The following is a 56,294-nucleotide window of genomic DNA, read 5'->3' as shown; positions in this document are numbered from 1 at the left end:
CCGAGAATTTCTCGAACATTTCGTGCGCGACCGCGACCTTTTCGATATCTTCGCGCGATGCGTCCTTCGCGACCGTTAGCGCGCCGCGCACCTTGCCGTTGACCTGCAGCACAAGCTCGATTTCCGACTGCTCGAGCGCGGCTTCGTCGACCTTCGGCCAGGGCGCGTCGAGCAGCGGGCCGAATTCCTTCTCGTAGCCGAGCTCCGACCACAACTGGAACGTGACGTGCGGCACGACCGGATACAACACGCGCAGCAGCACGCCGAAGGTTTCGTTCAGCACGCCGGCGCCGGCGTTCTTCGCGCTATCGACCGCGTTGAGCATTTTCATCGCGGCGGACACGACCGTGTTGTACTGCAGGCGGCCGTAGTCGAAATCGGCCTGTTTCAGCACGGTATAGATTTCGCGGCGCAGCGTCTTGTCCGCGTCGCCGAGCTTCGATGCATCGAGTTTCGCGTGCTGGCGCAGCGCGTCCGCGTTGTCGTGCGCGAAATGCCACACGCGACGCAGGAAGCGGCTCGCGCCTTCGACGCCCGCGCCCGACCATTCGAGCGATTGCTCGGGCGGCGCCGCGAACATCACGAAAAGACGCGCGGTATCGGCGCCGTATTGATCGATCAGCGTCTGCGGATCGACACCGTTGTTCTTCGACTTCGACATCTTCTCGACGCCGCCGAGCACGACCGGCTGGCCGTCCGCGTTCAGCGTGGCGCCCGTCGGACGGCCCTTGTCGTCGTGCGCGACGGTGACGTCGAGCGGGTTGTACCAGGTCTTTTTCCCGGACGCGTCTTCGCGATAAAACGTCTCGTTCAGCACCATGCCCTGCGTGAGCAGATTCTTCGCGGGCTCGCCGAACTTGATGAGGCCCATGTCGCGCATGACCTTGGTCCAGAAGCGCGAGTACAACAGGTGCAGAATCGCGTGCTCGATGCCGCCGATGTACTGATCCATCGGCATCCAGTAATCGGTACGCTCGTCGACCATCGTCGTGGCGTCCGGTGCGCTGTAGCGCGAGAAGTACCACGACGAATCGACAAAGGTGTCCATCGTGTCGGTTTCGCGCTTCGCCGCCGCGCCGCACGTCGGGCACGTGCAGTTCAGGAACGCCTCGGACTTCGCGAGCGGATTGCCCGAGCCGTCCGGCACGAGGTCTTCCGGCAGCACGACGGGCAGATCCTTTTCCGGCACCGGCACGTCGCCGCAGGACGGGCAATGGATGATCGGAATCGGCGTGCCCCAGTAGCGCTGGCGCGAGATGCCCCAGTCGCGCAGACGCCAGGTGATCTGCTTGTCGCCGAAGTCTTTCGCCTTGAGATCGGCGGCGATTGCGTCGATGGCCTGCTCGGTCGTCAGGCCGTCGTACTTGCCGCTGTTGACGAGCTTGCCGGCGGTTTTGTCGCCGTACCACTCTTCCCAGGCGTCCGTCGAATAAGTCTTGCCTTCGACGTCGATCACCTGCTTGATCGGCAAGCCGTATTTCTTCGCGAACGCGAAATCGCGCTCGTCGTGCGCCGGCACGCCCATGACCGCACCTTCGCCGTAGGACATCAGCACGTAATTGCCGATCCACACTTCGACCTGCGCGCCCGTCAGCGGATGCGTGACGAAAAAGCCCGTGGGCACGCCCTTCTTTTCCATCGTCGCGACATCGGCTTCGGCCACGCCGCCGCGCTTGCATTCGTCGATGAACGCCTGCAATTCGGCGTTGTCGCGCGCGAGACGCGTAGCCAGCGGATGCTCCGCCGCGATTGCCGCGAAGGTGACGCCCATGATCGTGTCGGCGCGCGTGGTGAATACGCGCAGGAGCTTCGCTTCGCCGTCGATTTCATACGGGAAGCCGAAGTTCACGCCGAAACTCTTGCCGATCCAGTTCTGCTGCATGATCTTGACGCGCTCGGGCCAGCCGAGGCCGTCGAGATCGTCGAGCAGTTGATCCGCGTAATCGGTGATGCGCAGGTAGTACATCGGGATTTCGCGCTTTTCGACGAGCGCGCCCGAGCGCCAGCCGCGCCCGTCGATGACCTGCTCGTTCGCGAGCACGGTCTGGTCGACCGGGTCCCAGTTCACCGTGCCCGTTTTCTTGTACGCGATGCCCTTTTCCAGCATCTTGAGGAACAGCCACTGGTTCCACTTGTAGTAGTCCGGCGAGCAGGTGGCGACTTCGCGCGACCAGTCGATGGCGAGGCCCATCGACTGCATCTGCTTTTTCATGTACGCGATGTTCTCGTACGTCCATTTCGCCGGCGGCACGTTGTTCGCCATCGCCGCGTTCTCGGCGGGCATGCCGAACGCGTCCCAGCCCATCGGCATGAGCGTGTTGTGACCGTTCATGCGCAGGTAACGGTACATCACGTCGTTGATGGTGTAGTTGCGCACGTGCCCCATGTGCAGCTTGCCCGACGGATACGGCAGCATCGAGACGCAATAGAACTTGGGCTTGGCCGACGTCTCGGTCGTCCGGTAGACGTCGTTCGCGCGCCAGTTGCTCTGCGCGGCGGATTCGACGTCGGCGGGTACGTATTTATCGTGCATGGTGTGGTTTGGCTTTCGGCAAATGCTGGGAACGGACTTCGGGACCAGCCGCCCCGATGTGAGCGGCGAGTCCGCGCGCTGCGGCACTGCTGACACGGCGCGGCGTCGGAATTCGGGCCTGCTGGCACGGCCAAGGCCCGCCGAACGGGGAAATGGCGATTATACCGTTCGACGCGCGCCGGCTCGCGCGCTTATTGCGCCTTCGGCTTTGCGGGCTGCGTCACAAAGCCGATGCGCTCCACGCCCGCCTGCTGCGCGGCGCCCATCACCTGCGCGATGACGTCATAGCGCGTCGCGCTCGATGCGCGCAGATGCAGCTCCGGCTTCGGCGCGCTTTTGCCTGCATCGGCGAAACGCGCGCGCATCTGATCGAATGTGACGGGCGTGTCGTTCCAGAAGAGCTTGCCGGCGTCGTCGATGGACAGCGTGATGGTTTGCGGCGTCTCGCGCGCGGGCTGCGACGCCACTTTCGGCAAATCGAGCCGTATCGCGTGCGTGAAGAGCGGCGCGGTGATGATGAAGATGACCAGCAACACGAGCATGACGTCGATGAGCGGCGTCATGTTGATGTCCGCCATCGGCTGGCTGCCGTGTTTCTTGTCGAGTCCGCCGAAGGCCATTGCCGCGCTCCTAGTCGGCCGGACCGCAGACGAATGCGTGCAGATCGTGCGCGAAGCCGTCCAGCTCTTCGGAAATCTGCCGCACGTAGCGCCCGAGAATGTTGTACGCGAGCACGGCCGGAATCGCGACGACGAGTCCGAACGCCGTCATGATGAGCGCCTCGCCGACCGGCCCGGCGACGTTTTCGATCATCGCCTGCCCGCTCGACGCGATGCTCGACAGCGCGTGATAAATGCCCCAGACGGTGCCGAGCAAGCCGACGAACGGCGCCGTGCTGCCCACCGACGCGAGCAAAACCTGCCCGAATTCGAGCCTGCGTTGCGAGCGCAGCAACGCATGACGCAGCGCGCGCAGCACGCGTTCGCTGCGCTCGACTTGCGCGAGCATCGCGCCCGGCATTTCAGCTTCCGATGCGCGCCAGGCGGCTTCGGCCAGCGGCAGAAACACACGCTCGCGGTCCGCGCGCTGCAATGCGCCGATGCCGTCTTTCAGAGTCGGCGCCTGCCAGAACCGCTGCAATGCGCGCGTGCCCTGCCACTTGGCGCGCGCGAGAATCCACGCCTTCACGAGCAGGAAACACCAGCTCGCGAGCGACATCGCGAGCAGCAGGCCCGCGACCGCGTGCGTCACGGCATCGCCGGATTGCAGGTAATGAATGACGCCCGTTGCAGCCATGTGGATCAGCGCAGACCGAGCACGTCCTGCATGTCGAAGAAGCCCTTGTCGTGGCCTTGCAGGAAATGCGCGGCGCGCAGCGCGCCTTGTGCGTAGGACAGACGGCTCGCCGACTTGTGCGTGATCTCGATGCGCTCGCCGATGCCCGCGAAGAGCACCGTGTGATCGCCGACGATATCGCCGCCGCGAATCGCGGAAAAACCGATCGTCGACGGATCGCGCTCGCCCGTCACGCCTTCGCGCGCGTACACGGCGCAGTCTTTCAGATCGCGGCCGAGCGCCTTGGCGATCACCTCGCCCATGCCGAGCGCGGTGCCCGACGGCGCATCCACCTTGTGCCGGTGATGCGCCTCGATGATTTCGATGTCGTAGCCGGTGGCGAAATGCTTCGCGGCGAATTCGAGCAGCTTCAGCGTGACGTTCACGCCGACGCTCATGTTCGGCGCGAACACGATGCCGATCTTCTCGCCCGCCTGCTTCAGCTGCGCTTTCTGCTCGTCCGAGAAGCCGGTCGTGCCGATGATCATCTTCACGTTGTGACGCAGCGCCGCTTCGAGATGCGCGATCGTGCCTTCGGGGCGCGTGAAGTCGATCAGATAATCGGCATCGGCGAACACGCGCTCGATGTCGTCGGTCAGCAGCACGCCCGTGGTCTTGCCGAGGAACGCGCCCGCGTCCTGCCCGAGCTGCGGCACGCCGGGCCGGTCGAGCGCGCCGGCGAGCTGCGCGCCGGAGTCGTTGAGGACGGTTTCGATCAGCATCCGGCCCATGCGGCCCGATGCGCCGGCAATGGCGATCTTCATGGCAGTCTCGTGTTGAACCGCGCGCGGCACGCGCGATGGATGGAGCGGATTGGCCGCGCGGATGAAGCGGCGCCGCGCGCGAACACGTGGCGCGGCCTCATCCGCGAACGGCTGAACTGCTTACTGGCTCTGCTGCGGCAGATAGAACTGCGCCTGACCGCCCGCGTTGGCGGGCGCAGGCGACGTACTCGCCGGGCCGACCGCGCTGCTGTCGGGAATGTTGATCGTCTGCGGGCGGCGTTGCAACTGGATCTGCGAGTTGCTCGCGCCTTGCGCGTTCGAACCGGGCGCGCCGCCACTGCTCTGCGGCACGTTCACGCGCACGGACGACTGATTCCGGCCCGTCGGCATTTCCACTTGCGACGTTGCGCGGTTCGCGGCCTGCGCGGCTGCCTGGTTCGCGTCGCCCGCGAATGCCGCCGACGCATTCGGCTGCGTGGACGGCTCGCCGACCGGCGCGGTCACCGCCGCGGTCGACGCCACCGTTGCCGAGGCCGCCGACGCGCTCGCCGCGGACTTCGCGACCTTGACGCCCTTGTCGCCGTCGATTTCCGCGAGCAGTTCCAGATTCGACGGCAGATTCTCGCCGCCCGACCAGCTCACGACGCGATCGCTCGCGAAGTTCACGACGAAGTCACGCTGCTGAACGACCGACGTGCTGCCGCGCTTGAAATAGAACACGTAGTCCCAGCGATCGGCATGGAACATGTCGGTCAGGAGCGGCGTGCCGAGGAGTTGTTTCACCTGGTCTCGCGACATGCCGACCTGCATCTGCGCTGCCGCTTCCGCCGAAACGAAATTGCCTTGCACGACCGTGATCCGATACGGTGTGATGCTTTGCGCGATCTTCTGCGTGACGCTGTCGTACGTCGAGCAGCCGGCGAGCAATACGGCCAAGGTTGCTGCTATCACGGTTCCCCGCATGCGACGGCTCTCCCTGCAATTCGATAAAGTTTTGAAAACCATTTCACCTTTCACGCGAGGCGCTCGAAGGCCGCGCTCTTTTCGTCCGATTCGCATTGACTCCACTCGGGTGTCGGGAATCGGAAAAACGCATTACTATGAGAACCTTGAATTGTACTCTAGGGATGCCTAGCCATGACCAATCCCGCCGATCTCAAAAATATCGGGCTCAAGGCGACCCTGCCCCGCCTCAAGATTCTCGAAATTTTTCAGCATAGTCCGGTGCGCCATCTGACCGCTGAAGACGTGTATCGAAACCTGCTCAACGAGGAGCTCGATATCGGTCTCGCGACGGTGTATCGCGTGCTCACGCAGTTCGAGCAAGCCGGCCTGCTGTCGCGAAGCAATTTCGAATCGGGCAAGGCGGTGTTCGAGCTCAACGAGGGATCGCACCACGATCACCTCGTGTGCATCGACTGCGGCCGCGTCGAAGAGTTCTTCGATGCCGAGATCGAACGCCGTCAGCAATCGATCGCGAAGGAACGCGGCTTCAAGCTCCACGAGCATGCGCTCGCGCTGTACGGCACGTGCACGAAGGAAAACTGCCCGCACCGCAAGCATTGAGGCGCGCGCGCCCGGAGTCGGCGCAAGAATGACAAACCGCCGTCCATCTCACGATGGACGGCGGTTTCGTTTCGCCTGTGCGTTTCAAATCCCGCGTCTGCGAGCGATTCGCAATTGCATTTAGATTCGCGTCGTGCCGCTTCAGGCCGCGCGCGCGGCCGCTTCGATCAGCGTATAGCGTTCCGGCAGATCGATCTCGTCGCAATTCGGCAGATCGCCGCCGCGATCGACGACGATGAAATCGCCCGGCTTGTCGAGCACGATCAGCGGGTGATGCCACACGCCGCGCGCGTAGTTCACGCCTTGCCAGCCCTGCGCGTAAAACGCCCGCAGACCGGCGGGATCGAATTCGCCCGCGGGCGCGACGACCACGAGATAGCGCACGTCCGCGAGCGGCACGAAGGCCTGACTGCCGAGCGGATGCCGCTCCATCATCGAGATCGCGACCGGCTGCGGGCGCGGCTGGCCGCGAAACACGTTGATGAGCGGCCGCCCGCCGCTCTCGAAACCGACTTCCACGTTCGCGAGGTCGTGAAAGCGCTCGGTCGTGCCCGCGTTGATCGGAAAATGGCGCGCGCCTTCGAGTTCGATGACATCGCCGAACGGGGCGAAGGCTTCGCGCGTGAGCGGCTGGAGCGTCAGCGTTTTCATTGGATTTCACCGAAGATCCGCAACCGCGACACGCCGCCGTCCGGATAGATGTTGAAGCGCACGTGCGTCACCGGCCCGAGCGCCGAGATGTCCTTCTCGAAGCGATGCACGTTGTCCATCGACAGCTTTTGCTCGTCGAGCAGGACCGGCCAGAACATCGCCTGCGTGACGAGCGATTCATCGGTGCCGCCTTCCACGCGCGCCGCCTGCAGCGAGCAGCGGTCCGGATAGTTGCCCTTGAAATGCGCGGTGTCCACTTCGATCGCGCGGATCACGCCGGGATTCGCCAGCGCGACGATCGCCCAGTCGTTGCCCGGCTCGCGTCGACGGCGCGTTTCCCAGCCATCGCCCATGTTCACGCCGCGTCCCGGCATCAGCATTTGCGATGCGGGCCCGAAGTGCTGATTGTTCGCCGCGACGAGATACGCGCCGTTCTCGATGGCCGCGAGATCCAGCAGCGTGCCGCGCTCGACGCGCGAAAAATCCGTCTTCGGCTGACCATACACGCGCAGCCGCGCGATGCCGCCATCGGGATAGATGTTCACGCGCAGATGCGTGTAGGCGCGCGTGTCGGCGATTTCGAGATAGTGATGACGATTGCCCTGCAGCGTCGTCGACGGCACGATCTCGCGCCAGTCGCCGTCTTCCTGCGGGTTCGCGCTTTCGGTGAAGCACGCTTCGATCGACGCCGCCGGCGGAAAATTGCCGGTGAAGTGACTCGTATCGATGTCGATGCCGTGAATCACGCCCGCGCGCGCCAGCTTGACGATGCAGTAGTCGTAGCCCGTCGTGCGCTTGCGGCGCGTTTCCCAGCCGTCCATCCACTTGCCGTGCTCGTCGTACTTGCCGGGGATGAACACCGCCGGTTGCGGCTCCAGCATGCGGTCCTTGGGCGCGAAGAACTCGTCGGTGGCGAAGAGCGCCTTTGCGCCGAGGCGCGGGTCCGCGAGGTTCATGTAGCGGCGGGCGAAAGCGGGTGCGTCGGCGTCGAGAATCGGGTTGGCCATTTCAATGTCCTTCGGTTGCGTTGAGTCAGATTGCGTGCGCGTGATCGGCGCCATGCGAGGGTTCCGGCGCGGCGGGCACGAAGCGAAATTCGGCGTCCTGGTCGAGCACGCGCTTGGCGCGCGCCCGGTCGATGTCCTTCTCCCATACCGCGACGACCACCGTCGCCACGCAGTTTCCGATCAGATTGGTCACGGCGCGCGCGATCCCGACGAACCAGTCGACCGGCAGGATCAGCACGAGGCCGAGCACGGGAATCGCGGGAATGGCGGAGAGCGTCGCGGCGAGAATCACGATCGCGGAGCCGGGAATGCCGTGCGCGCCTTTCGACGTCACCAGCGACACGAGCACGACGACGATCAGGTCATGCAGCGACAGCGGCGTGTTGGTCGCCTGCGCGATGAAGATCACCGCGAGCGTGAGATAGATCGAGAAGCCGTCGAGATTGAACGAGTAGCCGGTCGGAATCACGAGGCCGACGGTCGAATCCTTCACGCCCATCCATTCGAGCTTGCGCATGATCTGCGGCAGCACGGCGTCCGACGAAGCGGTGCCGAGCACGATCGACAGTTCTTCACGCAGATAGCGCACGAGCTTGAAGATCGAGAAGCCCGCGAGACGCATCACGACGCCGAGCACGACGAACACGAACAGGAAGCAGCTCGCGTAGAACACGATCACCAGCAGACCGAGCTGCTTGAGCGACGCGACGCCGTACTGGCCGGTCGTGAACGCGATCGCGCCAAGCACGCCGAGCGGCGCGAGCTTGATGATGAACGCCATGATGCGGAAGAACACGTGCGACAGCTCGTCGATGAAAACCGTCACGCGCTGCGCCTTGTCGCCGAGCATCGAGAGCGCGGAGCCGAACAGGATCGCGAACACGAGCACTTGCAGGATGTCGCCTTTCGCGAAGGCATCGACGGCCGTATCGGGGATGATCTTCAGCAGAAAGCCCGCGGTGTCCTTCAGGCTCTTCGCGTGCTCGGTGTAAGTGGCGAGCGAGGCGGCGTTGAGCGTGTGCAGATCGATATTCATGCCGACGCCCGGACGCGTGATCCACGCGAGAATCGCGCCGATGATGAGCGCGAGCGTGGTCATGATCTCGAAGTAGACAACGGCCTTCAGCCCGACGCGCCCCACTTTCTTCAGATCGCCCGCGCTCGCCATGCCGCTCACGACGACGCAGAACACGATCGGCCCGATGACCATCTTGATGAGCTTGAGAAAGCCGTCGCCCAGCGGCCGCAACGACTGGCCGAAGTGCGGAAACAACGCGCCGACCACCACGCCGATAACTAGCGCGATCATCACCCTGCCGAACAGCGAATTCAGAAATCTCGACACGACCGTCTCCTCGTGTAATGTCCCAGGATCAGAGCAACTGTTCCGACTGGTCGGACCAGTGCTGTGATGGGGAATATTAGAAAGCCGATATAGAGCCGTCAAGGACGCATTCGTAGCGGTTTACCCTGTTCGAAACGGGCACGAAAATGCATGTTATTGCATGGAAAAACGGTCGTTCACACGCGCGTCCGACACGCGCATACAATGGCGGTCAGACCGGCCAATACTGTTTTCTTCCTATGAAAAACGTCCCGCACACCGTGACCGACGCCGCCATCGCGACCATTCGCGAACGCATCGAATCGAGCGCGTATCCGGTCGGGAGCCTGCTGCCGGCGCAGCGGCAACTATCGGAGGAATTGGCGATCAGCCGGGCGTCGCTGCGCGAGGCGCTCTCGACGCTTGAAGCGCTCGGCATGCTGCATATCCGGCCCGGCAAGGGCGTGTATGTGAACAGCGCGCAGGCGAGCAATGCGCATCCGTGGCGTTTTGCGGATCAGGCTTCGCTGCCGGACACGTATCAGATGCGTTTCGCGCTGGAAGGCTTCGTCGCGCGGCTCGCGGCGCATTCGATCGGCGATGCGGACATCGACTGGCTTGACGACAATCTCGACTCGCTGCACGCCGCGCTGACGGAATCGGCGCTGGAGGAAGCCGCGCAACTCGACTTCGCGTTCCATATGCGCATCGTGAATCTCGCGGGCAATGCGGCGATCGAATCGATCCTGCGCGGCAGCGCCGACATCATGAAGGAGAGCCAGCGCCTGCCGTTCTATCGGCGGGAGCTGGTGCTGTCGACGTATCACGAGCACGCGGTCATCATCGAGGCGCTGAAGGCGCGCGACGGCGAAAAGGCCGGCCGCGCGATCGAAGGCCACATCGTGAATGCGGCGCAGCGCGCGGGCGTGCATTTTCCGATCCCGAACAAGTAAGGCGCGGCACTTCTCGAAGCGTTCGCAGTCTCAGCAAGGGCCGTGCGTGCCGGAGATTTCTATCTGCTTGCGCTGCCCTGCAATTGGCGAACATCAAGAGGAGCGGCGTCGATGGACATGCAACAACTCGTATCGGAATTTCTGGCGTCGGAACACGGCGCACAAGCCACGCAAGCACTGACCGATCAGGGCTTCAGCACCGAAGACAGCCAGCAGATGCTCGGCACCGCGGCGCAAACCGCGCACGCGCATGCCGAGGAACAGAACGCCGGCCTGATGGGCAACCATCCGGGCAAGAGCTTTTTCGCCGCGTTCGCGGCCGGGCTCGTGCGCGGCGACGGCTTTCTGAAGTCGATGGAAGAAGGCGGCGAAGGCATCCTCACCGGTCGCATCGCCGAATCGATCGCCGCGCGCATGGGCATCGATCCCGGCACGGCATCGACGGTCGCGGCGGCGGCGACGCCTTATGTCGTCGCGTTTCTGCGCGAGAAGCTTGCGTAAGACGAACTGAAGCGCAAAAAACAAAGCCGCTCCGAGGAGCGGCTTTGTTCATTTCGAGCGGCGCGAAACTTACTTCGCGTTCGCGAGCGCAACCGCCGTATCCAGCATGCGGTTCGAGAAGCCCCACTCGTTGTCGTACCAGCTCGACACCTTCACGAGACGGCCCGACACCTTGGTCAGCGTGGAATCGAACGTCGACGAAGCCGGGTTGTGGTTGTAGTCGATCGAAACCAGCGGCGCATCGTTGTAGCCGAGCACGCCCTTCAGTTCGCCTTCCGACGCTTCCTTCATGATCTTGTTGATCTCTTCCACCGTCGTGTCGCGCGCGGCGATGAACGACAGGTCGACGACCGACACGTTGATCGTCGGGACGCGGATCGCGTAGCCATCCAGCTTGCCGTTCAGTTCCGGCAGCACGAGACCGACCGCCGAAGCCGCGCCGGTTTTCGTCGGGATCTGGCTGTGCGTGGCCGAGCGCGCGCGGCGCAGGTCTTCGTGATACACGTCCGTCAGAACCTGGTCGTTCGTGTAGGCGTGGATCGTGGTCATCAGACCGTTCACCAGACCGATCTTGTCGTTCAGCGGCTTGACGAGCGGCGCGAGGCAGTTCGTCGTGCACGATGCGTTCGAGATGACCGTGTCGGAAGCCTTCAGCACGTTATGGTTCACGCCATACACGATGGTCGCGTCCACGTCCTTGCCGCCCGGCGCCGAGATGATGACCTTCTTCGCACCGCCCTTGATGTGCGCGCTCGCCTTTTCCTTCGTCGTGAAGAAGCCCGTGCACTCCATCACCACGTCGACCTTCAGCTCGCCCCACGGCAGTTCGGCCGGGTTGCGGTTCGCCAGCACGCGGATCTTGTCGCCGTTGACGACGAGGTAGTCGCCGTCCACCGACACTTGGCCCGGGAACTTGCCGTGCGCCGTGTCGTACTGCGTCAGGTGCGCATTGGTCTTGGCATCGCCGAGATCGTTGATGGCGACGATCTCGATGTCGTGCTTCTTGCCGTTTTCATAGAGGGCGCGCAGCGTGTTGCGGCCGATACGGCCATAGCCGTTGATTGCAACGCGAATCGTCATGGTCTATCTCCTGATGGCTAAAAAAACCTGCTTCGCTGACCGCGATTTTACTGCGCGGCGAGGACGGCCTTTGCCGTCGCGACAACATGCTCCACCGTGAAGCCGAAATGCTTGAACAGCGCGCCCGCCGGGGCCGACTCGCCGAACGTGTCGATGCCGACCACGCCGCCTTCGAGGCCCACGTACTTGCGCCAGAAGTCCGTCACGCCCGCCTCGATCGCTACGCGCGCGACGCCCTTCGGCAGCACGCGCTCACGGTATTCGGCGTCCTGCTTGTCGAACACGTTCGTGCAGGGCATCGACACGACGCGCGCGCCGATGCCTTCCTTCGCCAGCGCTTCGACCGCTTGCATCGCAAGCTGCACTTCCGAGCCGGTCGCGATGAGGATGATCTTGCGCGCGGGGATGTCGTCGTTCCAGTCGCGCAGCACATAGCCGCCCTTCGCGATGTTGGCGATCTGGATGTCGTTGCGCGTCGAGAATTGCAGATTCTGGCGGCTGAAAATCAGCGTCGACGGGCCGTTGTGCGCGATCGAATGCGTCCACGCGACAGCCGTTTCGACGGTATCCGCCGGACGCCACGTCTGAAGGTTCGGGATCAGGCGCAGGCTCGACACGTGTTCGATCGACTGGTGCGTCGGGCCGTCTTCACCGAGACCGATGGAATCGTGCGTGAACACGAAGATCGAGCGCGACTTCATCAGCGCGGCGACGCGCAGCGCGTTGCGGCTGTAGTCCGAGAACGTCAGGAACGTGCCGCCGAACGGACGATAGCCGCCGTGCAGCGCGATGCCGTTGATCGCCGCCGACATGCCGAACTCGCGCACGCCGTAGTTGATGTGATTGCCCCACTGGATGCCCGACGGATTCGCGTTTTCGGCGTCACCCGCCGCGCGCACCGCCTTCGATGCCTTCCAGTTCGTGAGGTTCGAGCCGGTCAGGTCGGCGGAGCCGCCGAGCAGTTCCGGCAACGCGGCAGCCAGCCCTTCGATCGTGTTCTGCGATGCCTTGCGCGTCGCGATGGTTTCGGCCTTCTGGTTCGCGTCCTCGATGATCTTCGCGGCAGCTTCGGCCCAGTTCGCCGGCAGTTCGCCCGTCATGCGGCGCGCGAACTCGGCGCCTTCGCTCGCGTACTTCGCCTTGTAGGCATCGAATGCCTTGTTCCATTCGGCTTCGGCGTGCGTGCCTTGTTCCTTCGCGTCCCACGCTGCGTACACGTCCTGCGGAATCTCGAACGGACCGAAGTTCCAGCCGATGGCCGCGCGCGTCGCCGCGATTTCCTTGTCGCCGAGCGGCGCGCCGTGCGCGTCGTGGCCGCCCGCCTTCGTCGGCGCGCCCTTGCCGATGACCGTGCGGCAGCAGATCAATGTGGGCTTGTCCGACTTCTTCGCCTGCGCGATGGCGGCGTCGACCGCGTCGACGTTATGGCCGTCGACCGCGCGGATCACGTTCCAGCCGTACGCTTCGAAGCGCTTCGGCGTGTCGTCGTGGAACCAGTGCTCGACATGGCCGTCGATGGAAATGCCGTTATCGTCGTACAGCGCGATCAGCTTGTTCAGCTTGAGCGTGCCCGCGAGCGAGCAGGCTTCGTGCGAAATGCCTTCCATCAGGCAGCCGTCGCCGAGGAACACGTACGTGTAGTGATCGACGATCTTCGCGTCGGCCTTGTTGAATTCGGCCGCGAGCAGCGCTTCGGCGAGCGCCATGCCGACCGCATTGCCGACGCCCTGGCCGAGCGGGCCGGTGGTCGTCTCGACGCCCGCCGTGATGCCGTATTCCGGATGGCCCGGCGTCTTCGAATGCAGTTGGCGGAAATTCTTCAGCTCGCTCATCGGCAGGTCGTAGCCGGTGAGGTGCAGGAGCGAATACAGCAGCATCGAGCCGTGACCGTTCGACAACACGAAACGGTCGCGGTCGAACCAGTGCGGATTCGCCGGGTTGTGCTTCAGATGGCGCGACCACAGCGCGACGCCGATTTCCGCCATGCCCATGGGCATGCCGGGGTGGCCGGAGTTGGCTTGTTGAACGGCGTCCATGGCAAGCGCGCGGATTGCGTTGGCCATGAGGGCGGTCTGGCTGGAGGTCGGGGTCGTCATGTCGAGTCTGGGGCAGGTCCTGAAATGATCCGCGGTGCTTCTCTTGCAGCACTTCTCATTCGAACCGGACCCGCGGGACACAACGTTTTCAGGACCGGAACGACTAGAAACGACGAGAAACGACGAGGATCGGAAGGCCGTCATTCTAACAGACCGGTCCGATTGACACGCGCCTGCGAGACAGCGAACAGGCGGCCAATCCGGCGCGGCCGGGCGTTCGGGGCGCGGGCATGTTCCGTGCATTTCCCGCCTCGGCGATGCACGCGAACCGGGCCGCGCCGCGTGCGTCGCAGTCGGTACAACACTGTCACGACAAGATGACAACGCGTGACATTACATGGTTACGCGCGCCGCCAACGGACGTTTATCTGGCGAAATCCGTCCGTCGCGGCCTTTGGTGCAAATTCCTTGCCGGTCCATTGTTCGTACGGCTTCGTGGCAAAATGTTTCCCAATCTGCAGTCGCAAGGTTTCAAGGAGTGCTTTCGATGACCGACCCACGCCCCGCCGATGTGCCCTGGCTGACTCCGTATCTCACCGTGCGCGACGCGCGCGTGAGCATCGCGTTCTATGAAAAGGCGCTCGGTTTCGCGGTGCGCGACAGCGTGAACGACGACGGCACGATCATCCATGTCGAGATGACGTATCGCGGGCAGTTGATCGTGATGTTCGCGCCCGAAGGCGCCTACGGCTCGCAGGCGCGCACGCCGAAGAGCGCGGGGCTGATGGCGCCGCAGTCGTTCTATCTTTATGTCGATGACGTCGACGTCACGTTCCAGCAGGCGCTCGCCGTCGGCGCGAAGGCGCTCATCGAGCCGCAGGACCAGTTCTGGGGCGACCGCTTCGCGCAGATCGAAGACCCGGACGGCTACCGCTGGGCGATCGCGCGGCATCTGCGCTGAAGCGCCGGCAATCTCACTATCCGCGGGCAGTCAGACCCGCGATCGAATTTACATGCCACGTTTTCACGTCGACGGTCCGCTCTTCGCGGGCCAAACCTTCACCCTTCCCGATGACGTCGTGCGGCACGTGCACGTCCTGCGCCTGCAAACCGGCGACGCGATCACGCTCTTCGACGGCCGCGGCGGCGAATATCGCGGCGAGCTCGTCGATATCGCGAAACGCGCGGCGATCGCGCGCATCGACGAACACAGCGATCGCGAAGCCGAGCCGCCGTATCGCGTGACGCTCGCGCAAGGCGTGGCGGGCGGCGACAAGATGGACTGGCTCATCGAGAAGGCGGTGGAACTGGGCGTATCGGACATTGCGCCGATCACCGCCGAACGCGGTGTCGTGCGTCTCGCGGGCGAACGCGCGCAGCGGCGTCAGGCGCACTGGCAGGCGCTCACGCGCGCGGCCTGCGAGCAATGCGGACGCAACCGCGTGCCCGAGGTCGCCCCGCCGCGCAGTGTCGACGCCTGGCTCGCCGCGCTGCCCGCCCCCGCCGATGGCGAGCTGCGCCTGCTGCTCTCGCCGCGCGCGGAAGTGAGTTTCGCGTCGCTGCCCGCCGTTGCGCCGTCGAGCCCCGTCACATTGATGATCGGACCGGAAGCGGGCTTTTCGCCTGCGGAAGAAAGCACGATCATCGAAGCCGGATTTTCCGCGCTGGGACTCGGCCCGCGCATGCTGCGTACGGAGACGGCGGGCATCGCGGTGCTCGCGGCGCTGGCCGCGCGCTGGGGCGGCTGGTAAAAAAACAGCCCGATGGACACGCCATCGGGCTGCTGCATCATGCTGATTGTGGCGACCGGACTGGCCGCGCCAGCTCACACGAACGAATAGAACACGCGGAACGCCACTTTGCGTTCTGCCCAGAATTCCGCCGCGTCGCGGAACACGTCGAGCAGCACTTCGCGGCCTTCCTTGTCGAATTTCTGCGCGATCGGCAATTGTTCGAGCACGATCACGAAGCCCGGCTGCGAGCCAGCCTTGTGAACGAGATCGGTGAGCGAATCGTAGAGTGCGTCGTAGTTTTTGCCGAAGTGCTTGGGAAAGAGAAACGACAGCGCGATGGTCTCCAGCACTTCCTGCTTGCTCTGCGCCTGCCCGAGATACGCGTAGAGAAAATGCTGGCCGAGGCGGTTGGCCTCGTCCGCGAGATCCTGTACGCGGAACGCGCGGATCGACTGCACGATGTTCGGCCGCACCGTGGCGAACAGCGCTTCCGGATCCTCTTGCGGATGGAACTCCTCGGGCCTGGTCTCGTCGTCGGGTCTGTTGTCGTGTTCTGTCATGCGTAGCCGCAATACTCGCTGAAACAGGTTGCCATCGCCGGTGGCGAAAAGATCACCCGCGACGCTGTGGTCGTGCGCGTAGATGTTGTCGCTCATGCCGTTAATCCCGTAGTTAATCCGCAATGCGTTTGAAACTCGCGTAGTGGTCGTCTGTGTAGTAGCAATCGCCGAGCTGCTTCTTCGGGCCGCCACACACAATCCGGCGCGCGCCGCGATCCCTCGCGCGAGGCGTGGGAACGGTGTATTCGTGGTAGTAGCCGCGTGGATGCCGCGGCAGCACACGTTCGCGATTGCCGAACACGACGCCGTCCTTCTCGAAAGGGAAAGGGCCGCCCGCCTCGATCAGCCGCAAGGTCGCGACCGCCTGCCTGGGCAACTGCGCAATGTGGACGGTGGCCAGACCGTCGCGCTCCTGCCCGCCGGCGGCGTCAGGCTGCCGTGCCTGCGGTTCCGCTGGCGGCGAGACCGGCGCCGGACTCGCCGAAGCAACCGTTTCCGGAACGCCGCTTTGAGTTTCATCCTTGCCGCACGCGCCCAACAGGACGCTCAAGGCGACGAAAAAGCAGAATGCGCGCGCGCGTATCACCAAACGGTTGTCCTCGCGTTACACCGAAATTCGACGACCATGAAAGATGTAAGGGTATCGCTAATGCCAAGGCGAAGCAACGTTCGGCGGAAAATCGGAAATTTTTTCTCAGTTTGATCGAGTGATGCAATTCCTGATGCGGTTTTCATCAGAAGAATTAGCCCGAATATGAGAGATTTTTATCTTTGCCGAGATAATAATTCGATGGTGGGATCTCGAAGCCTCTGGACGGGCAGCCTCACTCGTCGCCAGCTTCACGGCATCGCGCTCGCCGCGATCCCGCGTTTTGCGGTTGAAGCACACACCCTTTTGTTGCTTTCTCGCGAGCGTGCCGTGGACACACGGCACGCTTCTTTTTTTTCGCCCCCACAAAAGAAAAGCGGCGAGCAAGCCCGCCGCTTTCACCTCACATCGAAACCGGGATCAGCGCGCCGCCGTTGCGTCCGCCACCAGCAGCGCCGTCATGTTGACGATCCGGCGCACCGTTGCCGATGAAGTGAGCACATGAACCGGCTTGGCCGCGCCGAGCAAAATCGGCCCGATCGCGATGCCGCTGCCCGCCGCCGTCTTCAGCAGGTTGTACGAGATATTGGCCGCGTCGATGTTCGGCAGGATCAGCAGGTTCGCGTCGCCTTCGAGCGTCGATTCCGGCAGCACTTCCTTGCGCAGACGCGCATCGAGCGCGACGTCGCCGTGCATTTCGCCGTCCACGTCCAGATCCGGCGCGCGCTCCTTGAGGATCGCGAGCACGTCGCGCATCTTCTGCGCGGTCGGCGCGTTGCTCGTGCCGAAGTTCGAATGCGACAGCAGCGCGATCTTCGGCGCGATGCCGAAGCGCTTCACTTCTTCCGCCGCGAGCATCGTGATTTCGGCGAGCTGCTCGGGCGTCGGATCGACGTTCACGTGCGTATCGACCAGGAAAATCTGGCGGCCGGGCAACACGAGCGCGTTCATCGCCGCGTAGACCTTCGCACCTTCCTTTTTGCCGATCACCTGATCGATGAAGTGCAGGTGACGATGCGTCGTGCTCACCGTGCCGCAGATCATGCCGTCGGCTTCGCCCTTTTGCACGAGCATCGCGCCGATCAGCGTCGTGCGGCGGCGCATTTCGAGCTTCGCCATCTGCTGGCTGATGCCCTTTCGCGCCATCATCTTCGCGTACGACTGCCAGAAATCGCGATAACGCTCGTCGTGATCCGTATCGACGACGGTGAAATCGACGCCCGGCGCGAGACGCAGGCCGAACTTCTGGATGCGCTGCTGGATGACCGCCGGACGGCCGATGAGAATCGGCCTCGCGATCTTTTCATCGACGGCGATCTGCACCGCGCGCAGCACGCGCTCTTCCTCGCCCTCCGCGAACACGATGCGCTTCTTCTCCGGCTCGACGCTGCGCGCGAGCTGGAAGATCGGCTTCATTGTCGTGCCGCTGTGATAGACGAACTGCTGCAAATGCTGCTCGTAGGCTTCCATGTCCTCGATCGGACGCGTCGCCACGCCGCAATCCATCGCGGCCTTCGCGACAGCCGGCGCGATCTTCACGATCAGACGCGGATCGAAAGGCTTCGGAATCAGATATTCCGGGCCGAACGACAGATCCTGAATGCCATACGCCGTCGCGACGATATCGCTCTGCTCCTGACGCGCGAGTTCCGCGATCGCGTTCACGGCTGCGATTTCCATTTCCTTCGTGATGACGGTCGCGCCGACGTCGAGCGCGCCACGGAAGATGAACGGGAAGCAGAGAACGTTGTTGACCTGATTCGGATAGTCCGTGCGGCCAGTGGCGAGCACGGCGTCCGGACGCACTTCGAGCGCGAGTTCCGGCAGGATTTCCGGCGTCGGATTCGCGAGCGCGAGAATCAGCGGCTTCGCGGCCATCTGCTTGACCATGTCCTGCTTGAGCACGCCGCCCGCGGACAGGCCGAGGAACACATCCGCGCCTTCCATCACTTCGGCGAGCGTGCGCGCGCTGGTTTCACGAGCGAACAGTTCCTTGTCCGGGTCCATCAGTTCCGTGCGGCCCTTGTAGACCACGCCGGCCAGGTCCGTCACGAAAATGTTCTCGCGCTTCATGCCGAGATCGACGAGCAGGTTCAGACACGCCAGCGCCGCCGCGCCCGCGCCGGACGCCACGAGCTTCACTTCGCCGATGCTCTTGCCGACGACCTTCAAACCATTGGTGACCGCCGCCGCGACGACGATGGCCGTGCCGTGCTGGTCGTCGTGGAAGACGGGAATCTTCATGCGCTTGCGGCATTCGCGCTCGACGATGAAGCAGTCCGGCGCCTTGATGTCTTCCAGATTGATGCCGCCGAACGTGGGTTCGAGCGCGGCGATCACGTCGACGAGCTTGTGCGGATCACTTTCGTTCAGCTCGATATCGAACACGTCGATGCCGGCGAACTTCTTGAAGAGCACGGCCTTGCCTTCCATGACCGGCTTGGACGCGAGCGGCCCGATGTTGCCGAGGCCGAGCACGGCCGTGCCATTCGACACGACGCCCACGAGATTGCTGCGCGCGGTGAAGCGCGCGGCGTTCAGCGGATCTTCGACGATCGCTTCACACGCGAACGCGACGCCCGGCGAGTACGCCAGCGCGAGGTCGCGCTGGTTGATCATCTGCTTGGTGGGAGCAATCGCGATCTTTCCGGGAACGGGAAATTCGTGATAGTCGAGCGCAGCTTCGCGCAACTTGGTATTGGCGTCGGTCGTCATAAGGCGGGCTAGCAGTGCGGGAATTAGAATGGAAGTTCGAACGCATTGTAGCGCCATTCAGTCGCGGTTTCGGACGGCGCTCCATGCATTTCGGCTACAAGTGCCATGACCGGAAAACGTCTGATCGCTCCGTGCGACAAGCCTTCGCGAGCATCGGCCGAGTATTTCCGGGATAGAGCGCGGCTTTTTTGGGCGCTCCGTTTTCATCGTGCATCGCAACAATCAACCTCAATCGCCGACGATGCTCTCCGAGTTTTCTCTGATCGACCGTTTCTTTGCACGCCGCGCGACGGCGCCTTCGCCACGTCATGACGACGAGGCTGCTCGGCCGCTCGGCATCGGCGACGACTGCGCGCTCATCGCGCCGCCCATCGGCCATCAGCTCGCCATATCGACGGACATGCTGGTCGAAGGCCGTCATTTCTTTCCCGATGTCGATCCGTACGCGCTCGGCCACAAGGCGCTCGCGGTGAATCTTTCCGACATCGCCGCGATGGGCGCCGCGCCGCACGCGTTCACGCTCGCGCTCGCGTTGCCGCGCGCCGACGAAGCGTGGCTCCAGGCGTTCAGCGACGGTCTCTTCGCGCTTGCGGAGCGTCACGACTGCGCGCTCATCGGCGGCGATACGACGAGCGGTCCGCTCAACATCTGCATCACCGTGTTCGGCGACGTGCCGCAGGGTGCGGCATTGCGTCGCGATGCCGCGCGGCCCGGCGACGACATCTGGGTGTCGGGCACGTTGGGCGATGCCCGCGCGGGCCTCGGCGCGATTCGCGGCGAATGGCGCGCGCCGGAAGGTTGCGACTGGCGTCGCGCGCTGGAGCGCCCGGAGCCGCGCGTCGCGTTGGGCATCGCATTGCGCGGCGTGGCGCACGCGGCGCTCGATATTTCCGATGGCCTCGCGGGCGATCTCATGCACATCCTGAAGCGCTCGGGCGTGCGCGCCGCCGTCGATGCCGACGCCGTGCCGTGTTCGGACGCCGTGCGCGCGCTTCCCGAAGCCGCGCGCCGCCAGTGCACGCTCGCGGGCGGCGACGACTACGAGCTCTGCTTCACCGCGCCCGTCGAGGCGCGCGCCGCGCTCGCGACTATCGCGACGAACGTGAAAGTCCCGCTGACGCGCATCGGTACAATCGAGCCATCCGGTGCGCCGGGCATCGCCTGGCGCGATGCCTCGGGCGCCCCGCTCTCTCTGACGTTGCAAGGCTTCGATCATTTCCATGCAGACTGACCCCACGCTCGCGGGCGACTCGACCGCTCCGCGCAGCAAGCCGCGCAAGGCAAGCGCGCGCTTCATGCTCGACCATCCGCTTCATATTCTTTCGCTCGGCTTCGGCAGCGGGCTGTCGCCCCTCGCGCCGGGCACGGTTGGCACGCTGTTCGCGTGGGTGTCGTTCGTCGTGTTCAATCCGCATCTGACGGTCGCGGAATGGGGCGCGCTGATCGTCGCCGGTTTCATCGCCGGATGCTGGTTCACCGGCTTCACCGCGAAGAAGCTGGGCACCGACGATCCGTCGCCGGTCGTGTGGGACGAGATCATCGCGTTCTGGCTCGTGCTGCTGCTCGTCACGCCCGCGACCTTCACCGGGCAATTGTGGGCGTTTATCGTGTTCCGCTTCTTCGACATGGTGAAGCCGCCGCCCATCCGTTATTTCGATCGCCGTTTGAAAGGCGGTTTCGGCATCATGTTCGATGATCTCGTCGCGGCGTTCTTCTCGCTGCTCGTGATCGCGCTCTGGCGCATGACCGTCTGAGTCCGTCCAACTTTTCGAGAACATCGCCATGCCAACCGACACTGTCGTTCACCAACTTGCGATTCGCGTCGGCAACAAGCTGCGCGACGAAGGGCTGATGCTCACGACCGCCGAATCGTGCACGGGCGGCATGGTCGCGACCGCCATCACGGATATTTCGGGCAGCAGCGTGTGGTTCGAGCGCGGCTTCGTCACGTATTCGAATCTGGCGAAGATCGAGATGATCGGCGTGCCCGCGACGCTGATCGAGCAGCACGGCGCGGTCAGCGAACCGGTCGCGAAGGCGATGGCCGAAGGCGCGCTGCGCAACAGCCGCGCGCAGGTGTCGGTGTCGATCACGGGTGTCGCGGGGCCGGCGGGCGGCAGCGAGGCGAAGCCGGTGGGCACCGTGTGCTTCGGCTGGAGCAATCGTCTGCATACGCAGATCGAGACGCAGCATTTCAAGGGCGACCGCGAGCAGGTGAGAACGCAGGCCGCCGCGCACGCATTGCGCAAGCTGCTGGAGTTTCTGGATCAGCGCGAGCGGTGAGGCACGGCTGAATCGCATGAACAAACGCATCGAAAGTCCGGCGGATGCCGTCAGCTTCAGCAAGGACGAGGTGATCCGCTGGATGGGCGCCCGGACGATCGGCAAGGCGCTCGACTACGTTCACGTCGTGCGCGATATCGGCTGGACAGGAAAGATCCTGCGCGCGCGGGTGCCCGGTACGCAGCCGCTGCCGTACACGGTCGAGATTTCCTTCAGGGAAGATCGGCCGCGCGGCTATTGCTCGTGCCCCGTGGGGTACGAATGCAAGCACGTCGCGGCGACGCTGCTCGCCTATCTGGAGCGCGAAGAAGCCGCCGCCCGGACCGGCGTGAGCCTGGAAGTCGAACAGTGGCTCGCGAGCTTTCGAGCCAAAGTTCAGGCGACGCGGCAAGCGCAAGCGAAAGCGGCCCGGCCCGCGACGGGCGCAAGCTACCGGATTCTCTACGTGCTCGTGCCGTCCGTGCGCGAGACACTGTCTTTCGACATCACGATGTTGAAGGCGCGGCTCGGCGTCAACGGCGACATCCGCGCGACCGAAACGTGGTATCCGAACTTCGCCGCGTGGAACAATCCGCCGAAATTCGTCACCCGGGAAGACGACGCCATCGTTCGTGGGCTCAGAAACGAGCGCGGTCTCTCGGGCGACGGCCGCGCAGTGACCGGCAAGCGAGGCGCGATCGTCTGGCAGATGATGCTCGCGACGGGCCGCCTCTACTTCGAGCCGGACCTCCGCAATGCGCGACTCGCCGAGCCGCTGCGCGAGGGCGCCGCCCGTCGCGGGAACATCGAATGGATTCCGCATGGCGACGACATGATCTTCGCGTCGCTCGAAACCGAGCCGCAATCCAACGTCGTGCTGCCGACGGAGCCGGCGCTCTACGTCGACATCGTCACGAACGAAACGGGCGTCGTCGACGCGCCGATTCCCGACGAGCTTCTCGCCGACTATCTGTCGATGCCGGTGCTCACGCTGGACGAAGCAGACGCGGTCCGCGCGGCGCTCGCGGAATTCGCACCCGAACTGCCGATGCCGCCCGCCGAAGGCGACTCGGGAATGCGCATGATCGACGCGGCGCCCGTTCCCGTGCTCACGCTCGACACGCTGCCGCTCGACGCGCCGCGCAAGCTGAGCATGCCCGCGCTGGAGCTCGACATCGCGCGGCTCGATTTCGATTACGGCGGCGTCCCGATCGCGGCAAACAGTCCCGACGTGCTCGTGCGGCTCGCGGACGGCGCACTCGTCCGCATTGCGCGCCGGAGCGAGATGGAAAACGCGTGTTCGGCGCGGCTCGCCCAATGCGGATTGAAGTCGATTTCCGGCGCGCAGCTCGATCGCGACGACTCGCCGTACGCGGGCGGCTTCATCATGCCCGCGCGCGACGCGTGGTCGGCATTCGTCGCCGATCAGGTGCCGGCGCTGCGTGAAGCCGGCTGGCGCGTGGAGATCGTGCCCAATTCACGTTTCGACGTCGTCGAAGTCGAGGCGATCGACGCGACCGCGCGCGCGTCGGAGAACGGCTGGTTCGATCTCGAACTGGGCATCACGGTCGAAAGCGAGCGCGTGCGGCTCGAACTCTTGCTCGCCGAACTTTTCGCCCGCGATCGCCGCTGGCTGAACGGCGCGCTCGATGCCATCGACGATACGCATGCCGTCGAATTCCGCACGCAGGAAGGCAGGCGCTTCATGCTGCGCGCCGCGCGGATCAAACCGCTCGTGCGCGCGCTGATCGACCTGTTCGACCGCGTCGCCCCGAACGCCGACACGCCGCTGCGGCTCTCTGCACTCGAAGCCGGCCGTCTTGCCTCAGCCGATGAAACGCTGCGCTGGCAGTTCGACGGCGATGCGTCGGTCATCGAACTCGCGAAACGGCTGCGCAATGCCGCCGGACCGCGCAGGATCGACGCGCCGCGCGGCCTGCAAGCGCGCTTGCGCGACTATCAGCGCGAGGGCGTCGAATGGATGCAGTTCCTGCGCGAACACGATCTCGCCGGCGTACTCGCCGACGACATGGGACTCGGCAAGACCATTCAGACGCTCGCGCATATCCTCGTCGAGAAGGAAGCGGGCCGGCTCGCGCAGCCGGCGCTGATCGTCGTGCCGACCACGCTCGTCAACAACTGGACCGAGGAAACGCAACGTTTCGCGCCCGCGCTCAACGTGCTGGATCTGCACGGCCCGCTGCGCCACGAACGCTTCGCGGAGATTGCGCAGCACGATCTCGTCATCACGACCTATCCGCTCGTCTGGCGCGATCAGGAAGCTTTGTCGCAGCACGACTTTCACTTGCTGATACTCGACGAAGCGCAATATGTGAAGAACGCGGCGAGCAAGGCGGCGGGCGTCATTCGCACGTTGAGGGCGCGGCATCGGCTGTGTCTCACCGGCACGCCGCTCGAGAATCATCTGGGCGAACTCTGGTCGCAGTTCGATTTCCTGTTGCCCGGCTTTCTCGGCTCGCAAAAGGACTTCACCGCTCGCTGGCGCAAGCCGATCGAAAAGCAGAACGACACGACGCGCCGCGATCTGCTCGCGCGCCGGATTCGCCCGTTCATGCTGCGCCGGCGCAAGGACGAAGTCGCGACCGAATTGCCGCCGAAGACGATGATCGTGCGCAGCGTCGAGCTCGAAGACGCGCAGCGCGATCTCTACGAGACCGTGCGCGCCGCGATGCAGAAGAAGGTGCGCGACGCGATCGCGAAGCAAGGTTTCGCGCGCAGCCACATCCTGATGCTCGACGCGCTATTGAAGCTGCGGCAGGTCTGCTGCGATCCGTCGCTCGTCAAGCTGCCGCGCGCGGGGAAAGCGCCGGGATCGGCGAAGCTCGCGCTGTTGCTGGACATGCTGCCGGAACTCATCGAGGAAGGACGGCGCGTGCTCGTGTTCTCGCAGTTCACGGGCATGCTCGCGATCATCGCCGCCGCGCTCGACGAAGCCGGTCTCGCATACGTCACGCTGACGGGCGAGACCGCCGACCGCAAGACGCCGGTGCGGCGCTTTCAGGCGGGCGAGGCGCCGATCTTCCTGATCAGCCTGAAGGCGGGCGGCGTCGGACTGAATCTGACGGCGGCCGATACCGTCATTCACTACGATCCGTGGTGGAATCCGGCGGCCGAGAATCAGGCGACGGATCGGGCGCACCGCATCGGGCAGGACAAGCCTGTGTTCGTGTACAAGCTCGTCGCGGCCGGCAGCATCGAAGAAAGGATTCTGGAGATGCAGGAGCGCAAGGCGGCGCTCGCGGCGGGCATTCTGTCGGAAGATTCCCGCGCGGTGGAGAAGTTTTCCGCCGAGGACATCGACGCGTTGTTCGCGCCGCTGCCCGGCGGCTGACCTGAGCGTTACCGGTACTGATTGATCGTATCGCGCGTCTTCTTCGCCGCTTCCGCCGCCGCTTGCGCGTAATCATCGCCCCTGCCGGCGTAGATGATCGCACGCGACGAATTGATCAGCATGCCCGTGCCGTTCGCGGTGCGGCCCGCGCGCACGGTCGCTTCGACATCGCCGCCCTGCGCGCCGATGCCCGGAATCAAGAGCGGCATATCGCCGACGATCCCTCGCACCGTTTCGATTTCCTTCGGAAACGTCGCGCCGACGACCAATCCGAGCTGGCCGCTCGCGTTCCATTTGCCGGCCGCGAGCTGCGCGACGACCTGATACAGCGGCTTGCCGTCGGTGGTGAGGAATTGCAGATCGGAGCCGCCCGCGTTCGACGTGCGGCACAGCACGATCACGCCGCGGCCTTCATGCGCGAGATACGGCTCGATCGAATCGAAACCCATGTACGGATTGACCGTGACGGCATCCGCGTTGTAGCGCTCGAACGCTTCCTTCGCGTACTGCTCCGCCGTGCTGCCGATATCCCCGCGCTTCGCATCGAGAATCACCGGAATGCCGGCGTGTTGCTCGTGGATATGCGCGATCAGCGCTTCGAGCTGATCCTCCGCGCGATGCGCCGCGAAGTACGCGATCTGCGGCTTGAACGACGACGCATACGGCGCGGTCGCATCGACGATGGTCTTGCAGAACTCGAAGATCGCATCGGCGCGGCCCTTGAGCTCGCCGGGAAATTTGGCGGGCTCGGGGTCGAGGCCGACGCACAAAAGCGATTGAGTCCGCGACCACGCGGCGTTGAGCGATTCGATAAAGGACATGGCGGGAAAGTCTTGGAAACGTCGATGCCACGCATTTTAACGTGCGTGGCGCCGCTTCCCCGCACGGATCAACGCGACGCGTCCCGAGCGCGCGCCTTCGCCCCTGCCCGCGTGCGCGGCCGGCCACGCCGCGTCGCCTCGCCGGTGCGCTCGACCGTAAAGCGGAATTCGCGCGACAGCCGCTCGCCCGGTTCGAGCACGGTCATGCCGTTCGCTTCGCCGCCGCCGGGCAGATTCACCGCGTTGATCGGATGATCGACCGGCTCGAAGCAGAAAAAGCTCTCGCCAGGCGGCGCGTACAGCACGTAGTAGTCGGTATCGGCGGCGATCGTCAGCGAAAGCCGGCGCTTCGGCCACAGCACGCTCGTGCGGCCGCTCCATCCGGTGAACGCGTTGTTGACCATTTCCGATGGCATCGGATACGCGACGCCGAATTGCCACGCAGGCGGCGCCGGCACGTGCCGCACGGGAAGCCAGTCGTCGCCGCACAGCCACACGCCGCCCGCCGCCGCCGACAACTCCGTGTCCGGCTCGCGCATCAAAAATGGATGCAGGCCGAGGCCGAACGGCAGCGCTTCGTCGCCGGTATTTTCGACATCGAGCGTGACGACGAGCGTCGCCTCTTCGAGCGCGTAAGTCTGCGCGGCGCGAAAGGCATACGGCTTGCCGTCGCTGCGATCGAGCGTCAGACGCACGCGCGTGGACGCTTCTTCCGCGACTTCCCACGCGCCGAGCCAGCCGTCGCCATGCAGCGGCAGCGGCTCGCCCGCGCGATTGCACGGCACGTCGATGGAACGTCCGGAAAACTGAAAGTGCCCATTGCCGATGCGATTCGAATACGGCAGGAGCGGATAGCACGCGAGCTGGTTCGGATCGGTGTCCGGACCCGGCGCGACGCACGGCCGGAAGATCGGCACGAGCGTGCCTTCGTGCCGCCAGTCGAAGCGCGTGATGCCGCCGCCGAGCGACGGCGCGAGTTCGAGCCTCAAATGCGGATTGGCGAGCGTGATGCAGCCTTCGACGTTCTGCCCGCCCATCGCGACGACGGCGGTGCTCGGTCCGGGACGGATCGGTGGTTCGGTGGCGGCGGCCAGCCGCGAACGGCGGGCGTTCGCCTGGGCGTTGGACGTCGATGCAGGATTCGGTCTTTGCTCTGTGCGTGCGACAGCCATGACTCGTGCTCCATCGAGAGGCGAAAAACCCGGCATCGCCGGGGCATGTCGGGCGACGCGTCGATTGCGCGCCGCCTCACTCCTTTTTCGTTACGCCTTGCCCGCAAATACGGCTTCCGCGACGCCGCGCGCGCCGGGCGTCGCGACGAACACGCCGCCTGCGTGCGCATCGCTTTGCAGCGCGTCATCGGTAAGACCGATGCGCGCGCTCGTCACATACAGCGTCGCGAAGTCGGCGCCGCCGAACGCGGCGCAACTCGGCTGCGCGCTCGGCACGTCGATGCGCGCCGTCTCGCGGCCATCGGGCGCGTAACGCACGACGCGCGCGCCGCCCCACTGCGCGTTCCACAGTCCGCCATCGGCATCGACGATCGAGCCGTCGGGCACGCCGCTCGCATCGCTCAGTTCGACGAACACGCGGTCGTTGTCGAAGCTCGGATAGTCGCACACGCGGATCTCGCGCGTGGGCGAATCGCAGTAGTACATGGTCGCGCCGTCCGGCGAAAAGCCGATGCTGTTCGAGATCGCGCACTGTCCGAGCGGCAGTTTTTCGAGCGACAGATCGCCGTTCAGCCGATAAAACGCGCCGATCGGCTGCGCATCGTCGACATCGTGTTTCGTGCCGAAGACGAAGCGCCCTTCGCGGTCGCAGCGGCCGTCGTTCAGGCGCGTCGGCAGATCGGCTTCGACTTCCATGATGGTTTCGATCTTGCCCGTCGCGATTTCGTAGAACGCGAGCCGCGACGCGAGACCGAGCAGCAGAAAACGCGCGTCGGCGCATGGCGAAAAGCAGGCGAGCCGTTCGGGCATCGCGAACGATTCGCTTGCGCCGTCGCGCGGATCGTAGCGCCACAGTTTTTGGCCTTCGATATCGGTCCACCAGAAGCGGCCGCTCGCGGCGCACCACGTCGCGCCTTCGCCGAGCGAGCACTGGCTGTCGATCAAGAGTTGCGCGCGAATCGGATTCATCAGGCCCATCCTCCGTCGACGATCATGTCCTGCGCCGTGATCATGCTGCTGTCATCCGATGCGAGAAAGAGCGCCGCGCGCGCGAGATGCGCGGGGAGCAATTCCCCATCTATGCACTGGCCTTGCTTGATGGCTTCCTTGCCGGCCTCGTCGAGCCAGAGACGCTTTTGCTTCTCGGTCATGACCCAGCCGGGCACGAGCGTATTCACGCGAATGCCGAACTTGCCAAGATCGCGCGCGAGGCCGCGCGTCATGCCCTGCACCGCCGATTTCGACGTCGTATAGACGGGAAAGTTGCCTTGCTTGAGCATCCAGCTGATGGAGCCGAGATTGATGATGGAGCCGCCGCCGAGGCGTTTCATGTCATCGATGACGGCCTGTGCCGCGAAGAACTGGTGACGGATGTTGACGGCGATGCCTGCATCGTAGGATTCGGGCGTGACGTCTTCGATTGCGTGGCGTTTGTCGTTCGCGGCGTTGTTCACCAGCACGCCGATGGGGCCGAACGCGGCTCTTACATCGGCTATGCCTTTTCGCAATGCGTCGATGTCGGTGAGGTCGACGTTGAGGAACATCGGGCGAGTCTGGCCTTGCTGCAGCGCAGCGCCGAGGCGATCGGCGAGGGCTTCACCGGCATCCGTGTCGATGTCGAAGAAGGCAACTTTCGCGTTCTGGTCGAAGAAATGTTCGACGAAGCCTTCGCCGATGCCGGTGGCGCCGCCGGTGATCAGGACGGTTTTGCCTTCCAGGCTTGGGTATCTTGCTAAGGTCTTTTTCTCTGTCGTTGGCATTGTGTCTTTTGTCTCGCGTCGTTCGTGAATCCTGATTTCGCGTCGGTCTATTTGCGCTGCCCCTATGCGGGGCGGCAGTCACTTTCTTTGCTGCTGCAAAGAAAGTAACCAAAGAAAGCAGCTTTTCAGGCCCGCGGTCACACGTAGTTTGAGTAGTTCTCTCGTCCTCGGCGGCCCTCGCCTAAAGAGTGCCCTCGAAGGACTAACCGGGCTTGGCTCGCGCACGGTCTGACAAGCCAGTCGTTTCAAGGCGCTGGACCAGCACGAAAGAGTTCCGGCACAGCGCTGCGCGCTGCCGCAGGGTCTGTTAAGGAAACCAACTTGCGGCAGACGCAGTGAGATGGAAGTGTTAGCAAAGAGGTACGTGCGTCCCCGATTGACCGGTCGGCCGCGAAGCGGGCTGGAGCTATTTGGTGCTGAACCAGTGTGTTGTGCGGCGCGATGTGGCAGACCGTGCACGAGCCAAGCCCAATGGGGTGTTTGAGGGCACTCTTTAGGCGAGTGCCGCCTGGGACGAGAGCACTACCCAACGTGCGTGTGACCGCGGGCGTATCGAGCTGCTTTCTTTGGTTACTTTCTTTGCAGCAGCAAAGAAAGTGACTGCCGCCCCGCACAGGGGCAGTGCTAATAGACCGCAAAGAACTCAGGATTCCACGAAAAAAGAAAAGTCGAATCAATCCCGCGCCCCACGATTCTTCAACTGATCGAGCAAAACAGCAGCAAGCAAAATCGCCCCTCTCACGAGGTACTGATAAAACGCATCGATATTCAAAAGATTCATGACGTTCTCGACGGTGCCCATGATCAGCACCCCGATCACGACGCCGGAAATCGTCGCGCGCCCGCCGAGCAACGACACGCCGCCCAGCACACACGCAGAAATCACGTTCAACTCGAAGCCCTGAGCCGCATTCGGCTGCCCCGACGTAATCCGCGAAGCCAGAATGACGCCTGCCAGCGCGGTAACCGCACCCTGAATCAAAAAGATCCACACACGCGTGCGCTCGACATTAATACCCGCGAGCCGCGAAGCCTCGGGATTTCCGCCGATCGCCAATGTATTACGTCCATACACCGTCTGATTGAGCAATACGCCAAACACGATGAAACACGCAAGCGTCACCCAGATCGGCAGGGAAATCCCGACCATCGACAGACTGCCGAGCGCAATAAACGTATCCGACGACACGCCCACCGCCTGCCCATGCGACACGATGAACCCGAGCCCGCGCACGATCTCCATCGTCGCCAGCGTCGTGATCAGCGCATTGATGCGCAGATAGGCGATCACCGCGCCGTTCACGAATCCGATCACCGCCCCCGCAGCCACAGCCGCGACGATCGCGATGGCCGTGTTGTCCGTTGCATTAAGAACCATCGCGCATAAAACGCCGGCGAACGCGATCGTCGAACCGACCGACAAGTCGAAGTCACGCGACGCGAGGCAGAACATCATCGTGCACGCGACCATGCCGATCTGCGAGATCGACAGCGCGAGACCGAGCATGTTCTCGATCGAAAAGAAGTGATCGACGGTCAGCGACATCGTCAGGAACATAACGATGAAAATCACGATCAGGCTGTACTCCGTGATCTGCTGCCACCACTTCTGCTTGTCGTTCTTTTGCGGGATCAGCGCGTTCGCGACGGTTTCCGTCGCCTGCCCCACGATGTTTTCTCTTGCTTCCATGATTCGCTCCTCTTGTCTCTATGCCGCCTGCGCGACGGTTTCCGCCTGCGGCAGCGCAAGGCTCAACACCGATTGTTCGCTCGCCTTCTCACGCGCCAGTTCGCCCGCAATGCGCCCCTGCCGCATCACGACGATCCGGTCGGACACGCCCAGCACTTCCGGCAACTCCGACGAAATCATCACGATCGCGCAGCCGCGCTCGGCAAGCTGATAAATCACGTTATAGATCTCGTGCTTCGCGCCGACGTCGATGCCGCGCGTCGGTTCATCCAGGATCACGACCTTCAGATCCGGCTCCGCGAGCCAGCGCGACAGAATCGCCTTCTGCTGATTGCCGCCCGACAGAAAACGGATGCGCTGCTTGCGGCTCGGCGTCTTGATCTTCAGCAACTGGATGAAGCGCTCGGCCGTCTGCGCCTCCTTCTTGCGATCCAGAAACAGCCCGCCGCGCAAATAGTGACGCCGGCACGAGATGTTGATGTTCTCGGCGACGGTCGCCATCGCGACGATGCCCTCTTCCTTGCGGTCCTCCGGACACAGCACGATGCCGTGGCGAATCGCTTCACCGGTGCTGCGGACCTTGATCTCCTTGCCGTCGAGCCACAACGCGCCGTCCTTCTTCTTGTCCGCGCCGTAGACGAGATGCATCAGCTCGCTGCGTCCCGCGCCGACGAGCCCGAAGAATCCGACGATCTCGCCGCGCTTCACCTCGAAGCTCACGGGCGCGCTCAAGGCGTCGCCCTGCACGTTCTTCACGGAGAAACGCACGTCGCCCAACGGGCGCGCGCGATAGTTGTAGATGTCGCTGATCTCGCGGCCGACCATTTCCTGCACGAGCGTCTCGCGCGGCACGTCCGCGAGCGACAGATGCGACGCGATCTTGCGGCCGTCGCGGAAAATCGTGCATGCGTCGCACAACTCGTAAATCTCGTCCATGCGATGCGAGATGTAGATCAGCGCGCGCTTGTCCGCCTTCAGATCGCGCACGAGCTTGAAGAGCACTTCCGTCTCGCGATGTGAAAGCGATGAAGTCGGCTCGTCCAGCGCGATCACGCGCGCGTTGCGCAGCAGCGCCTTGCAGATTTCGACCATCTGCCGCTGCGCGATCGAGAGCTTGCGCAGCTTCGCATTCGGATCGAGATCGACGCCCATCGCCGCGAGCCGCTCGCGCACGTGCGCCTTGGCCGCGCGCTTGTCGACCCAGCCGAGCCGGTTCGGCAGCGCGCCGAGCAGCAGATTCTCGGACACCGTCAGATCCGGCACGTACTGCAATTCCTGATGAATCACCGCGATGCCCGCGCCGATCGAAGCGGCCGCGCTCGCGAAATGCACTTCGTTTCCGTCGATGAGCACGCGCCCCGAATCGGGCTGATACTCGCCGCCGAGAATCTTGAGCAAGGTCGATTTACCCGCGCCGTTCTCGCCCATCAGGCCGTGAACTTCGCCGGCGTTGACGTCGAACGACACGCCGTCGAGCGCGCGCACGCCTGGAAACACCTTGCCGATATTGTCAAAACGCAGCGTCGCTGACACATCGCCTCCTATTCTTCAGCGGACCGCACGCGCGGCCCGCTTTCCACACGAAAGACTCAGTTCGATGCCAGTCCCATCTGCTGACGCACCGACGCCACGTTTTCACGCGTCGCCAGCATGCCGGTCGTGAGCGTGAGCGGCGGCGGCGCCTTGCCGTCCTTGATCCACGCGTACATCAGTTCGGACGTCTCTTCGCCGTGGCGCTTCGGGCTGATGATGACGGTGCCGTAGAAGCCCGTCGGGTTCGGTTTCTTGAACTCGTTCAGCGCCGAATCCGATCCGCCGATGCCGATGCCGATCATGTTGTCCGCCTTGAAGCCACGGCCTTCCGCTGCGCGCACCGCGCCGAGCACGCCTTCGTCGTTGAGCGCGTAGGCGACCCAGTGCTTGTATTGCGGATTCTTCGTGAGCGCGATGTTCGCTGCGTTGAACGCGTTCTCAGTGTCGGTCTTGGCTTGCGGCGCCGCGACGATGTTCGCCTTCGGGAAACCGGCGGCGACGAGCGCATCGGTCGCGCCGCTCGTGCGGTCATGCGCGGTCGGCAACTGCTCGTAAGTGACGTCGATCGCGCCGACATCCTTCATGTCCCAGCCGCGCTTCTTGATTTCGGCGGCGATGCCGTCGCCCACCTGCTTGCCGATGTTGTACGCCGAAATGCCCATGTGCGGCACGGATTCGATCGGTTTGCCGGAACCGTCGACGAGGCGGTCATCGACCGTCATCATGTTGAGCTTGTCCGCCTTCGCCTTCGCGACGATGCCCGGCCCGAGCTTCACGTCCGGCGTGCAGATGATGAAGCCCTGCGCCTTTTGCGCGGCGAGGTTGTCGATCGCGCTCATGACCTTTTCACCCGACGGCGCGCCGATCTTCACGAGCGTGAAGCCCTTCTCCTTGGCCGCGATTTCGGCGAACTTCCACTCGTCCTGGAACCACGGCTCTTCGGGCTGCTTCACGAGAAAGCCGATCTTGACTTCGTCGGCGGCCTGCGCGACCGGCGCCGCGATCATGGACGCGCTCGTGGCCGTGGCGGCGGCAATCAGCGTGAGGAACAGTCTGCGTTTCATTTTTTGTCTCCTGACTTTTTCCGATGTCGAACAATGCCCGCGTGCGGGCGCTACGAAGTGTGTGTGGCCGTGTCTTCTTTTGGGGTGATGCCGCACCGCGGCCAGTGCGTCATTCTTGTCGTCTCAGTCGTGGTACAGCGCGGATCGCCCGCCATCCACCGTGATGCAGCTCGCGTTGATGAACGGCGCTTCGTCCGATGCGAGGAACACCGCCGTCATCGCGACTTCGCGCGGCTCGCCGATGCGCTTCATCGGCTGAAGATCGAGCGTCGCCTGACGCGCGGCCTTCGGATCGGCTTGCGAATTCCACCAGTCGAGCGTCAGTTGCGTTTCGATGTAACCCGGCGCGATTGCATTCACGCGCACGTTCTTCGGCGCGTATTCGATGCCGAGCGCGCGCGTGAGGCCGATCACGCCGTGCTTCGCCACCGGATACGGAAAGCAGCCCGGAATGATCTTGAACGCGTGCGTCGACGCGATATTCACGATGCTGCCGCGCCCGCGCTCGACCATGCCGGGCAGCACCGCGCGGCAGCCGTTCCACACGCCGTCGAGATCGACGGCGAAGCAGCGGCGCCAGTCGTCGTCGGTCATCGTGAGCGGATCGCAGAACACGTTGATGCCCGCGTTGTTCACGAGCACGTCGAGCGCGCCGAGTTCGGTTTCGGTCCGCGCAACGGCGTCCTTCACCGATGCGCTTTGCGTCACATCGGTTCGCACCGCGATCACGTCCGCGCCGGTTTCCTGTCCGATGCGCTCAGCCGTCGCCGATGCCGTGCCGAGGTCCAGCTCCGCCAGCGCGACGCGAGCGCCTTCGCGCGCGAACGCCAGCGCGATCGCCGCACCGATGCCGCGTCCCGCGCCCGTGACCATCGCGACCTTGCCGGCGAGGCGGTTCATTTCGCTTCGCCTCGCGCGAGCGCCAGTCCGTCGATGAACGCCTTCGCGTGCCGCGCGGTCACGTCCGCGTTCTGGCCCGGCTTGTACAGCGCCGATCCGAGACCGAAGCCGTTCGCGCCCGCGCTCAGAAACGGCCCCATGTTGTCCGGCGCGATGCCGCCGACCGGCACGAGCGGCACTTCTTTCGCGATCACCGCGCGCCAGGCCTTCGTAATCGTCGGGCCGAGCTGCTCGGCGGGAAACATCTTCAGCACGTCCGCGCCGTTCTTCAGCGCGAGAAACGCTTCGTTCGGCGTCGCGACGCCCGGCGCGCAGGCGAGACCTTGCGCTTTCGCGGCGCGCACGACATCGGCGTCGCTGTGCGGCATCACGATGAGTTCGCCGCCCGCGGCCTTCACGCTGTCGACGTAACTCGGATGCAGCACCGTTCCCGCGCCGACGATCACATCGGCGGGCAGCGCCTGACGGATCGCCGCGATGCTGTCGAACGGCTGCGGCGAATTCAGCGGCACTTCGACGATGCGAAAGCCCGCTTCGTACAGCGCGCGGCCATGATCGGCGGCTTCGGCGGGCGTGACGCCGCGCAGAATCGCGATCAGCGGGCACGCGGCGAACGCCTTCGCGAGACCGGCGTGCATGCCGTAGGGCGCGGGCAGATTGATGGGAGGCTGCATCGTTGTCACTCCTTCTCAGGCGGCGCGCACGGCTGCGACCAGCCCGGCCAGCGCGGCGATTCGATAAAGACCGTGCTCCGTCGCCTGCGCGACCGTGGCGGCATCGTTGCAGCCGAAGCGTGCGAGCGCGGCGCGATAGCGGTTGCACAGCGCATCGTTGCCGATCAGGCGCAGCGTCTTGCCCGTGAGCGCGGAACGTTCGCGCGCGAGCACTTCGTTCAGCCCGCGCAATTCATGGCCGATCAACAGTCCCGACAAATAATCCGCTTGCTGCTCCGCGCCCAACTGGCCCGTGAGGCCGAGCGTGCGCGTACTGAAGATCGTCGCGAGCACGCCGGGATGACCGGCATCGCGCGCCGTATCGACGCCGCGCAGGAACGCCTGTTCGTCGTGCGTCGCGGCCGGATGCATCGTGCGGCCGAGGATCGTGTGATCGCGCAGCGCGCCGAAGGTCTCGCCCGTCATGAAGGTGTAGAAACGCTCGACGCGCTCATCGGCGACGAACGCCCATTTCGCATGCGTGCCCGGCAGTCCGATCAGCGCGCCGCCCGATGCCCCGAGCGACGGCTCGCTCGCCAGCGCGCCGAAGATCTGCGTTTCCTCGCCGCGCATCACGTTGGGCAGCACGCCTTGCTGCAGCACGCCCGGCACGACGTGCACCGTGACGCCGCGCGCCGCCTTCACCAGAACGATGCCCGCGACGAGCGCATCGGCGCCTGCGGGCGTTTCCACGTAAGGCGCTTCGACCCAGCCCTGCGCGCTGCCGACCATGCCCGCCGCGATGACGGGCAGCGCCGCGTGTGCATCGAGCCACGCGCCGCAGGTTTCCTCGAACGTCTGATCGAAGCCGCCCGCGGGCAGATTCATGATGCCCGCCGACGATGCACGCGAGTCGAGCACGAGGCCATCGGCGCCGAGCAGATAGGCGCGCAGGGACGTCGTGCCCCAGTCGAGCGCGATGAGCGCGGGCGTGGAGTCAGGTGCGTTCATCGCTTGATCCTGCGTGCGGCTTGCGGCGCACGCCAGCCGAGTTCCTCGGAGATCGCGCGCGCCTCGCGCTGCACGACCGGTATCAGTTCTTCCATGCGTTCATGCGGCATATAGGGAATCGTGCTCGCCACCGACAACGCCGCGACGATCGCGCCCGACGCATCGCGCACCGGCGCGGCGACGCAGCGGATCGACGCCTCGTTCTCTTCCAGATCGAAGGTGAAGCCGCCTTGCGAATAGCGCGTCATGCGCTGCTGGAAGGTGTCGAAGTCGGGGCGGTTGTCGGGCTTGAAGCTCGTTTTCGAGAGCACGCGATGCGACGCGTCGAGCAGCCTCTTCCACGCGTTCGCTTCGAGGTCGAGCATCATCGCCTTGCCGATGCCCGTCGACGCGAGCGGCATCCGGTGCCCGACGCGCGAGCGCATCTCGAGGCCGCGCGTGCCGGGAATCTTGTCGATGTAGAGGACGTCGTCGCCGTCGCGCACGCCGAGGTGAATCGTGTCGTGCGTGTGCTCGGCGAGCGCCTGCAGGTGCGGACGGGCGACCGTCGTGAGCGGCATCTGTTCGAGCGCGATCGTGCCCAGTTCGATGAGCTTCGGCCCGAGCAGATAGCCGCCCTGCACCTGGCGCAGATAGCGCGCCTGCACGAGCGAACTGACGAGCCGATGCGTCGTGCTGCGCGTCGTGCCGAGCGCCGCGCCGAACGCGCGCAGATCGCGGGCGCCGTTCGCGGCGGCTTCGAGAATCGCGAGGCCGCGCAGCAGCGTCTGCGTGCCGGCCTGCTGCGGCGTGATATCGACGAGTGCGCTCGGCAGCGCGATGGCGTCGGGATCGGGCATGTGCTTCGTCCCGCTCGCGCCGTTGGGCTTGGCGCGCGAGCCGCTCGCGTCGACGATGTCGGTTTCAGGATGCTGGAATTTGGTCATGGCGCGAGGCTCGTCGATCACGATGCGCGATGGAGGGCGCACATCAGCGCGCTCCCGATGGAACGAGCGTACGAATCGTGCGAAAAATCCCGCGAGCGCGGGCGTGCGATCGAGTTCATGACGTGTCTCCGTTGTTCTGGTCATGCGCGCCGGAGTTCGCTCCGGTCGTCGCACGCCTATGCCGTTCAGGCTTTGGCCGGATTGTAGTTCCGCCATCTCAAATTATTCAATATGTGATCGTCATGCTCAGATAATGGGAGGAAAGCTCGCAACCGTCAGCTTTGATAAAACAAAAAAGCCCTGAATAATCAGGGCTTTGCGTTGTTTAGCGGGTCGAAACTAAATTTCATTGCGGCAGCTCGGCCGCTCCCATTCGCCGCGCGATGACACCCGCCCGCTGCGACAGATACGGCGCGCTGCGATGGTCATCGAAATACTTGGGACGCGGCAACATGACCGCGAGGCGCGCGCTCTGCCAGGCCGTCAGTTTCGCCGCCGAGGTCTTGTAGTAATACTGCGCCGCCGCTTCCGCGCCGTACACGCCGTTGCCCCATTCGACCGAATTCAGATAGATCTCAAAGATGCGTTCCTTGGTCCACCAGAACTCGAGCATCCATGTGATGACGAGCTCCTGCGCCTTGCGCACGTAGCTCTTTTCGCGCGACAGAAACAGATTGCGCGCGAGTTGCTGCGAAATGGTCGAACCGCCCGCGACGATCTTCCCGCGCGCCTTGTTCTTCTCCCACGCCTGGAGAATGGCGTCGGTTTCGTAGCCGTTGTTGTTGACGAAATTCGCGTCTTCCGAAGCGATGATCGCGCGCTTCAGATTGCGCGAAATCTGGTCGTACGGCACCCAGGTGCGCCGCAACGCAACGCCCGGATGCGTTTTGGCGAGCGTCCACGCGTCGGCGCGCATGAAGGCGGTCGGACCGGGATTTACGACGGTCCAGATGCCGATCTGCGCGAAGAACCAGATTTGCGTCGCGATGAACGCGATGCCCATCACCGACACGCCGTATGCGATCCAGCGCGCCGGGCCGAGCCGCACCGCCTTGTGCGCGCGCGGCGCGCGGTTCCCGTGGCTGCCGGCAGGCGCGGTGGTCATCACACTTTGGCTGCGAGCGTCGCGCGCAATTCGCGCAGCACCGCGCCGCCATCCGGGCGCACGTTGCGCCAGATGAAGAACGATTCGGCGGCCTGCTCGACCAGCATGCCGAGACCGTCCGATGCGCGCGCGCCGAGCTTGACCGCATGCTGCATGAAGACGGTCGGCTGCGCGCCGTACATCATGTCGTAGGCGAGCGTGCCCGCGCCGAACGCGCTGTCGTCGCAATCGGGCAAGGCGGCGTCGAGGCTGCCTGCGGTTGCGTTGACGATCACGTCGTACTGTCCGGCTTCCGCGCTGTCCGCGCCGCCGCCCGAGAAACGCACGCCGCTGTCCGCCGCGTTCTGCGCGAACTGATCAACGAGCTGATGCGCCTTCGCCGCCGTCCGGTTGACGATGGTGAGCGCCGCCGGCGCGCGATCGAAGATCGGCAGCACGACACCGCGCGCCGCGCCGCCCGCGCCGAGCAGCAGAATGCGCGCGCCCTTCAGACTCACGCCGAGATTCACTTCGATGTCGCGCACGAGCCCAACGCCGTCGGTGTTGTCGCCGCGCACGCCGTCCGGTCCGAAAGCGAGCGTGTTGACCGCGCCCGCCGCCGCCGCGCGCGGCGACAGCGAATCCGCGAGCGCGTGCGCTTCGAGCTTGAACGGCACGGTGACGTTCATCCCGCGCCCGCCCGACGCGATGAAGTTTTTCACTTCACGCGTGAAGCCGTCGAGCGGCCCGAGAATGCGCCCGTATTCGATCGGCTCGCCGGTCTGCGCGGCGAACTTCGCGTGGATCCACGGCGACTTGCTGTGCTCGATCGGATTGCCGATCACCGCGTACTGATCTTTCTGGCTCATGATCCCGTCGACTCGGTGGATTGCTGCGCATCGCCCGTTGGCTCCGGCTGGGGCGCATCGGCTTCGGCTTGCGCTTCGGCTTCGCTTTCGGCGGAAAGATCGGTCGTCTCGATGATTTCTTCTTCCGCCTCTTCTTCCTCGACGGGCGCGCTCGCGGACGGCGCATCGATCACGTGCAGCAGACGGCACGATGCTTCGACCGTCAGCTCGTCGATGGACACGACGTCCAGCATCACGCGGGTGCCGCGCGCATGCACGCCGAGGCCCGGCACATGCAGGATCAGCGGGATTTCTTCGAGACGAACCAGATCGTCCTTGATGACCGACGCCGGCACGTGCTTCCTGTTTTCCTGCTTGAGCCAGCGCAGGCACCAGAAGTACTCCATGCGGCGCTGGTGATCGGCATACGCGGTGTACGTGTCGTCGAAGCCCTGCACGACGGCGAAGAGATCGGCGTCCTTCGGCTTGAACGGCGCGGCGAGCTTGGCCGTCACGCCATGCTGCACGCACGCGAGCAGTTGCCATTGATTGACGAGGTCGACATAACGGCGCAGCGGCGACGTGCTCCATGCGTACTGCGCGACGCCCAGCCCTTCGTGCGGCGCGGGCGTGGTCTGCATGCGCGTGCGCTTCGGTCCCGGTCCGCCGAAACCGCGCTGCGAGCGATAAATCCCCGGCACGCCGTGATCGTTGAGGAACGCGCCCCACGACGAATTCGCGAGAATCGCCAGCTCCGCGACGATCAGATCGAGCGGCGAACCGCGACGGCGCGGCGTGATCGTGATGTGCTCGCCATCGACATAAAAGTTGAAGTCGTTGTTGCGCTGCACTTCGCGCTTGAGGCCGTACGTCGCGCGCGCCTGCTGACGCTTTTCGAAGAGCGCCTGCGCGAGCGGCCACAGCACGGCGATGTCTTCCTTGTGCGGATACTCGCCCGTGCCGGCGGCGAGCGTTTCCTCGGTGACGTGCTCGTCGAGATGGTTGTGGCGCAGGTTGCTCTTCACGAACACGCGCTCGGCGCGCGTTTCGGTGGCGACGATATCCTGCGTCTCGCGATTCACGATGATATACAGCGACAGCGCCGGCCGCAGCCCGCCTTCGCCGAGCGTGAATACATCGACGACGTTGTCCGGCAGCATCGTGATCTTGTCGCCGGGCATGTAGACCGTGGACAGACGCCCGCGCGCGATCGCGTCGATCGTGTCGCCACGCGTGATGCCGAGCGCCGGCGCCGCGATGTGGATGCCCACGCGCACGCGGCCATCGGAAAGATGCTCGACGGAAAAGGCGTCGTCGATTTCGGTCGTGGTGACGTCGTCGATGGAAAAGGCTTCGACGTCGGCTTCCGGCAAATCCTCGGGCAGCGGTCCCGGCTGCACCGACGGAAAGCCGATGCCGTGCGGGAAGAACTCTGACAGAAACTTCGCTTCATGCAACTGTCGCGGCGACTCGATGCCGCCGCATTCGAGCATCAACCGCGCCTGCGAGATGCCGCGCGCGGCCGCCGCCGCTTCGAGCGCTTTGTATTCGATCGTGTTCTTGTCCGGCTTCGTGAGCAGGCCGATTGCACCGCCCTTGAGCGCGTCGGGCAGCTTGCCTGCCTTCAGCTCCTCTTCCCAGCCTTGCTGCACGAGCGCCTGCTGACGCTTGCGTTCGAGCGACGCGAGCGCCATCTGCAACTGCTCCTGCGGCGCGCGCTGATACTGGCCGCGGCCCTTGCGCCGGAAGTAGACCGGCGAGCCGTGCATGCGCAGCACGAGCGCCGCGCGTTCGGCGGGGCCGAATTTGTCGCCGAAGTAGTCCGCGCCGAGCGCGGCGAACGGGAATTCCTCGTCGGGCGCGCATTCCCACAGGAAGTCGAGATCGATCTCCTGCGCGATGGCGTCGGCTTCCTGCATCAGATCGCCGGCCGCGGGCTTCTCGAACTCGATCAGCACGTCTTTCGCGCGCACTTTCGCGCGCCGGCCGCCCGGCAACTCGACCTGGAACGCGTCGCCCTGTTTCGACAACACCGATCCGGCCTTGAAACTACCCGATTCCTCGAAGAAAACGTTCACTCAATACTCTCGTAAAACGGTGGACCGGCCCGCGCTGCCCGCGCGCCGGCGAATGAATGGGCTCAGGCGGCTGCGGGCGTGCGCACGGGTGGCGGCGCCTGATCGCAGAACGCGATGACATCGGCGAGATAGGCCGGGAAGTCGCTGATCGCGTGATCGCCGCCCTGGATCAGCGTGGTGCGCACGCCGGGATAGTGGTTGAGCATCGTGCGGTAATCGAGCACTTCATCGCCCGTCGCCGCGATCAGATAGTAGCGCTCGGGCCGCGTGATCGATTTGACCGCGAGCGCGCGCAGTTCGTCCAGATGGCGCGGCAACACGGTGATCGTGCCGCCGCCGTGCCACAGCGGCTGCTCGCCGAGAAAATGACTCAGATCGCGCTGCGGCACGACCGCCGGATTGAGCAGCACGGCGCGCCAGCCGTGTTTCTCCGCGAGATACGTCGCATAGTAGCCGCCGAGCGAACTGCCGACGACGGTCACATCGCGCGCGCGCTCGCCCGCCGCGAGCGATTCCGCCAGCGCGACGGCATCGCACGGCGACACCGGCAGCGACGGGCACTGCCATTCGCCGAGCCGCCCGAGTTCCGCGAGCCGCGCGTGCATCACGCGCGCCTTGAACGACTGGGGCGACGAGCGAAAGCCGTGCAGATAGAGAATCACGAATGTCCTCCTGCGCCACGCGCCGACAGCGCGTCGAGCAGTTTCTGATGGACGCCGCCGAAGCCGCCGTTGCTCATCACGAGCACGTGGTCGCCGGGGCGCGCGGCGGCCGCGACCGCCTTCACCAGAGGTTCGATTTCGTTGAATGCCCGCGCCTTGTCGCCGAGCGGCGAGAGCGCTTCGGCGAGATCCCAGCCGAGCTTGTCGCGGCCTTCGCGCGCGCCGTAGCCGAACACCAGATCCGCGCCCGCAAGACTCGCGGGCAATTGCGCTTTCATCGTGCCGAGTTTCATCGTGTTCGAGCGCGGCTCCAGCACGGCGAGAATCCGCGCATTGCCGATCCGCGTGCGCAATCCGGCGACGGTCGTGTCGATGGCCGTCGGGTGATGCGCGAAGTCGTCGTAGACGGTGACGCCATCGACGCTGCCCTTGACTTCCATGCGCCGCTTCACGTTCCGAAAGCTCGCCAGCGATTTGACCGACTGCGAAGCCGGCACGCCGACCGAGCGCGCCGCCGCGATCGCCGCGAGCGCGTTCATGCGATTGTGCTCGCCCTGCACCTGCCAGTCGACGACGCCCTGACGCTCGCCTTCCCAATAGACGGCGAACCGCTCGTCGACGGTCGCGCCCTGCTCGGCGGGCAGCGCCTGCCAGCCGCCGTCGACGCCGAAGCGCTCCACGCCCGACCAGCAGCCGCGCGTGAGCACGCGCTCCAGCGCCGCTTCGCGCCCGTTCGTGACGATGCGGCCGATGCCCGGCACCGTGCGCACGAGATGATGAAATTGCGTTTCGATCGCGGCGAGATCGGGGAAGATATCCGCGTGATCGAATTCGAGATTGTTGAGCACCGCCGTGCGCGGGCGATAGTGGACGAACTTCGAACGCTTGTCGAAGAACGCGGTGTCGTACTCGTCGGCTTCGATGACGAAGAAGCTCGAATCCGTCAGCCGCGCCGAGATGCCGAAGTTGAGCGGCACACCGCCGATCAGAAAGCCCGGGTTCATGCCCGCGTCTTCGAGCAGCCAGGCGAGCATCGAGCTCGTCGTGGTCTTGCCGTGCGTGCCGGCGACCGCGAGCACCCATTTGCCGTTCAGCACATGCTCGCCAAGCCACTGCGGGCCGGACGTGTATGGCAGGCCGCGATCGAGGATGGCTTCCATCAGCGGATTGCCGCGCGTCACCACGTTGCCGATGACGAAAAGATCGGGTTCGAGCGCAAGCTGTTCGACGCCGTAGCCTTCGATCAGCTCGATGCCTTGGGCTTCGAGCTGCGTGCTCATCGGCGGATAGACGCCGGCGTCGCAGCCGGTGACCTTGTGGCCCGCCTCGCGCGCCAGAACGGCGAGTCCGCCCATGAACGTGCCGCAGATGCCGAGGATGTGGATGTGCATAAACCGTGTCGCGCCGCGCGGGCGATAGAGACGCAAAAACAGGAACGGCGCCGTACGTGTCGGCCTTGGGGCGAACCCGTGCAGAAAGGCGCCTGAAGGCGCATATTGTAACTGAGCAAGTCAAGCGCCCTTTCGCCGCCGCGAGCCTGGCCGCGCGGGTCCGCAAAAGGACCGTCCAAGCTTATCTAGTATCATTCCGGCATGGTTCGCAAATCACATTTCGATCCGCAGCGCGTGCGCGAGGAAATCGCGATCGCCGCCGCGAAGATGATCGCCGAGGACGGCCTCGACTACGCCACCGCGAAGCGCAAGGCGGCACGGCAGGTCGTCGGCGAAGCGAAGATCGGCGGCGAGTTCTTGCCGGATAACGACCAGATCGAAGAGGAAATCCGCGAATATCAGGCGATTTTCCAGAGCGACAGCCAGCCGGCCGTGCTGCGGCGCATGCGCGAAGTCGCGCTCGACTGGATGGAGCGCCTGAAGTCCTTCGATCCATATCTGACAGGCGCGGTGCTCAACGGCACCGCGGGCGAGCACTCCGATATCCATCTGCAATGCTTCTGCGACAATCCGAAGGAAGTCGCGATTTATCTGCTGAACGGGAACGTGCAGTACGACGTGTCGGAGACGCGGCATTTCGCCGGGCGCGGCTACGTCGAGACGCTGAGTTTTCTGCATCGCGTGCGCAACGAAGAGCCGATCGGCGTGCATATCGCGCTCTACGGACCCGACGATCTGCGCGGCGCCGTGCGCGCGGACGGCCGCGGACGCCTCGCGCGCGCCAATGCGGCGGCCGTGCGCGCGCTGCTCGGCCATCCCGATGTCCCGCCGCTGGAAATCGGCGGCTGATCTTTCTTCTGGAAGCTCATGAAAAGCACACGCATCCTGGCGGCCCTCGTGGTCGCGGTCGCCGCGACCGTCGGCGGGTTCTACGCGGGCCATCTGTTCACCGGCGGCGAAACCGTAGCGGCGACGCAGACGAGCGGCAACGCCGTCGATCAGTTGTGGAAGGCAACGCCGCCGGGCGCCTCGGGCACCTCGCAGCCGCTCTCGGCGTACAAGGGCAAGCCGGTCGTCGTCAACTTCTGGGCGTCGTGGTGCGGCCCCTGCGTGAAGGAAATGCCGGCGCTGTCGGCGCTGCAGCGCGACTATGCGAAAAAAGGCGTCACGTTCATCGGGCTGGGCGTCGATAGCGAGAAAAACGTCAACGATTTCCTAAAGAAGGTGCCGGTCGCGTATCCCGTCTATGTCACCGGCTTCGGCGGCGCGGATCTTGCGCGTAGCTTCGGCAATAATGCGGGCGGCCTTCCTTTCACCGTTGTAATCGACGCAAAAGGCCAGATTCGCTCAACAAAACTCGGCGAAGTCGATCCGGCCGAGCTGAAGCATACGCTCGACAGCCTGTAAAAATTCGCGGCGCGTAGGCAGGAGCTTGCGTCGAGTAAGCTGCGAGTTACGGGGAAATACGCCGATCTTGCAGGAAATTCCACATGCCGGGTCGCGGTGAGCGGTAATTTGTCCCACTGTTTCGAGAGGGCTTGCACGGTAAAACTAGACAAAATTCTCTAAACGGCGCTAAAGTGCGCCGAATTCCGCACAACCCGAAGCGACTATGACAACTCTGCCGGTGCCACGTGGCCCCCTCGCCGTCGAGTCCGACATCCACGACACGGATGCCGGCCGCAGCGGAGCACCCGCAGCCGTCATACGCATGCCGTTCGGGCGCGCGCTTCAAAGCGACCACGCCGATGCGTTCGACAAGAACGCCCGCGGCGTGCCGACCGATTCTTCTGCCGCCGTTGTCTCCGTCAGCGCTCTTACGAGCGCCGGCGGGCACGGCGTGCGTGCGCGAGCCGGCCGGCTGGCCGCGCCGGCTCGCGTCTGAGCAGTCAGAACATCCACAAATCAAGTCAAGTGCCGGGAAGTCCCGGTCTCCAAGTATTGAAAGGGGATTTTTCGATGGACCTTCGTAAACTGAAAACGCTGATCGACCTCGTCTCGGAATCCGGCATCTCGGAGCTGGAAGTGACGGAAGGCGAAGGCAAGGTTCGCATCGTCAAGAACGCCGCGCCGGTGTACATGCAGGCGCCGCAACAGTACGCGCCGCAAGTCCAGGCGCCCGCCGCGCCGCATTTCGGCGGTGCGGGCGAAGCCGGCGCGCCGGCCGCCGCGACGCCTGCCGCAGTCGCGCCGCAAGGTCACGTCGTGACTTCGCCGATGGTCGGCTCGTTCTATCGCGCGCCGTCGCCGGGCGCGGACCCGTTCGTCCAGGTCGGCGACACGGTGAAGGAAGGCCAGACCCTTTGCATCATCGAAGCGATGAAGCTTTTGAACGAGATCGAATCGGACAAGGCCGGCGTCGTGAAGGAAATCCTCGTCGACAACGGCCAGGCGGTGGAGTATGGCCAGCCGCTCTTCGTGATCGGCGACTAAAGGCGCATCGGGCCGTGCCGCGGATGCGCATCGCGCCCGCCGCCCGGCTTCACGCGCCGGCGCGCTTCGTGCGGCATCGATCCGTCGAGAAGCGCGCCGCCGATTGGATCCCCGAGGGCCGCTCGCGCGAGCCCGTTGATGAGCCGACCCACTATGTTTGAAAAAATTCTCATTGCGAACCGCGGCGAAATCGCGCTTCGCATCCAGCGCGCCTGCCGCGAACTGGGCGTCAAGACAGTCGTCGTCTACTCGGAAGCCGACAAGGAAGCGAAGTACGTCAAGCTGGCCGACGAAGCCGTCTGCATCGGACCGGCGCCTTCGAATCTCTCCTACCTGAACATGCCGGCGCTCATCAGCGCGGCCGAAGTCACCGACGCCGAAGCTATCCATCCCGGCTACGGTTTCCTCTCCGAGAACGCCGACTTCGCCGAGCGCGTCGAGCAATCGGGCTTCACGTTCATCGGACCGCGCCCCGAGACCATCCGCCTGATGGGCGACAAGGTCACCGCCAAGCAGACGATGATCAAGACCGGCGTGCCGTGCGTGCCGGGTTCGGAAGGCGCGTTGCCCGACGATCCGCGCGAGATCGTGAAGATTGCGCGCGCCGTCGGCTATCCCGTCATCATCAAGGCGGCGGGCGGCGGCGGCGGTCGCGGCATGCGCGTGGTGCACACGGAAGCGGCGCTCGTCAACGCGGTCAACATGACGCGTGAAGAAGCGGGCCGCGCCTTCGGCAACCCGCAGGTGTACATGGAGAAGTTCCTCGAGAATCCGCGCCACATCGAGATTCAGGTGCTGTCGGATTCGTTCCGCAACGCGATCTGGCTCGGCGAGCGTGACTGCTCGATGCAGCGCCGCCACCAGAAAGTGGTCGAGGAAGCGCCGGCGCCGGGCATCGCGCGACGGCTGATCGAGCGCATCGGCGATCGCTGCGCCGACGCGTGCAAGAAGATGGGCTATCTCGGCGCGGGCACGTTCGAGTTCCTGTACGAGAACAACGAGTTCTACTTCATCGAGATGAACACGCGCGTGCAGGTCGAGCATCCGGTGACGGAGCTGATCACGGGCGTCGATATCGTGCAGGAGCAGATCCGCATCGCCGCGGGCGAAAAGCTCTCGATCCGCCAGAAGGACATCCAGTTCCGCGGTCACGCGATCGAGTGCCGCATCAACGCGGAAGATCCGTTCAAGTTCACGCCGTCGCCGGGACGCATCACGTCGTGGCATACGGCGGGCGGCCCGGGCATCCGCGTCGATTCGCACGCGTACGCCAACTACTTCGTTCCGCCGAATTACGACTCGATGATCGGCAAGCTGATCGCTTACGGCGCGACGCGCGAGCAGGCGATCAACCGCATGCGCATCGCGCTGTCGGAGATGGTCGTGGAGGGCATCTCGACGAACATCCCGCTGCATCGCGAGTTGATGATCGACGCGAAGTTCGTCGAAGGCGGCACGAGCATCCACTATCTCGAGAACAAGCTCGCCGCGCGCCAGGCCGCGGTGGCGGAAGAGTCCTGAAGCACGCCTTAGTCAGAGAGATAGCATGAGTTACCGGGAATTGATCGCCGAGCTGGATCGCGAGCACGCGGAAGCGCTGTCGGATGCGCTGCTCGACGTCGGGGCGCTGTCGGTGTCCGTCGAAGATGCCGACGCCGACACGCCCGACGAACAGCCGCTCTTCGGCGAGCCGGGTCTCGTGCCCGAAAAGAGCGCGTGGAATCGCTCGCGCGTCGTCGCGCTGCTCGCCGAGGACGCCGATCCCGACGTGCTGCTCGCCGCCGCCGCGAACGAAATCGGCCTCGCGGCGACGCCGCCGTTCAGCGTGCGCGAAGTCGAGGAGCAGGACTGGGTGCGTCTCACGCAGGCGCAGTTCGATCCGATCGCCATCGGCGAGCGCATCTGGGTCGTGCCTTCGTGGCACGACGCGCCCGATCCGGACGCGCTCGTGCTCGAACTCGATCCGGGCCTCGCGTTCGGCACCGGCAGCCATCCGACCACGCGGCTTTGCTTGGAATGGCTGGAGCAGTCGGTGAAGCCGGGGCAATCGCTGCTCGATTACGGTTGCGGCTCCGGCATCCTCGCGATTCTTGCGAAGAAGTGCGGCGCGGACCCCGTGGTCGGCATCGACATCGACCCGCAAGCGGTCGAGTCGGCGCGTCAGAACAGCGAGCGCAATCGCGCGGACGTGACCTACGGCCTGCCCGATGCCTGCCCCGCCGGCGAGTTCGATATCGTCGTCGCGAACATCCTCTCGAATCCGCTCAAGCTGATGGCCTCGATGCTCTCCGCGAAGGTGAAGCCGGGCGGCCGGATCGCGCTGTCAGGCGTGCTCGCGCGCCAGGCCGACGAGGTCGCGGCGGTCTATGCCAAGTGGATCGACATCAGCGTCTGGCGCGAGCACGAAGGCTGGGTATGCCTCGCGGGAACGCGGCGCGAAAGCCTTTAGAATAGCGCCATCTTCCACGAATAGGCCGTCAGGCCAACGGCACTTCTTATATGGCGCTGGCAACCCGCTGCCCCCACTGCGAAACCGTGTTCAAGCTGGACCTGCATCTGCTCGCGCCGCATGACGGCCGTGTGCGGTGCGGGCATTGCCAGGAAGTTTTCGACGCCGCGCATCATCGCTTCGAGCTTCCCGATGAGCCGGCCGCCGCGGGCGTGGCTCAGCATGCCGCGATCATCGACGATGATGTCGCCGTCGGTCCCGCGACGAGTTCGGGCGCAGGCGCCGGCCCCGCCGCCGATGCCATCACGCACGTCACCGCGCCGCCCGATGCGCCGCTCAAGCCGCGTCCGTTCGCGCCGCGCAACCTCGAGCTCGGCACGCCCGGCCCCGCCCGACACGCCGAAGCCGACAGCGAACGCACCGTGTATGCGAACGCGCCCGCCTTCACGAGCGCGTCGAGCCAGACACCGACCACACCGCCGCGCCCCGAGCCGGGCCAGTCCGACGCCGCGAATGAGCCTTCGGCGCTGCCATCCGAAGCGGGACGCCTGAAGCAGTACATTCGGGTCGGCACGCCTCATCCCGACGCCGCCAATTCCGCGCAAGCCGATACCGATACGCCGCTCGGCGAGCCGCCCGTCCCGCCGTTCGCCGATCCCGTCGACGATCGCGCCGAGCCGTTCATCGGACCGGCGCCTCAGCCGGACGCGCCGCCCGCGCACGTTGCGCCGGAGCCCGCCGCACCCGCATGGCGCGACGACGCCGAACCCGGCTTCGTCGGCAAGAAAGCGCCGCCGCCTGCCCGCCGGTCGAGCGCGAACGAAGCGTTTCCGGTCGTGCGCGAATCGCGGGAGATGCGCGAGCCGCGCGCGCCTGCACGGGGCCGCGCCGGTACCGGAAAGGCACGGCGCGTCATCGGCGTGATCGTCGCCCTGCTGCTGGCGTTGTTGCTGCTCGTGCAGCTCGCGTGGTGGCAGCGCGAAACCGTGATGGTCTACGTGCCCGGCTCGCACGCGCTTTACTCCGACGTGTGCGATCAGATCGGCTGCACCATTTCGCCGCCGCGCGACATCGACGGATTGCAGATCGAGAGTTCGGGCTTGCGTCAGGTCGACGGCCCGCACAAGCTCGAACTGAAGTTGTCGCTGCGCAACCGGCTGGATGTCGCGCTGGCGTATCCGGCGCTCGAACTCACGCTGCTCGACGACAAGAACAACGTCGCGATCCGGCGCGTGCTCTGGCCGCAGGATTACGCGCGACCGGGTACGATATTCGCCATCGGCCTCGCGCCGCAAAGCGCGCAACCGGTCGTCGTCCGGCTGGACACCGGCGACGCCGTGGCCGCGAATTACCGCGTTCAGGTCTTTTATCCGTGATGGCGGGCAGGCGCGCAAACGCCGCCTGCCCCCTTCCACACGACGCGCGTCACGGCCCTCGCGGCTCACGCACGCGCAATTTCCCGTCAGCATCTGACAATTCTCTGGAGCGCAACATGAGTCAAGTTACCCTCGGCGGCAACCCTATCGACGTCAGCGGCACGTTCCCGGGCTCGGGCCAGCAGGCGCCCGAATTCACGCTCGTCGGCGCGGATCTCGGCGACGTCAAGCTCGCGAGCTTCGCGGGCAAGCGCAAGGTGCTGAACATCGTGCCGAGTCTCGACACGCCGACCTGCGCCACCTCGACGCGCAAGTTCAACGAAGCGGCCGCCGGCCTCGACAACACGGTCGTGGTCGTCGTTTCGGGCGATTTGCCGTTCGCGGCCAAGCGCTTCTGCACGACCGAAGGCATCGCCAATGTCGTGACGGCATCGACGTTCCGCGGCCACGAGTTCGCGCAGGCCTACGGCGTCGACGTGACGAGCGGCCCGCTCAAAGGCCTGACGGCGCGTGCGGTCGTCGTGCTGGACGAAAACAACAAGGTGCTGCACTCGGAGCTCGTGCCTGAAATCAAGAACGAACCGAACTACGACGCAGCGCTCGCCGCGTTGAAGTAACCACCTCGGCGGACCGCTTTCACCGAGAGCGGTCCGCGCATACGAGGCGCGGTGATGCGCTCGCCGTGCGCCGTATGCGCATTTTTCTCCTCGGCCCCTATCTATAAAGGACGTTCGCCTTGGCTACGCTCATCTGCGGCTCGCTCGCCTACGACAACATCATGACCTTCCAGGGCCGCTTCGGCGACCACATCCTGCCGGACCAGGTGCACATGCTGAACATCAGCTTCCTGGTGCCGACGATGCGGCGCAACTTCGGCGGCTGCGCGGGCAACATCGCCTATGCGCTCAAGCTGCTCGGCGGCGATCCGAAGATCATGGCGACGCTCGGCGCGGCGGATTCGCAGCTTTACATCGACCGGCTCGACGCGCTCGGCTTGTCGAAGGAATACGTGCGCGTGCTGGCCGACCAGCACTCGGCGCAATGCTTTATCACCACCGATCTCGCGAACAACCAGATCACCGCATTCCACCCCGGCGCGATGATGGAGTCGCACCTGAACCGCGCCGACGAAGCGCAGGGCATCTCGCTCGGCATCGTCGCGCCCGACGGCGCGCAAGGCATGCGCGAGCACGCCGAGGGACTGGCGCGCGCGGGCGTGCCGTTCGTGTTCGATCCGGGCCAGGGATTGCCGATTCTCGAAAGTGTGGAACTTTGTCGCATGATTGAACTCGCCACCTACGTGGCGGTCAACGATTACGAAGCCAAGTTGTTGAGCAATAAGACCGGCTGGTCGATGGAAGACATCAAGCGCCGCGTCGATGCGCTCGTGGTGACGCGTGGCGAGCACGGCGCGCAGATCTATCATGAAGACGGCGTATCTGAAATTCCCGTCGTGGCGGCGCGCCAGGTGGTCGATCCGACCGGCTGCGGCGACGCATTCCGCGGCGGCCTCCTGTACGGCATCGAGAACAAGCTTGGCTGGGAGAAAACGGGGCGTCTCGCAAGTCTGATGGGTTCGCTGAAAATCGAACATCAGGGACCGCAAACCTACGCGCCGACGCGCGTCGAAATCGAAGAGCGTTTCAAGCAGGCTTTCGGAAGCAGCCTGTTCTGATTGATGGAGTGAAGGGATGAAAACGGTAAGTCGTATCGCGCTGGCCATGGCGCTCGTCGGCTCGGTGGCGCTGACGGGCTGCGCCTACAACAGCAGTTCTTCGGACGTCTACACGGCGTCGCAGGCGCAGCGTGAGGAAACGGTGCGCATGGCGACCGTCGAAAGCGTGCGCGGCGTGAAGATCAGTTCGAACAACGGCCAGCCTACGGGCCTCGGCACAATCGGCGGCGGCGCGCTCGGCGGCGTCGCGGCGGCAAGCGCGATCGGCGGCGGCAACGGCTCGATCATCGCGGGCATCATCGGCGGGCTGGCGGGCGCCGTCGCCGGTAACGCGGTCGAGAACAGCGTTGCGATGAAGAACGGCCTGGAGATCACCGTGCGCCTCGATAACGGCGACATGCGAGCGATCACGCAGACCGCTAACGGCGAAGTGTTCCAGGCGGGCGAGCGAGTGCGGCTGTTGTCGAGCGGCGGCGTCACGCGCGTCACTCACTGACCGGCGCATTCAGCGGACGAATAGCGCCGCATCGTCGCGAGAAAGCGCATGTGTCGAAAGATGCATGCGCTTTTTCTTTGCGCATCGCGAGCGGGCGGCGAGTCCGCGATGCAATTCGTTCGCCGAAACGAAAAACCCGCCGCCGGGTTGCCCTGGCGACGGGTTCAGGCCGGGTAGGCTTACCCGGACTAAGGGCACAGCGCACTGTGCCTGGGTGCTGCCTACTGCGAGCGCTTACGGACGGCTGCCCGTCGGGAACGGCCATGCCGCTGCCGGGTTCAACGCCGTCTTGACCGCAGCGGCCGGAGCCGGAGCAGGCGCCGATACGGTCGTTGCCGTCGTTGCAGGAGCGGCAGCCGTAGTCTTCTTCGCAGCAGCGGCCTTCTTGGCCGGAGCCTTTTTCGCGGGGGCTTTTTTCGCAGCAGGAGCAGGCGCAGGCGCAGCGGCTGCGGTCTTCGCAGCAGCCTTTTTCGCGGGAGCCTTTTTCGCAGCGGCCTTCTTCGCTGCGGCCTTCTTCGCGGGCGCCTTCTTCGCCGCGGCCTTCTTCGCAGGCGCCTTCTTGGCTGCGACCTTCTTCGCTGCAACCTTCTTCGCCGCTACTTTCTTGGTCGCGACTTTCTTCGCTGCGGCCTTCTTCGCAGGCGCCTTCTTGGCTGCGACCTTCTTCGCTGCAACCTTCTTCGCCGCTACTTTCTTTGCAGCGACTTTCTTGGTTGCCACTTTCTTTGCCGCAACCTTCTTCGCTGCGACCTTCTTCGCCGCTACTTTCTTCGCCGCGACCTTCTTCACAGCGACCTTCTTGGCGGCGACCTTCTTGGCCGGTGCAGCCTTCTTGGCGGTGACTTTCTTTGCTGCAGCCTTCTTCGCCGCGGGTTTTTTCTTGGCAACTGCCATGATTTTTCTCCTTCAGGTTTTCAGATGAGAGTCAGTTCAAACAACACCCTTCGTCAAAACCCGCTTCCCACGTGTCGCCTTCTCTATAACGCACGCTACGAAGCGGATTATTCATCGGCGTACGCTGATCCCACCTGCTTACGCTAATGAATACGGCAAGGCGCGCCGTGCCCCGAGGCACCGCGCGCCAAATTGAGTCAGCACCGCCCTTGAGCGGCGCCGGCCATCGCTTGATCGAGCCAGCGAGCTTGCCGCTGGCATTTTCCGGGGGGAAGTTTGCCCATCCCCATGCGGGGATTGCAAAACGCCTGTCTTCTGTTCGGGCCGAAATTCGGCGCGTCAAGCCAATAGGCGCACTTTGCATCAGGCGACCGTTCTCCTAAACCTTGTCGGCCGGGCGCGCGTGAGCGACACGCTGCTGCCCGTCCGTCCCATCGATTTCGTCTGCAACACGTCCTGGATTTTTATTATTCCCAGGTCAGCGCGCCGCCGGTTTGATACTCAATCACGCGTGTCTCGAAGAAGTTGCGTTCCTTCTTCAAGTCGATCATTTCGCTCATCCACGGGAACGGGTTTTCCTCGTTCGGGAAGAGCGGGTCCAGTCCGATCTGCTGGCAACGCCGATTGCAGATGAACCGCAAGTAGCTCTTGAACATCGACGCGTTCAGGCCGAGAACCCCGCGCGGCATGGTGTCTTCAGCGTAACGATATTCAAGATCGACAGCCTGTTTGAAGAGCTCGCGGATCTCTGCCTTGAATTCGGCTGTCCACAGTTGCGGCTCTTCCAGCTTGATCTGGTTGATGAGGTCGATGCCGAAATTGCAGTGCATCGATTCATCGCGGAGGATGTACTGGTACTGCTCCGCCGCGCCCGTCATCTTGTTCTGGCGGCCCAGCGCCAGGATCTGCGTGAAGCCGACATAGAAGAACAGCCCTTCCATGATGCAGGCGAACACGATCAGCGACTTCAGCAATTTCTGGTCCGCTTCCAGCGTGCCGGTGGTGAACGCGGGGTCCGTCAGCGTATTGATGAACGGGATCAGGAACTCGTCCTTGTCACGGATCGACTTGACCTCGTGATACGCATTGAAGATCTCGCTCTCGTCGAGGCCCAGCGATTCGACGATGTACTGGTACGCGTGCGTGTGGATCGCCTCTTCGAACGCCTGGCGCAGCAGGAACTGGCGGCACTCCGGAGCGGTGATGTGACGGTACGTGCCGAGCACGATGTTGTTCGCGGCGAGCGAGTCCGCCGTGACGAAGAAGCCGAGATTGCGTTTGACGATGCGCCGCTCGTCGTCCGAGAGACCGTTCGGGTCTTTCCACAGGGCGATGTCGCGCGACATGTTCACTTCCTGCGGCATCCAGTGGTTCGCGCAGCCGGCGAGGTACTTTTCCCACGCCCACTTGTACTTGAACGGAACGAGCTGGTTGACGTCGGTCTGGCCGTTGATGATGCGCTTGTCGGCGACATTGACGCGCGCTTCGCTTTGCGCGGCGATCGCGCCGGCGGAGGGCGTTGCGGCTGCGGGCGGAACGAAGCCATCGGAGAAGATGTTGTTCGCCTGCGCAGTCTGATGGGCAGCTTGATGAGCAGCAGCTTGCGCTGCTTGCGTACCGAAAGTCGTGCCTTGAGCGTTGCGCAACGTGTTCTGTTGCGAAGCGCTCGAGGGAGCTACGGCAGTGGTCTCGTCATCCCAGTTGAGCATAAATTCTCACCATCAATTTAGATCGGTTTGTACCATCTTTTCATGAGCGATAAAAGAGTTTGCTCATGAAAATTCTCGTTTTCATGCGATTTAGATTCGACGTTGCTACCTGCATACAACACTTGGCTCGAAGCCGTGTGTGTGAAGCTCGATGCGACATCTGTTGAATCGTGTGTGAAGCGGTCCTGATCGAGTGACTTCCATGACCTCGCAGCGTGCTTGCGCGTGACTTCATCGCTGCTCTGGAAGCCTTGCCGCACAAGGCTTTGCGGACGACGCTGCGTGCGTGACGCGAAGCATGACGCGCTTCGTTGCGAACATCGGCCCGATGCTGCGACGTGAAGCGCGAAGGCATCGAAGCGCGACGCGCTGCGATCATCGATCAGTGTGTCTCGTCGATGTGCGATGCGATGCAAGACATGTGTCGAGAATCGATCCACTTGCTGCGGTCACTCGTTCATCTTCGATGACCTTCGACGTATGTGATCGAACACACTTCGCATCAGCTCGATACGCACTGACGCTGACACTTCAGCGAGACTTCGAAGCCTTCAGCGCGCGTCGAATTCGTTGCCGAAGTTTAGCATTTGACGTCTCGTATTTCCACAATATCTTGTGCTTGCAAATCTCGTCGATACAACCTATAGCGTGTTTACGCGACGATCCGTCTCACGCGAAAACGCGCTGCGCAAGGGCTCATCGGCCGCGCAACGGATCGAGCAGCGAGCGCAGATTGTTGTGATCGATCTCGTGCATCAACGCGAGCAGGCGGCCGAGCTTGCCCTCTGGAAAACCCTCACGCGCGAACCACGCGAGATAGTGACCAGGCAGATCCGCGATGAGCCTGTCCTTGTACTTGCCATAGGGCATCGTCTGCGTGACGAGACGTTGCAGATCCTGCGGGTCCATCTGTTCCTTGCTCCTCGTTCAATGTTCATCGCACCACGCAGCGCGCTTCGATCCTTCAGCGATTGCTGCATATCGGTGCCATAATCGCCGCTCTTGCCGCCAAGAGTCGATAGCGAATCAACATGCCGCTGGCCGTCAAAGCTTTCATTGCCCCTCTCATCGTCGCGTGCGCGATGTTCATGGAAAGCGTCGACGCCAATGTCATTGTCACCGCGATTCCCGAAATGGCCCGCGCCTTCGGACGCGATCCCGTCACGCTGAAGGTCGCGGTCACGAGCTACGTGCTCGGGCTCGGCGTCTTCATTCCTATCTGCGGATGGGTCGCCGACCGCTTCGGCGCACGCGCCGTGTTTCGCACGGCCATCGGCGTGTTCGTCGTGGGCTCGCTGCTCTGCGCGGCGTCCACATCGCTCGGTCCGTTCACGGTCGCGCGCTTCATCCAGGGCGTCGGCGGCGCGATGATGGTGCCGGTCGGACGAATCATCATCTTTCGATCGGTGCGCCGCTCGGATTTCATTCGCGCGATGAACTATCTTTCGGTGCCCGCAATGCTCGGACCCGCGGTCGGGCCGTTGCTCGGCGGCTTCATCACGACCTATCTGCACTGGCGTCTGATCTTCTTCATCAACATTCCGATCGGCATCGCGGGCATCTATCTGACCAACCGCTACATCGCCAATTCGCGCGAGGAACATCCGGGCCGTCTCGACTGGTTCGGCTTCTTTCTTTCCGCGAGCGCGGGCGTGCTGCTCTTGCTCGGGCTATCGCTCGTCGGCGGCGAACTGATTCCGCAAGGCACCGCGTATGCGATGTGCGCCGCCGGCGCGCTGCTCGTCGTGCTGTACTGCGTCCACGCTCGCCGCGCGGAGAAGCCGCTGCTCGACCTGCGCTTCTTTCGCGTGCCGACGTTTCAGGCGAGCGTGCTCGGCGGCTCGATGTTCCGCATCGGGCTCGGCGCCGTGCCCTTCCTTCTGCCGCTCGCGCTGCAGGAGGGGCTCGGCATGACGGCGTTCAAGTCCGGCGCGATCACGTGCGCATCCGCGTTCGGCGGCATGTTCATGCGCTCGCTTGCATCGCGCGTGCTGCATCGTTTCGGCTTCCGTCAGACGCTCTTTTACAACGCGGCGCTGTCGGGTATCGCGATCGCCGCGTGCGGCACGTTCTTTCCCGGCACGCCGACGTGGGTGATCTGGGCGGTCGTGCTGCTCGGCGGATTCTTCCCTGCGTTGCAGTTCACGAGCCTCAACTCGCTTGCGTATGCGGAGATCGAAACGCGCGATGTGGGCCGTGCGACCAGTCTTGCGAGCTTCGTGCAGCAGGTGTCGCTGGGGCTTGGCGTCACCGTCGCGGGGATTACGCTCGAGCTCTCGCAATATCTGAACGGTCATGCGAGCGTGCAATGGTCCGATTTCTGGCCCGCGTTCTTCGTCGTGGGGCTGTTTTCGTTCTTCTCCATGCCGATTACTGCGCGGCTTGCTCATGATGCTGGGACTGAGATTTCGCGCGGGACGCGGGGGTGAGACCGCGCTTTCTTGACTCGTTCGCCGGATCCCGTTTTCGTGTTGGTCTATTAGCACTGCCCCTGTGCGGGGCGGCAGTCACTTTCTTTGCTGCTGCAAAGAAAGTAACCAAAGAAAGCAGCTCGATACGCCCGCGGTCACACGCAATTTGGGTAGTTCTCTCGTCCCAGGCGGCACTCGCCTAAAGAGTGCCCTCAAACACCCCTTCGGGCTTGGCTCGCGCACGGTCTGACACATCGCACCGCACAACACACTGGTTCAGCACCAAATAGCTCCGGCCCGCTTCGCGGCCGACCGCTCCATCGGGACTGCGTGGGC

The 56,294-nt window shown here is 64.3% G+C and carries 53 protein-coding genes (1 of these 53 running past the window's edge); 20 read left to right on the top strand and 33 right to left on the bottom strand.

What is annotated here, in order from left to right:
* From leuS to AWB76_RS30510, 5 genes are all read right to left on the bottom strand, one after another.
* A protein-coding gene (gene leuS, locus AWB76_RS30530) for a leucine--tRNA ligase (protein ID WP_061163833.1) crosses the window boundary here: on the bottom strand, positions 1–2,533 show its 5' portion. It extends 62 nt beyond the left edge of the window; only the first 2,533 of its 2,595 coding nucleotides appear in the window; the start codon lies at positions 2,531–2,533; its stop codon lies beyond the left edge, outside the window.
* 191 nt (positions 2,534–2,724) lie between these two features.
* Entirely contained in the window at positions 2,725–3,153 is a 429-nt protein-coding gene (locus AWB76_RS30525; protein WP_061163832.1) for an ExbD/TolR family protein, read from the bottom strand.
* A gap of 10 nt (positions 3,154–3,163) precedes the next feature.
* Entirely contained in the window at positions 3,164–3,829 is a 666-nt protein-coding gene (locus AWB76_RS30520; RefSeq protein WP_061163831.1) for a MotA/TolQ/ExbB proton channel family protein, read from the bottom strand.
* 5 nt (positions 3,830–3,834) lie between these two features.
* Entirely contained in the window at positions 3,835–4,632 is a 798-nt protein-coding gene (gene dapB, locus AWB76_RS30515; protein ID WP_061163830.1) for a 4-hydroxy-tetrahydrodipicolinate reductase, read from the bottom strand.
* 120 nt (positions 4,633–4,752) lie between these two features.
* Positions 4,753–5,556, bottom strand: a complete 804-nt coding sequence (locus AWB76_RS30510; RefSeq protein WP_061163829.1) for an outer membrane protein assembly factor BamE — start codon at positions 5,554–5,556, stop codon at positions 4,753–4,755.
* Positions 5,557–5,730: 174 nt separating this feature from the next.
* Here AWB76_RS30510 and fur point away from each other — a divergent pair, with 174 nt between their 5' ends.
* Positions 5,731–6,159: a ferric iron uptake transcriptional regulator gene (fur, locus tag AWB76_RS30505; RefSeq protein WP_061122523.1), complete on the top strand. Its 429-nt coding sequence runs from the start codon at positions 5,731–5,733 to the stop codon at positions 6,157–6,159.
* A 141-nt stretch (positions 6,160–6,300) separates the two neighbouring features.
* Here fur and AWB76_RS30500 read toward each other — a convergent pair whose 3' ends face one another.
* The 3 genes from AWB76_RS30500 to AWB76_RS30490 are packed head-to-tail and all read right to left on the bottom strand — an operon-like array spanning position 6,301 to position 9,162.
* The gene (locus AWB76_RS30500; RefSeq protein WP_061163828.1) at positions 6,301–6,810 is read right to left on the bottom strand and encodes an ureidoglycolate lyase; all 510 of its coding nucleotides are present in this window, start codon (positions 6,808–6,810) and stop codon (positions 6,301–6,303) included.
* Positions 6,807–7,817 carry an allantoicase gene (gene alc, locus AWB76_RS30495; RefSeq protein WP_061163867.1) on the bottom strand — a complete coding sequence of 337 codons (1,011 nt, stop codon included), beginning with the start codon at positions 7,815–7,817 and terminating at the stop codon, positions 6,807–6,809. The genes AWB76_RS30500 and alc overlap by 4 nt, the downstream gene beginning before the upstream one ends.
* 25 nt (positions 7,818–7,842) lie before the next feature.
* Positions 7,843–9,162 (bottom strand): C4-dicarboxylate transporter DctA, encoded by a 1,320-nt coding sequence (locus AWB76_RS30490; protein WP_061163827.1) that lies wholly within the window; start codon positions 9,160–9,162, stop codon positions 7,843–7,845.
* A 239-nt stretch (positions 9,163–9,401) separates the two neighbouring features.
* Here AWB76_RS30490 and AWB76_RS30485 point away from each other — a divergent pair, with 239 nt between their 5' ends.
* Both AWB76_RS30485 and AWB76_RS30480 read left to right on the top strand, forming a co-directional pair.
* Positions 9,402–10,094: a FadR/GntR family transcriptional regulator gene (locus tag AWB76_RS30485; RefSeq protein ID WP_061163826.1), complete on the top strand. Its 693-nt coding sequence runs from the start codon at positions 9,402–9,404 to the stop codon at positions 10,092–10,094.
* Between the two features lie 111 nt (positions 10,095–10,205).
* Positions 10,206–10,595, top strand: coding sequence for a hypothetical protein (locus AWB76_RS30480; RefSeq protein ID WP_061163825.1), 390 nt, complete (start codon positions 10,206–10,208; stop codon positions 10,593–10,595).
* 69 nt (positions 10,596–10,664) lie between these two features.
* On the opposite strand, the gene gap is transcribed toward AWB76_RS30480, so the two are convergent.
* Both gap and tkt read right to left on the bottom strand, forming a co-directional pair.
* Positions 10,665–11,675: a type I glyceraldehyde-3-phosphate dehydrogenase gene (gene gap, locus AWB76_RS30475; RefSeq protein WP_061163824.1), complete on the bottom strand. Its 1,011-nt coding sequence runs from the start codon at positions 11,673–11,675 to the stop codon at positions 10,665–10,667.
* A 47-nt stretch (positions 11,676–11,722) separates the two neighbouring features.
* Positions 11,723–13,771 (bottom strand): transketolase, encoded by a 2,049-nt coding sequence (tkt, locus tag AWB76_RS30470; RefSeq protein WP_061163823.1) that lies wholly within the window; start codon positions 13,769–13,771, stop codon positions 11,723–11,725.
* 487 nt (positions 13,772–14,258) lie between these two features.
* Here tkt and AWB76_RS30465 point away from each other — a divergent pair, with 487 nt between their 5' ends.
* On the top strand, positions 14,259–14,672 hold the full coding sequence (locus AWB76_RS30465) for a VOC family protein (RefSeq protein WP_061163822.1): 414 nt from the start codon (positions 14,259–14,261) through the stop codon (positions 14,670–14,672).
* A gap of 52 nt (positions 14,673–14,724) precedes the next feature.
* On the top strand, positions 14,725–15,462 hold the full coding sequence (locus tag AWB76_RS30460; protein ID WP_061163821.1) for a 16S rRNA (uracil(1498)-N(3))-methyltransferase: 738 nt from the start codon (positions 14,725–14,727) through the stop codon (positions 15,460–15,462).
* 74 nt (positions 15,463–15,536) lie between these two features.
* On the opposite strand, the gene AWB76_RS30455 is transcribed toward AWB76_RS30460, so the two are convergent.
* The 3 genes from AWB76_RS30455 to AWB76_RS30445 form a co-directional block, all read right to left on the bottom strand.
* The gene (locus AWB76_RS30455) at positions 15,537–16,100 is read right to left on the bottom strand and encodes a barstar family protein (protein WP_061163820.1); all 564 of its coding nucleotides are present in this window, start codon (positions 16,098–16,100) and stop codon (positions 15,537–15,539) included.
* A 16-nt stretch (positions 16,101–16,116) separates the two neighbouring features.
* A complete protein-coding gene (locus tag AWB76_RS30450) occupies positions 16,117–16,590 on the bottom strand; it encodes a guanyl-specific ribonuclease (RefSeq protein ID WP_061163866.1) in 474 nt (157 codons plus the stop codon).
* A 423-nt stretch (positions 16,591–17,013) separates the two neighbouring features.
* Positions 17,014–19,308, bottom strand: a complete 2,295-nt coding sequence (locus tag AWB76_RS30445) for an NADP-dependent malic enzyme (protein ID WP_061163819.1) — start codon at positions 19,306–19,308, stop codon at positions 17,014–17,016.
* Between the two features lie 241 nt (positions 19,309–19,549).
* Here AWB76_RS30445 and thiL point away from each other — a divergent pair, with 241 nt between their 5' ends.
* Genes thiL through AWB76_RS30425 form a run of 4 tightly spaced genes read left to right on the top strand, consistent with a single transcriptional unit; the run spans position 19,550 to position 24,922 of the window.
* The gene (gene thiL, locus AWB76_RS30440) at positions 19,550–20,539 is read left to right on the top strand and encodes a thiamine-phosphate kinase (RefSeq protein WP_061163865.1); all 990 of its coding nucleotides are present in this window, start codon (positions 19,550–19,552) and stop codon (positions 20,537–20,539) included.
* Positions 20,529–21,062 (top strand): phosphatidylglycerophosphatase A family protein, encoded by a 534-nt coding sequence (locus AWB76_RS30435; protein ID WP_208606630.1) that lies wholly within the window; start codon positions 20,529–20,531, stop codon positions 21,060–21,062. Before thiL ends, AWB76_RS30435 begins: the two co-directional genes overlap by 11 nt.
* Before the next feature lie 28 nt (positions 21,063–21,090).
* On the top strand, positions 21,091–21,591 hold the full coding sequence (pncC, locus tag AWB76_RS30430; protein ID WP_061163818.1) for a nicotinamide-nucleotide amidase: 501 nt from the start codon (positions 21,091–21,093) through the stop codon (positions 21,589–21,591).
* A 16-nt stretch (positions 21,592–21,607) separates the two neighbouring features.
* The gene (locus tag AWB76_RS30425) at positions 21,608–24,922 is read left to right on the top strand and encodes a DEAD/DEAH box helicase (RefSeq protein WP_061163817.1); all 3,315 of its coding nucleotides are present in this window, start codon (positions 21,608–21,610) and stop codon (positions 24,920–24,922) included.
* 8 nt (positions 24,923–24,930) lie between these two features.
* Here AWB76_RS30425 and pyrF read toward each other — a convergent pair whose 3' ends face one another.
* From pyrF to mpl, 16 genes are all read right to left on the bottom strand, one after another.
* Positions 24,931–25,743, bottom strand: a complete 813-nt coding sequence (gene pyrF / locus AWB76_RS30420; protein WP_061163816.1) for an orotidine-5'-phosphate decarboxylase — start codon at positions 25,741–25,743, stop codon at positions 24,931–24,933.
* Positions 25,744–25,811: 68 nt separating this feature from the next.
* A complete protein-coding gene (locus tag AWB76_RS30415) occupies positions 25,812–26,915 on the bottom strand; it encodes an aldose 1-epimerase (protein ID WP_061163815.1) in 1,104 nt (367 codons plus the stop codon).
* Positions 26,916–27,005: 90 nt separating this feature from the next.
* Positions 27,006–27,893 carry an SMP-30/gluconolactonase/LRE family protein gene (locus AWB76_RS30410; protein ID WP_061163814.1) on the bottom strand — a complete coding sequence of 296 codons (888 nt, stop codon included), beginning with the start codon at positions 27,891–27,893 and terminating at the stop codon, positions 27,006–27,008.
* A complete protein-coding gene (locus tag AWB76_RS30405) occupies positions 27,884–28,675 on the bottom strand; it encodes an SDR family NAD(P)-dependent oxidoreductase (protein WP_061163813.1) in 792 nt (263 codons plus the stop codon). The genes AWB76_RS30410 and AWB76_RS30405 overlap by 10 nt, the downstream gene beginning before the upstream one ends.
* A gap of 673 nt (positions 28,676–29,348) precedes the next feature.
* The gene (gene araH / locus AWB76_RS30400) at positions 29,349–30,365 is read right to left on the bottom strand and encodes an L-arabinose ABC transporter permease AraH (protein ID WP_061163812.1); all 1,017 of its coding nucleotides are present in this window, start codon (positions 30,363–30,365) and stop codon (positions 29,349–29,351) included.
* A gap of 18 nt (positions 30,366–30,383) precedes the next feature.
* Positions 30,384–31,898, bottom strand: coding sequence for an L-arabinose ABC transporter ATP-binding protein AraG (gene araG / locus AWB76_RS30395; protein WP_061163811.1), 1,515 nt, complete (start codon positions 31,896–31,898; stop codon positions 30,384–30,386).
* Between the two features lie 56 nt (positions 31,899–31,954).
* Positions 31,955–32,962, bottom strand: coding sequence for an arabinose ABC transporter substrate-binding protein (locus AWB76_RS30390; protein WP_061163810.1), 1,008 nt, complete (start codon positions 32,960–32,962; stop codon positions 31,955–31,957).
* 123 nt (positions 32,963–33,085) lie between these two features.
* Entirely contained in the window at positions 33,086–33,862 is a 777-nt protein-coding gene (locus AWB76_RS30385; protein ID WP_061163809.1) for an SDR family oxidoreductase, read from the bottom strand.
* On the bottom strand, positions 33,859–34,536 hold the full coding sequence (locus AWB76_RS30380) for a 2-dehydro-3-deoxy-6-phosphogalactonate aldolase (protein ID WP_061163808.1): 678 nt from the start codon (positions 34,534–34,536) through the stop codon (positions 33,859–33,861). The genes AWB76_RS30385 and AWB76_RS30380 overlap by 4 nt, the downstream gene beginning before the upstream one ends.
* 15 nt (positions 34,537–34,551) lie before the next feature.
* Entirely contained in the window at positions 34,552–35,526 is a 975-nt protein-coding gene (locus tag AWB76_RS30375) for a 2-dehydro-3-deoxygalactonokinase (RefSeq protein ID WP_061163807.1), read from the bottom strand.
* Entirely contained in the window at positions 35,523–36,452 is a 930-nt protein-coding gene (locus tag AWB76_RS30370; RefSeq protein WP_061163806.1) for an IclR family transcriptional regulator, read from the bottom strand. Before AWB76_RS30370 ends, AWB76_RS30375 begins: the two co-directional genes overlap by 4 nt.
* A gap of 346 nt (positions 36,453–36,798) precedes the next feature.
* The gene (gene mtgA / locus AWB76_RS30365) at positions 36,799–37,557 is read right to left on the bottom strand and encodes a monofunctional biosynthetic peptidoglycan transglycosylase (protein ID WP_061163805.1); all 759 of its coding nucleotides are present in this window, start codon (positions 37,555–37,557) and stop codon (positions 36,799–36,801) included.
* Positions 37,557–38,405: a shikimate dehydrogenase gene (gene aroE / locus AWB76_RS30360; protein WP_061163804.1), complete on the bottom strand. Its 849-nt coding sequence runs from the start codon at positions 38,403–38,405 to the stop codon at positions 37,557–37,559. Before aroE ends, mtgA begins: the two co-directional genes overlap by 1 nt.
* Positions 38,402–40,462, bottom strand: a complete 2,061-nt coding sequence (locus AWB76_RS30355) for a ribonuclease catalytic domain-containing protein (RefSeq protein ID WP_061163803.1) — start codon at positions 40,460–40,462, stop codon at positions 38,402–38,404. Before AWB76_RS30355 ends, aroE begins: the two co-directional genes overlap by 4 nt.
* A 62-nt stretch (positions 40,463–40,524) precedes the next feature.
* Entirely contained in the window at positions 40,525–41,124 is a 600-nt protein-coding gene (locus AWB76_RS30350) for a YqiA/YcfP family alpha/beta fold hydrolase (RefSeq protein ID WP_061163802.1), read from the bottom strand.
* Positions 41,121–42,515: a UDP-N-acetylmuramate:L-alanyl-gamma-D-glutamyl-meso-diaminopimelate ligase gene (gene mpl / locus AWB76_RS30345; RefSeq protein WP_061163801.1), complete on the bottom strand. Its 1,395-nt coding sequence runs from the start codon at positions 42,513–42,515 to the stop codon at positions 41,121–41,123. Before mpl ends, AWB76_RS30350 begins: the two co-directional genes overlap by 4 nt.
* A gap of 201 nt (positions 42,516–42,716) precedes the next feature.
* Between mpl and AWB76_RS30340 the strand changes: the two genes are divergently transcribed.
* The 10 genes from AWB76_RS30340 (at position 42,717) to AWB76_RS30295 (ending at position 50,944) form a co-directional block, all read left to right on the top strand.
* A complete protein-coding gene (locus AWB76_RS30340) occupies positions 42,717–43,364 on the top strand; it encodes a hypothetical protein (protein WP_061163800.1) in 648 nt (215 codons plus the stop codon).
* Positions 43,365–43,382: 18 nt separating this feature from the next.
* Positions 43,383–43,922 (top strand): TlpA family protein disulfide reductase, encoded by a 540-nt coding sequence (locus tag AWB76_RS30335; protein WP_061163799.1) that lies wholly within the window; start codon positions 43,383–43,385, stop codon positions 43,920–43,922.
* A gap of 205 nt (positions 43,923–44,127) precedes the next feature.
* Positions 44,128–44,400, top strand: coding sequence for a hypothetical protein (locus AWB76_RS30330; RefSeq protein ID WP_061163798.1), 273 nt, complete (start codon positions 44,128–44,130; stop codon positions 44,398–44,400).
* A gap of 74 nt (positions 44,401–44,474) precedes the next feature.
* Positions 44,475–44,948, top strand: coding sequence for an acetyl-CoA carboxylase biotin carboxyl carrier protein (accB, locus tag AWB76_RS30325; protein WP_061163797.1), 474 nt, complete (start codon positions 44,475–44,477; stop codon positions 44,946–44,948).
* A 153-nt stretch (positions 44,949–45,101) separates the two neighbouring features.
* Positions 45,102–46,469 (top strand): acetyl-CoA carboxylase biotin carboxylase subunit, encoded by a 1,368-nt coding sequence (gene accC / locus AWB76_RS30320; protein WP_061163796.1) that lies wholly within the window; start codon positions 45,102–45,104, stop codon positions 46,467–46,469.
* Positions 46,470–46,494: 25 nt separating this feature from the next.
* Positions 46,495–47,397 (top strand): 50S ribosomal protein L11 methyltransferase, encoded by a 903-nt coding sequence (gene prmA / locus AWB76_RS30315; protein WP_061163795.1) that lies wholly within the window; start codon positions 46,495–46,497, stop codon positions 47,395–47,397.
* Positions 47,398–47,447: 50 nt separating this feature from the next.
* Positions 47,448–48,773, top strand: a complete 1,326-nt coding sequence (locus AWB76_RS30310) for a zinc-ribbon and DUF3426 domain-containing protein (protein ID WP_061163794.1) — start codon at positions 47,448–47,450, stop codon at positions 48,771–48,773.
* Positions 48,774–48,889: 116 nt separating this feature from the next.
* Positions 48,890–49,390 (top strand): thiol peroxidase, encoded by a 501-nt coding sequence (gene tpx / locus AWB76_RS30305; RefSeq protein WP_061163793.1) that lies wholly within the window; start codon positions 48,890–48,892, stop codon positions 49,388–49,390.
* A 119-nt stretch (positions 49,391–49,509) separates the two neighbouring features.
* Positions 49,510–50,448 (top strand): carbohydrate kinase family protein, encoded by a 939-nt coding sequence (locus tag AWB76_RS30300; RefSeq protein WP_061163792.1) that lies wholly within the window; start codon positions 49,510–49,512, stop codon positions 50,446–50,448.
* A gap of 16 nt (positions 50,449–50,464) precedes the next feature.
* Positions 50,465–50,944 (top strand): outer membrane lipoprotein, encoded by a 480-nt coding sequence (locus tag AWB76_RS30295; protein ID WP_035507755.1) that lies wholly within the window; start codon positions 50,465–50,467, stop codon positions 50,942–50,944.
* Positions 50,945–51,178: 234 nt separating this feature from the next.
* On the opposite strand, the gene AWB76_RS39550 is transcribed toward AWB76_RS30295, so the two are convergent.
* The 4 genes from AWB76_RS39550 to AWB76_RS30275 form a co-directional block, all read right to left on the bottom strand.
* The gene (locus tag AWB76_RS39550) at positions 51,179–51,838 is read right to left on the bottom strand and encodes a histone H1-like DNA-binding protein (RefSeq protein WP_074171442.1); all 660 of its coding nucleotides are present in this window, start codon (positions 51,836–51,838) and stop codon (positions 51,179–51,181) included.
* 31 nt (positions 51,839–51,869) lie between these two features.
* Positions 51,870–52,202, bottom strand: coding sequence for a hypothetical protein (locus AWB76_RS42355; RefSeq protein ID WP_074171441.1), 333 nt, complete (start codon positions 52,200–52,202; stop codon positions 51,870–51,872).
* A gap of 103 nt (positions 52,203–52,305) precedes the next feature.
* Positions 52,306–53,547, bottom strand: a complete 1,242-nt coding sequence (locus AWB76_RS30285; RefSeq protein ID WP_061163791.1) for a ribonucleotide-diphosphate reductase subunit beta — start codon at positions 53,545–53,547, stop codon at positions 52,306–52,308.
* A gap of 696 nt (positions 53,548–54,243) precedes the next feature.
* On the bottom strand, positions 54,244–54,456 hold the full coding sequence (locus AWB76_RS30275) for a DUF3820 family protein (protein WP_061163789.1): 213 nt from the start codon (positions 54,454–54,456) through the stop codon (positions 54,244–54,246).
* Positions 54,457–54,578: 122 nt separating this feature from the next.
* On the opposite strand from AWB76_RS30275, the gene AWB76_RS30270 reads away from it, so the two are divergent.
* Positions 54,579–55,976 (top strand): MFS transporter, encoded by a 1,398-nt coding sequence (locus tag AWB76_RS30270; protein ID WP_061163788.1) that lies wholly within the window; start codon positions 54,579–54,581, stop codon positions 55,974–55,976.
* Positions 55,977–56,294: the final 318 nt, after the last annotated feature.

The organism is Caballeronia temeraria (assembly GCF_001544795.2).
GTDB classification, from domain to species: Bacteria; Pseudomonadota; Gammaproteobacteria; order Burkholderiales; family Burkholderiaceae; genus Caballeronia; species Caballeronia temeraria.
Note: the sequence above shows the minus strand (reverse complement) of the source record. Positions and strands in the feature narration are given on the sequence as shown.

What these genes read in the sequence shown, in the direction of transcription:
- AWB76_RS30340 (WP_061163800.1), top strand. Translation starts at nt 42,717, where the DNA reads ATGGTTCGCAAATCACATTTCGATCCGCAGCGCGTGCGCGAGGAAATC.
- AWB76_RS30275 (WP_061163789.1), bottom strand. Translation starts at nt 54,456, where the DNA reads ATGGACCCGCAGGATCTGCAACGTCTCGTCACGCAGACGATGCCCTAT.
- AWB76_RS30435 (WP_208606630.1), top strand. Translation starts at nt 20,529, where the DNA reads ATGCAGACTGACCCCACGCTCGCGGGCGACTCGACCGCTCCGCGCAGC.
- AWB76_RS30520 (WP_061163831.1), bottom strand. Translation starts at nt 3,829, where the DNA reads ATGGCTGCAACGGGCGTCATTCATTACCTGCAATCCGGCGATGCCGTG.
- mtgA (WP_061163805.1), bottom strand. Translation starts at nt 37,557, where the DNA reads ATGACCACCGCGCCTGCCGGCAGCCACGGGAACCGCGCGCCGCGCGCG.
- AWB76_RS30510 (WP_061163829.1), bottom strand. Translation starts at nt 5,556, where the DNA reads ATGCGGGGAACCGTGATAGCAGCAACCTTGGCCGTATTGCTCGCCGGC.
- AWB76_RS30375 (WP_061163807.1), bottom strand. Translation starts at nt 35,526, where the DNA reads ATGAACGCACCTGACTCCACGCCCGCGCTCATCGCGCTCGACTGGGGC.
- gap (WP_061163824.1), bottom strand. Translation starts at nt 11,675, where the DNA reads ATGACGATTCGCGTTGCAATCAACGGCTATGGCCGTATCGGCCGCAAC.
- aroE (WP_061163804.1), bottom strand. Translation starts at nt 38,405, where the DNA reads ATGAGCCAGAAAGATCAGTACGCGGTGATCGGCAATCCGATCGAGCAC.
- AWB76_RS30480 (WP_061163825.1), top strand. Translation starts at nt 10,206, where the DNA reads ATGGACATGCAACAACTCGTATCGGAATTTCTGGCGTCGGAACACGGC.
- AWB76_RS30500 (WP_061163828.1), bottom strand. Translation starts at nt 6,810, where the DNA reads ATGAAAACGCTGACGCTCCAGCCGCTCACGCGCGAAGCCTTCGCCCCG.
- AWB76_RS30310 (WP_061163794.1), top strand. Translation starts at nt 47,448, where the DNA reads ATGGCGCTGGCAACCCGCTGCCCCCACTGCGAAACCGTGTTCAAGCTG.
- alc (WP_061163867.1), bottom strand. Translation starts at nt 7,817, where the DNA reads ATGGCCAACCCGATTCTCGACGCCGACGCACCCGCTTTCGCCCGCCGC.
- AWB76_RS30485 (WP_061163826.1), top strand. Translation starts at nt 9,402, where the DNA reads ATGAAAAACGTCCCGCACACCGTGACCGACGCCGCCATCGCGACCATT.
- AWB76_RS30415 (WP_061163815.1), bottom strand. Translation starts at nt 26,915, where the DNA reads ATGGCTGTCGCACGCACAGAGCAAAGACCGAATCCTGCATCGACGTCC.
- AWB76_RS42355 (WP_074171441.1), bottom strand. Translation starts at nt 52,202, where the DNA reads ATGCAAAGTGCGCCTATTGGCTTGACGCGCCGAATTTCGGCCCGAACA.
- AWB76_RS30455 (WP_061163820.1), bottom strand. Translation starts at nt 16,100, where the DNA reads ATGAGCGACAACATCTACGCGCACGACCACAGCGTCGCGGGTGATCTT.
- AWB76_RS30295 (WP_035507755.1), top strand. Translation starts at nt 50,465, where the DNA reads ATGAAAACGGTAAGTCGTATCGCGCTGGCCATGGCGCTCGTCGGCTCG.
- AWB76_RS30465 (WP_061163822.1), top strand. Translation starts at nt 14,259, where the DNA reads ATGACCGACCCACGCCCCGCCGATGTGCCCTGGCTGACTCCGTATCTC.
- AWB76_RS30525 (WP_061163832.1), bottom strand. Translation starts at nt 3,153, where the DNA reads ATGGCCTTCGGCGGACTCGACAAGAAACACGGCAGCCAGCCGATGGCG.
- accC (WP_061163796.1), top strand. Translation starts at nt 45,102, where the DNA reads ATGTTTGAAAAAATTCTCATTGCGAACCGCGGCGAAATCGCGCTTCGC.
- pyrF (WP_061163816.1), bottom strand. Translation starts at nt 25,743, where the DNA reads ATGTCCTTTATCGAATCGCTCAACGCCGCGTGGTCGCGGACTCAATCG.
- dapB (WP_061163830.1), bottom strand. Translation starts at nt 4,632, where the DNA reads ATGAAGATCGCCATTGCCGGCGCATCGGGCCGCATGGGCCGGATGCTG.
- AWB76_RS30285 (WP_061163791.1), bottom strand. Translation starts at nt 53,547, where the DNA reads ATGCTCAACTGGGATGACGAGACCACTGCCGTAGCTCCCTCGAGCGCT.
- AWB76_RS30270 (WP_061163788.1), top strand. Translation starts at nt 54,579, where the DNA reads ATGCCGCTGGCCGTCAAAGCTTTCATTGCCCCTCTCATCGTCGCGTGC.
- AWB76_RS30370 (WP_061163806.1), bottom strand. Translation starts at nt 36,452, where the DNA reads ATGACCAAATTCCAGCATCCTGAAACCGACATCGTCGACGCGAGCGGC.
- prmA (WP_061163795.1), top strand. Translation starts at nt 46,495, where the DNA reads ATGAGTTACCGGGAATTGATCGCCGAGCTGGATCGCGAGCACGCGGAA.
- fur (WP_061122523.1), top strand. Translation starts at nt 5,731, where the DNA reads ATGACCAATCCCGCCGATCTCAAAAATATCGGGCTCAAGGCGACCCTG.
- AWB76_RS30410 (WP_061163814.1), bottom strand. Translation starts at nt 27,893, where the DNA reads ATGGGCCTGATGAATCCGATTCGCGCGCAACTCTTGATCGACAGCCAG.
- AWB76_RS30425 (WP_061163817.1), top strand. Translation starts at nt 21,608, where the DNA reads ATGAACAAACGCATCGAAAGTCCGGCGGATGCCGTCAGCTTCAGCAAG.
- thiL (WP_061163865.1), top strand. Translation starts at nt 19,550, where the DNA reads ATGCTCTCCGAGTTTTCTCTGATCGACCGTTTCTTTGCACGCCGCGCG.
- AWB76_RS30405 (WP_061163813.1), bottom strand. Translation starts at nt 28,675, where the DNA reads ATGCCAACGACAGAGAAAAAGACCTTAGCAAGATACCCAAGCCTGGAA.
- mpl (WP_061163801.1), bottom strand. Translation starts at nt 42,515, where the DNA reads ATGCACATCCACATCCTCGGCATCTGCGGCACGTTCATGGGCGGACTC.
- AWB76_RS39550 (WP_074171442.1), bottom strand. Translation starts at nt 51,838, where the DNA reads ATGGCAGTTGCCAAGAAAAAACCCGCGGCGAAGAAGGCTGCAGCAAAG.
- tpx (WP_061163793.1), top strand. Translation starts at nt 48,890, where the DNA reads ATGAGTCAAGTTACCCTCGGCGGCAACCCTATCGACGTCAGCGGCACG.
- accB (WP_061163797.1), top strand. Translation starts at nt 44,475, where the DNA reads ATGGACCTTCGTAAACTGAAAACGCTGATCGACCTCGTCTCGGAATCC.
- araH (WP_061163812.1), bottom strand. Translation starts at nt 30,365, where the DNA reads ATGGAAGCAAGAGAAAACATCGTGGGGCAGGCGACGGAAACCGTCGCG.
- AWB76_RS30335 (WP_061163799.1), top strand. Translation starts at nt 43,383, where the DNA reads ATGAAAAGCACACGCATCCTGGCGGCCCTCGTGGTCGCGGTCGCCGCG.
- AWB76_RS30330 (WP_061163798.1), top strand. Translation starts at nt 44,128, where the DNA reads ATGACAACTCTGCCGGTGCCACGTGGCCCCCTCGCCGTCGAGTCCGAC.
- tkt (WP_061163823.1), bottom strand. Translation starts at nt 13,771, where the DNA reads ATGACGACCCCGACCTCCAGCCAGACCGCCCTCATGGCCAACGCAATC.
- AWB76_RS30385 (WP_061163809.1), bottom strand. Translation starts at nt 33,862, where the DNA reads ATGAACCGCCTCGCCGGCAAGGTCGCGATGGTCACGGGCGCGGGACGC.
- pncC (WP_061163818.1), top strand. Translation starts at nt 21,091, where the DNA reads ATGCCAACCGACACTGTCGTTCACCAACTTGCGATTCGCGTCGGCAAC.
- AWB76_RS30460 (WP_061163821.1), top strand. Translation starts at nt 14,725, where the DNA reads ATGCCACGTTTTCACGTCGACGGTCCGCTCTTCGCGGGCCAAACCTTC.
- AWB76_RS30390 (WP_061163810.1), bottom strand. Translation starts at nt 32,962, where the DNA reads ATGAAACGCAGACTGTTCCTCACGCTGATTGCCGCCGCCACGGCCACG.
- AWB76_RS30380 (WP_061163808.1), bottom strand. Translation starts at nt 34,536, where the DNA reads ATGCAGCCTCCCATCAATCTGCCCGCGCCCTACGGCATGCACGCCGGT.
- AWB76_RS30445 (WP_061163819.1), bottom strand. Translation starts at nt 19,308, where the DNA reads ATGACGACCGACGCCAATACCAAGTTGCGCGAAGCTGCGCTCGACTAT.